Origin of the sequence: Actinoplanes sp. NPDC049548, assembly GCF_040676695.1 — a bacterium.
Lineage (GTDB): Bacteria > Actinomycetota > Actinomycetes > Mycobacteriales > Micromonosporaceae > Actinoplanes.
Genome location: NZ_JBFAPM010000033.1, coordinates 1 through 47,404, shown reverse-complemented (window position 1 = coordinate 47,404; position 47,404 = coordinate 1). Strand labels below are relative to the sequence as shown.

Genomic DNA, 47,404 nt, shown 5'->3' with positions numbered 1-47,404 from the left:
GCCACCTTCCGCAACGGCTCCTGCAGATCATGCGACGCCACGTACGCGAACTGCTCCAGATCCCGGTTGGACCGCGTCAGCTCGTCCGCCTGCGCCTTGAGCTGGTCGTTGACCCACTCGATCTGCTGGCGCGCCTCGCGGACCTCGGCCAGCTCGGCGGCGATCTGCCGGCGCATGCCGTCCACGTCGGCGGCCAGCTCCCGCAGCTCGGGCGAGCCGGAGCTCTCGATGTGCCGGTCGTAGTCACCGGCGGCGACCGCGCGCACCTGCGCCGCCAGCTCGGTCACCGGCCGGCTCACCATCCGGTCGAGCAGCAGCATCAGCGCGGCGCCGGCCAGGACGATGATGGCGGCCGCCGCGATCTGGATGGCGACCATGCGCCTGCTGGCGTCCCTGGCCGCGTTCGCCGACCGGTCCCGCAGCACGCCGATGTCGGCCTGCATCTGCTCGATGGCGTCGCGCAGCGCGTTGAACTCCGTGGTGCTGCCCGCCTCCACCAGCGCCCGGCCCGCCTCGGGGCCTTGCGTGCGGACGGCGTTGAGGATCGGCTCGGCGACGGCGCCATGCCATGCCTGCGAGCGACGCTCGACCTCGGCCAGGTCCGCCCGGATCCGGTCGTCCAGCGCCGTGGAGCGCAGCAGCTTTCTGATCTCCGCGATCTCGCCTCGTTCGGCGGCGAGCCCGTCCCGGTAGGGCTTCAGGTTCGCGTCCTTGCCGGCGATCGCGTACCCGCGGATGCCGGTCTCCTGGTCCACCACGGCGGTGTTGAGCCGCTCACCGGCGGCTCGCATCGGGCTGGCCCGGTTGACGATGTCGTCCAGCTGGTTGTTGCTGCTCGTGGCCGTGATCGCCGCGAACACCCCGAGCGCGGCGAGCAGCAGGCCGACGGTCACGCACAGGGCGAGGACGCGGCGACGCATCGTCCAGGCGCTCACCCGCAGGAAAGTCACCGGCCACCGCCTCGCGAGATCAGCAGCATCGCGACGTCGTCGGCGAGCGGGCCGCCGTTGCCCTGGTCCGCACGCCCGACCAGCCAGGCCGGCAGCGCGGCCAGGGGGACGCCCTTGGCCGCCGGCTCGCCGAGCAGCCCGCAGAGGCCCTCGACGTCGAGCCGTTCGTTGCCCACGCCGGTGTGGCCCTCGATCAGTCCGTCGGTGTACATCAGCAGGGACCAGTCATCGCCGGCGAACTCCACGTCGGTCGCGGGGGTGGGAGTGGGGCGTACGCCGAGCACGATGCCCGTCCGCGCGGGCACGGGAACGGCGCTGCCGCCGGAGAGCAGCACGGGTGGGGGATGGCCGGCGAGGCGTACGGTCGCGCGGCTGCCGGCCAGGTCTATCGAGACCATCGCCACGGTGGCGAAGACCTCGCGAGCCCGCCGCTCGGTCATCAGCACCTGCTCAAGGGCGGCCAAAACCTGGGACTCCGGCACCCCGGCGAGGACCAGCGCCCGCCACGCGACCCGCAGCTCGACCCCGAGCGCCGCCTCGTCGACGCTGTGCCCGCACACGTCGCCCACGATCACGTGCAGCTTGTTCTCGCCCGCCTGGACGACGTCGAAGAAGTCGCCGCCGAGCAGGCCCATGGCCCGTCCGGAGCGGTAGAACGTGTGGACGGCCACCTCGGTGGTCTGCATCAGCGGCTGGGGCAGCAGGCCGCGCTCGAGCCGGGCCGACTCGGCCTGGCGCAGCTCCACCTCGCGCAGGCGCTGGGCGTTCTCGTCGGCGCGCTTGCGCTCGACGGCGTACCGCAGCGCGCGCACCAGCAGAACGCCGTCGACCTGGCCCTTGACCAGGTAGTCCTGGGCGCCCTCGGCCACCGCCTGCACACCGAGATGCTCGTCGGAGCGCCCGGTCAGCACGCAGACGGCCGCGCTGCCCGCCACGCCGAGCAGCTTGCGCAGTCCGTCGATGCCCTCCGCGTCGGGCAGGCCGAGGTCGAGCAGGACGCACTGGACGCCGCTCATCATGGTCCGGGCCTCGCGCAGGCTGGTCGCGATCTCCAGGTCGAACGACGCGCCGGCCTCGGCGAGCAGCTCGCGCACCAGGAAAGCGTCGCCCTCGTCGTCCTCGACCAGCAGGATCCGCAGCCGCTCCGGCGCCATCACGGGCCGGGGCGTGCGCACTTCAGTCACGGCGCCACCCCGCCCGACGTCGCGTAGGCGGTACGCGGGACGGCGGCACCGGCGCGGCAGGGACGATTGATGGCTGGACTCCTTCGGGCGTGACCCGCTGATCGTCCATCACGGGTCGCGGGCGCACAACACCGGGCACGGCGGAACCGCCCGCAGCCACGGTGCGTGACGAAAACGTGATCACGCGGACGGGTCGTACGACGGGTCCTGCGCCACCCGGCGGGCGTGCCGGGCGATGACCTCGCCGAGGATGCCGTGCAGCCGGCCGCAGTCGAGGCAGTGCAGGTTCTCGTCGAGCCGGCGGCCGCCGCACGCCACGCACGGCCCCCGGTCCTCCGGATCGCGGTACGCCTCGAGGGCCCGGCACATCGCGCGGACGACGTGGTCGCCGACCTGGAACGTCGCCTCACCGAGGGCGGTACGCACCCCGAGCACGGCCACCGGTCCGGCCTCGGGTGCCGGGTCGTACGGGGCCACCCGCTCGACGAACTCGGCGACGACGGCGGCGGGATCGAGCGGGGCTGTCACGGGACAAAGTTATGCCACCGGACCGTAAGATCGCTCGGCATGGGGGGCGTGCCGAGCGTCGAGGCCGAGGACCGGGCACTGACCCGTCCGGCGCGACGCGGCTGGGCGGCCATGGCAGCGGCCGGGTTGCTGATCGTCGTCGGCTTCCTGGCGCTGCAGCCGGTGCGCCCGCCCGCCGAGCGGCCCGCGGACGCCCCGGCCGGCGAGTTCAGCGCGGCCCGTGCCTTCTCCCACGTCCGCACCATCGCGGCCGGTCCGCACGTGGCCGGCAGTTCCGCCAACGACGTGGTCCGCGAGCACATCGTGACCACCCTGCGTGGCCTCGGATTCGACACCGAGGTGCAGGACACCGTCACCACGCAGGGCGGCGACCTGTCCTCCAGCGCGGGCGGCATGGGCCTGGCCCGCGTCCGCAACGTGGTGGCCCTGCGGCCCGGCACGGCCTCCACCGGCCGGATCTTCCTCGTCGCGCACTACGACTCGGTGCAGACCGGTCCGGGCGGCAACGACGACGCGGCGGGCACATCGGCGGTGCTCGAGGCGGCGCGTGCCCTGTCCGGCGGTCCCGCGCTGCGCAACGATCTCGTCCTCGTGCTGACCGACGCCGAGGAGGCGTGCCTGTGCGGGGCGAAGGCCTTCGTGGACCAGCATCCGCTGGCCCGGCAGGGCGGTGTCGTGCTCAACCTCGAGGCCCGCGGCAGCAGCGGTCCGGCGATCGTGTTCGAGACCTCGCAGCGCAACGCGGGCCTGGTCGGTGCCCTCGCCCGGGTCCCCCACCCGGTGGGCACCTCGTTCGCGGTCGAGATCTATCGGCTGCTGCCCAACGACACCGACTTCACGGCCTTCCGCGAGCGGGGTTTCACGGGCCTGAACAGCGCGTACATCGACGGTGCGGCGGTCTACCACACCCCGGTGGACACGCCGGATTCGATGAGCCGCGACAGCTTGCAGCACCACGGCGAGACGGTTCTCGCCCTCACCCGCGACCTCGGTGACCGCGATCTCGCGACGCTGCGCTCGGGCGGCGACGCCACATACTTCCCCGTGCCGGGCGGGCTGGCCCACTATCCGGGCTCCTGGACGTGGCCGCTGGCGGTGGCGGCACTGGTGGCGGTCCTGGCCCTCGGCTGGGTGGCCCGGCGACGCGGCCTGGCGACGGCACGCCGCCAGCTGGCCGCGACCGCGCTGACCCTCGTGCCGGTCCTCGCGGTCCCGGTCCTCGCCCAGCTCCTCTGGATTCTGCTGAAAATCATCCGTCCCGGGTACGCGGAAATGCCGATCGACCCCTACCGTCCCGGGTGGTACCGCCTCGCCCTTCTGGCCCTCACACTCGCCGTGGTCAGCGCCTGGTACGCCCTCCTGCGCCGCCGCCTGGGCCCGGCCGCCCTGGCGATCGCGGGCCTGGCGTGGCTGGCCTTGCTCGGCCTGGTACTCGCGGCGGTGGCGCCCGGCGGCTCCTACCTCACCGCGCTACCGGCGCTGGCGGGCGCGGTCGCGGGAGTCGTCGCCGTGCTGCTCCGGGGCGGCTGGACGGCCGTGGCCGCGGTGACGCTCGGGACGTCGGCCGCCGTCGTCGTCCTCCTTCCCACGCTGGTCATGTTCTTCCCGGCGATGGGCATGGCGCTGGCCGGCACGGGCGCCTTCCTGGCCGTACTCCTGGCCCTCGCACTGCTGCCGGTCCTCGACCTGATCCACCCCGAGGCCGGCGGTCAGCGCGGCGTCGGCGCCCTGAGCGCCCGCCGCCGCGGCGCTCTCCCGGCGCTGGCCGCCACCCTCGCCCTGCTCGCCTGCACCGCCGCCGGGCTCGTCGCGGACCGTTTCGACCGCGCCCACCCCGCCCCCACTCACCTGATGTACGCCCTCGACGCCGACACCGGTCAGGCCCGCTGGCTGAGCGCGTCGCACACCCCGAGCGACTGGACCGCTCAGTACGTCGGCGACGACCCCGCCCCGGTGACCGACACCCTGCCCGCGTTCGGCGCCCAGGAACTGCTGTCGGGTCCCGCCGAGCCGGCGTCGCTGCCCGCGCCTGAGCTGACGAAGACCGCCGACACCACGGCCGGCGACCGTCGCACGGTGACCCTGCGGCTGCTCCCGCGGCGCCCGGTACGCCTGGTGACGCTGCACGTGGGCGCCGCCGCCGAGGTGGCGTCCGCGACCGTCGGTGGCCGTACCGTTGCCACCGACCGCACGGCCGGCGGCGTCTGGGGCTTCGGTTTCGTCTTCCACGCCCCGCCGCCGACCGGCGTCGTCGTGACGCTGACCGTGCCGGCCACGGCACCGCTGAAACTGCGGGCGATGGACGCGAGCGACGGCCTGTCGGCGGTGCCGGGCTTCCGGGTCCGCCCGGCCGACGTGGGAGTCGTCGGCTCGCACAGCTCGGAGATGCTCGCCGTCGCGAAGACCTACACGTTCTAGCGGCCGCGACCCCGGCGGCCGGTCGGCGCGTCGAACCGGAAGTGGACGAAGAGCCGCCCCCAGTTGTCCCCGTCCTTCTCGACGCGGTGGTAGAGCTGCTTGATCTCCTTCTGGTCCAGGAAGCGCAGCACCTTCTTCTTGAGCTGCCCGCTCCCCTTGCCCGGGATGATCTCGACCAGGGTCGCCTTCTTCTGGATCGCCTCGTCGATGATCCCGCGGAGCGCCTTGTCGATCTCGGTGCCCTTGTTGAAGATGTCGTGGAGATCCAGCTTGAGCTTCACGTCCGCAGCCTACTCAGCGCCGCTCGAGCTGCGACCGCCGTTCTTGCCGACCCAGGCCTCGACCCGGCGCAGGGCGTCCTCGTAGTCGGTGTGCCGCTTCATCGCCGCGGCCAGCCGCAGGTGCGGCAGCGCCTCACGGAAGCGGCCGGCCCGTTCAAGGGTCCGGCCGAGCACGTGGTGCGCGTAGTGATCCGATGGATCATGGTCGATCAGCGCTCTGAGCTGGGTTTCCGCCCCGGCCAGCTGCGCCGAGTTGAAATAGGCGCGGGCGAGCAGCTGACGGACGGCGGTGTTGTGCGGTTCCGCCTCCACGATCGGTTCCAACATCCTGGCCGCGCCGAGCGGGTCGCCGGACTCGAAGACGAACGTGGCCCTGCGGTACTCCTCGAGAAGATCCACGGATCCGCACCCCCTGCTCGCGCCGCCGATAGCCAACGCTGGCACAACTCGCGCCGAACGGCGAGTGTTCCCCGACCCCGGATTGGCGACAATTCGCCCGAAATTGCAACCCTCAGGACGGAGAATGCCGGGGTGGGCGACTTCCCGCGTCACCTGGTCGAGGCCCCGCCGCGACCCCGGTTCGGGCGCATCAAGGCGGTCGCCATCGGGCTCGTGACCCTCACCATGTGCCTGTTCCTGGCCGGGGCGGCCCCGCGGCCCGAGATCCGGTCCGCGGCGTTCGCCATACCCGGCATGCAGGCCGTGGGGGCGCCGCCCGCCGGGCCGTCGTGGGCGCCCGCGCCGCGGCGAAGCGGCGGGCTGTCGAGCGTCGCGGTCGCCCGGGGGCAGACGCTGGCGCTGCGTACCGAGGGCGGGGACGTCACCTTCCTGCCGGGCATCAACCTGGGCAGCACGACACCGGGGCATCTGCCGGGTGAGCTGGCGATCAGCCCCGAGCAGTACCGGGTGTGGTTCGCGGCGATGGGCTGGCTCGGAATCCGGGTGGTCCGGATCTACACGATCCACCCGCCCGCCTTCTACACCGAGCTGGCCCGGTACAACCGCGCCAACCCCGACCGGCCGCTGTACCTGATGCAGGGCGTCTACTTCCCCGACGAGTCGTACATCGAGAAACAGGACCTCTACGACCCGGCGGTCACCCGGGCCTTCAAGGACGAGCTGCGCGACGCCAGTGCGGCGGTCCGGGGCCGGCTCGCCCGGGAGCCCCGCGCCGGGCGGTCGAGCGGCACGTGGATTGCCGACGTCACGCCATGGCTGGCCGGGTGGATCATCGGCGTCGAGCTGGACCCGTACGCCTCCGACCGCTCGGACCGGCGCAACCGCGACGCCCCGGCGACCCGCGGCCGGTACTTCCGCAGCACGCCGGACGCCTCCCCCACCGAGCGGTGGCTGGCAGCCCGGATGGACGAGCTGGCCGGCTACGAGGTGGCGCAGGGCCTCAGCCAGCCCATCGCCTTCGTGAACTGGCCGACGACCGACCCGCTACGGCATCCCGAGGAGCCGCTCGAGCAGGAGGACCTATTCCAGCTCGACGCCAACCACGTGCTGCCGACCGCGGCGTGGCCCGGCGGGACGTTCGCGAGCTACCACGCGTACCCGTACTATCCGGACTTCCAGCGGCACGAGCCGGCGCTGCAGGCGTACCGGTACGGCGGCCGGGCGGACCCGTACGCGGGCTACCTCGCCGCGCTGCGCCGCCACCACCGAGCGATGCCGACGGTGGTCACGGAGTTCGGCGTACCGTCGTCGCTTGGGTCCGCCCACAACAGCCCGCTCGGCCGCTCGCAGGGCGACCACAGCGAACGTGAGGCGATGCGCATCGACGCGGAGCTGCTGCGGCTGATCAAGGATCAGGGGCTGGCGGGCGGCTTCCTGTTCTCGTGGGCGGACGAGTGGTTCAAGTTCACCTGGAACACCATCGCCCACCAGGACGGCGAGCGCCGCCAGCTGTGGCACGACCCGCTCACCAACGAGCAGCACTTCGGGCTGATCGCGATGGACGCCGCGGGTCCGCCGGACGCCGGCCCGGCCTACCTGGTCGACGACGAGTCCGCCTGGCCGGCCCGCCGGGTCACCGCACAGGTCGACGAGTCGTACGTGCACCTGCGCGTCCGCCTCGGCGCCGCGCCGCCGGGCGCCCTGACCCTGGGCTTCGACGTGCTGCCGGGGCTCACCGGCAGGCCCGCGCCCGGGACCGGCAACCAGGAGGCGGACGCCGCCTTCGTCCTGGACCTCGTGGCGCGCGGCGGGCAGGCGTACCTGAGACAGGAGCTGGACCCGATGCCGCTCGACTATGCCGTCCCGGCCGGACTGCGTGGCCCGGCCCCGGACGGCTGGCGCCGCTTCGAGCTGGTCGTCAACCGGGACCTGCGGATCCCGTCCACGGGCGAGCGGCTCCCCGCCGAGCTGCAGAACGCCGGGTCGCTGCGCTACGGCCGCCCCGCCGACGACAGCCGCGCCCTCTGGTACCGCGACGGCGACGACCTCGTGGTCCGGGTGCCGTGGGCGATGCTCGGGTTCGCCGACCCGTCCAAGCACATGGTCGGTGTGCCGGTCGCGCGGAAGCTGACGCTGCAGGCGGCCCCCGGCGTGGCCGTGAGCGTCTCCGCGTCCGGCACCGACCAGGCGGTCGGCCGGGTCACCTGGACCAACTGGAACCGGGTCTACGCCACCGAGCGGCTCAAGGACGGTGCCGAGCGGTTCCGCGACGCGGCGCTGGCGGTGACGGCTTCCTGACCAGCAGGGCGACCAGGCCGCCGCCGAGCAGCATCGTGCCGATGGAGACCAGCGCCACGGGGCTCAGCCCGGTCACCGGCAGGCCGCCGTCCGCACCCGGCTGCAGCTCCCGGGGCAGGGCGTGGACCGCCCCCGACGGCTCCGGGGCGACCGCGGAGGGTGCCGCCGTGACGAAGTCACTGACCGTCACACCGTCGCTCGTCTTCACCACCACGGCGACGTCGTAGTCCTGGCCGTTGTGCAGGTTCCGCAGCTCGCACCCGGTCGCTGCGGCGGCGCGCAATGTGCATCCGGACTCATGCCCGGCGGTCGTCGCCCAGAGATACTCGAACCGCCCGCTGCCCAGGTCCGCCGGCGGACGCCAGGACACCCGCAGGCCGCCGTCGAGGGCACGCACCCGGATGCCGGTCGCCGCGGCGGGTGGTCGCGGCAGACCCTCGACCCGCACCGGTACGGCGGACAGCGACGTGGTCCGCGTACCGAGCTGACCGTCGTGTCCCGCGCCCCAGCAGGACGTGTACCCCTGGTCGTCGATCGCGCAGGCGTGGTCCGCACCTGCGTCGATCGCCACCACAGGGCCGCCGTCGAGGGGGCTGCGGCCGCCGCGATCCCAGCACGACGCCCGTCGGCCGCGGTCGATGCCGCAGGTTTGCTGCCCGCCGGCGCTGATCGCGGTGAGCGGTCCGATGGTCGTCGCTCTCGGCGCCCAGCAGGTCGCGACGCCGTCCGCGTCGAGCACACAGGGTCCTGCGCCGCCACCGACGGCGACCTGACGCACCTTGTCGCCGGTCCGGAGCGCGGCCGGTTCGTCACCGTCACGGCCCCAGCAGTACGCCACTCCGCCGGCGGTGGCCGCGCACGTGGAGTCGCCCCCGGCCGCGATGTCGACGACCGGGCCGGTCATCGGTACCCGCACCGGCGTGGCCGTCCCGGTCGTGCCCGGTACGCCGAGCTGCCCCCGCGACCCGTCACCCCAGCACCACACGGATCCCTCGTCGTCGATCACGCACGTGTGCCGGGCGCCGGTGGCGATCTCGACGAGCGTGCGGCCGGCGAGTGCCCGTACCGGTTCGGGCGCCTCCCGGTCGGTGTTCCCGCCGTCGCCGAGCTGTCCCGCCGAGTCGTCACCCCAGCAGTACGCGACCCCGTCCGCACTGATGCCGCAGGTGTGCGCCCGCCCCGCATCGAGCTGCACCGCGTCGTGCATCGCGAGCACCGGCCGGCCGGGCTCGTGCGCCCTGGAGCCGTCGCCGAGCTGGCCGGACGAGTCGTCGCCCCAGCAGTACACGTCACCGACGCTGGTGGTGACGCACGAGTGGGCCCCTCCGGCCGCGACCTGCGCCGGGCCCGCCGCGGCGATCCGCAGCGTGTCCGCCGTGACGCCGGGCGGGTACGCCCCCTGCGCGGCAGCCGGTGAGGCGGGAGCCGCGGCGAGGACCAGTGCCGTGAGGGCACCCGCGATACGGCGCAGTCGCACCCGTTCCTCCGCTCACCCGCCCGACACAACGCGGGAATTATGCGGAGTATTGTGCTCTTAGTCCGTTTCGACACGCTCAGCGCCGGCACTCGCCGCGGCCGCTTCGGCCTCGCGGCCACCGCCAGGCCGGCCATCCGGCTGATCGTCTTCATCCGCCCGTCGGGGACAGCCACAGGTGCTACACAGGAAGCCGAAAGCCGTCGCATAGCGCGGGCCACGACAGTAGGGGCATGACGATGGCGAACGCAGACCCCAGCAGCGAGCTCCGGCGGCCCGACGGCAGCCCGGTCCGGGTCCTCGTGGTCGACGACGAGCCCACCCTCGCCGAGCTGCTGTCCATGGCACTGCGCTACGAGGGCTGGGACGTGCGCAGCGCGGGCGACGGTCAGACGGCCGTCCGCACCGCGCGCGACTTCCGGCCCGACGCCGTCGTCCTCGACATGATGCTGCCGGACATCGACGGCCTCGAGGTGCTGCGCCGGCTGCGCGGCGAGACGCCCGAGGTCCCCGTGCTGTTCCTGACCGCCAAGGACTCGGTCGAGGACCGGATCACCGGCCTCACCGCCGGCGGCGACGACTACGTCACCAAGCCGTTCAGCCTCGAGGAGGTCGTCGCCCGGCTGCGCGGCCTGATGCGGCGCATGGGCCGCTCGCCCATGCGGACCGACTCCGAGCTCGTCGTCGGCGACCTCACCCTCGACGAGGACAGCCACGAGGTCCGCCGCGGCGGCGACCTGGTCACCCTGACGGCGACGGAGTTCGAGCTGCTGCGCTACCTGATGCGCAACCCCCGCCGGGTGCTGAGCAAGAGCCAGATCCTGGACCGGGTGTGGAACTACGACTTCGGCGGCCAGGCCAACGTCGTGGAGCTCTACATCTCGTACCTGCGCAAGAAGATCGACGCGGGCCGTGCCCCGATGATCCACACCATGCGCGGCGCGGGATACGTCCTGAAGCCGGCGGACTGACGTGCCGGCCCTCGACCACCCGGCCCGCAGGCGAACGCCCGCGGGCTGGTCGCTGCGGACCCGCCTGATCGCCATCATGGTCGTCCTGCTGACCGTCCTCGGCCTGGTGGTCGGCGGCACCGCCGAGATCTACCTGCACAACACCCTCTACAAGCGGGTGGACACCCAGCTCGACGAGGCAAGCCAGCGGGCCCTGGGCGGTCCCCGCGGCCCCGGCGGCTTCTTACGCTTCAACACCGCCACCGAGCCGCCGCCCGGCGCCCAGACCGGCTGGATCATCCTCGTCTACCGGTCCGATGGCGGGACGGTCTCCCAGCTCGGCGGGGGCGTCGTGAAGTACCAGCGCGCCGAGACAGCCCGGGACCAGCGCAACGAGTACAGCGCTGCTCCCCCGGCGGCGGTGACGGCGTTGTCGAAGCTGACGCCCGACCGCAGCCACGTCGATGTCGACCTCGGCGGCGACCTGGACGACTACCGGGTGGTCAGCACCCTGACCCCGGACGGCAGCGCGATGATCGTCACCGGTATTCCCCTGCGGGACACGCAGCAGACGCTGCTGGCTGTGGCCGGGGTGACCGGGGGTGCGGTGCTGCTGGCCCTCATCGCCGCCGGGTGGGCCGGGGCCGTGATCATCCGCCGCAACCTCAAGCCGCTGAGCCGGGTCGCGGCCACCGCGACCAAGGTCTCCGAGCTGCGGCTCGACCGCGGAGAGGTGGACCTCGCGCAGCGGGTGCCGGAGACCGACACCGATCCCCGTACCGAGGTCGGTGCGGTCGGTGCCGCGCTCAACCGCATGCTCGACCACGTCGGCAACGCCCTGGAGGCGCGGCACGCCAGCGAGATGCAGGTACGCCAGTTCGTCGCCGACGCCAGCCACGAGCTGCGAACCCCGCTCGCCGCGATCCGGGGCTACGCCGAGCTGAGCCGCCGCAGCCGCACCGAGGTGCCGGAGGAGATCGGCCACGTCCTGCGCCGCGTCGAGTCCGAGGCGCAGCGGATGACCGCGCTGGTCGAGGACCTGCTGCTGCTCGCCCGCCTGGACGCCGGCCGGCCGCTGGCACACGACCCGGTCGACCTGACGATGCTGGTGGTCGACGCGGTCAGCGACGCGCACGCCGCCGGCCCGCGCCACGACTGGCAGCTCGACCTGCCCGAGGAGCCGGTCACGGTCACCGGTGACGGCCAGCGGCTGCACCAGGTGCTCGCGAACCTGCTCGGCAACGCGCGTACGCACACGCCCGAAGGCACCACCGTGACCGTCGGCGTGGCCGCGGAGGCCGACGCGGCGGTCATCCGGGTGACGGACGCCGGACCGGGCATCCCCGCCGAGCTGCAGCCGCACATCTTCGAACGGTTCGCGCGCGGGGACAGCTCCCGCTCGCGGGCGGCGGGCAGCACCGGCCTGGGCCTGTCGATCGTGCACGCCGTGGTGACGGCGCACGGCGGGACGGTCGGGGTGGACAGCGTGCCGGGGCGTACGGAGTTCACCGTGCGGCTGCCGCTGATCCGGGCGCTACCGGCCGAGACGGATGCCGTCCATGAGCACGTCCCGCAGGTCGTCCAGTAGCGCACCGGCCGCGTCGCCGTCCGAGACGTGCAGCTCCAGCGGCACGGACTCGCTGTCGCGGCCGACCAGGACGTCGAGGGCGCACAGGGCACGGCCCGCCAGCTCGCCGGTGACTCCGGTGACGGCGGCGGAGCGCAGCCGGTCGTCGAGCCACGGCCGCCCCTGTGCGCCCGGCAGCCCCGCCGCGATGGCTGCGACAGCGGCGAGCGCCTGCGCGGGCGGGATCTCGCGCAGCAGCACCTGGGGCGTCTCCCAGACTCGGAGCACCACCACGGACACCGCCTGCCAGCGCTCCGCCGGGGACAGCTCGGACAGGTCGTCGAGGAGGTGCGGCGGGCTCGCGTTGTTCATGCGTCTCATGTCAGCACACGCAACTTGCATGTGCCCATACCCCGGCTGACGGACACTGTGCGGCGCGCATGGGCTACCATGTCCGCGTGTCCCGTTGGTATTCGTGGTTTACGAGGCCGGCTCCGCCGGTGGCTCGGCCATGAGGTCATGACCTGAGACACCCCCGCAGGGCCGGCAGAGGCAGCGACGCAGCGTCGCTGCCTTTTCGTTTGCAACGAGCCGGCCCAAGCCCGGGGACGCCGGTCCCGGGAGCCGGCGGAGGAGAAGGAAGTCACCGTGACCATCCCCGAGGTGCAGCGGGTCAGCGACCACCGCATCGACCGCGTCGTCCCGCTCATGAGCCCCGCCCTGCTCCACCACGAGCTCCCGCTGACCCACGAGCTCTCGGCGAGCGTGCTGGACAGCCGCCGCCAGGTGGAGGCCGTGCTCGACGGCCGAGATCCCCGCCTGCTCGTCGTCGTCGGCCCCTGCTCGGTGCACGACCCGGTCGCCGCCGCCGAGTACGCCGACCGCCTCGCCGCCGAGAAGGAGCGCCTCGCCGACGACCTGCTGGTCGTCATGCGGGTCTACTTCGAGAAACCACGCTCGACGGTCGGCTGGAAGGGCCTGATCAACGACCCGGCTCTGGACGGTACGGGCGACGTCGGCCGAGGGCTGCGCGTGGCCCGGTCACTGCTGCTCCAGGTGCTCGAACGGGGCCTGCCCGTGGCGGTGGAGTTCCTCGACCCGATCACCCCGCAGTACATCGCCGACACGGTGGCGTGGGGCGCGATCGGTGCCCGTACGGTGGAGTCGCAGGTGCATCGCCAGCTCGCCTCCGGCCTGTCCATGCCGATCGGCATGAAGAACCGCCCCGACGGCAGCATCAGCACCCCGATCGACGCGATCAACGCCGCCGCCGCCCCGCACGTCTTCCCCGGCATCGACGTCTCCGGCACCCCGGCGATCATGCACACGGCCGGCAACCCCGACTGCCACCTGGTGCTGCGCGGCGGCAAGGGCCCCAACTACAGCGCCGAGGACGTCCAGGGCTCGCTCGAGCTGCTGCGCAAGGCCGGCCTCCCCGAACGGGTCGTCGTCGACTGCTCGCACGGCAACAGCAACAAGGACCACCTTCGCCAGCCGATCGTGGCCGACGACGTCGCGGGCCAGCTCGAGGCGGGCCAGCAGGGCATCCGCGGCGTGATGCTGGAGAGCTTCCTCATCCCGGGCCGTCAGGACCTGGGCGGTGACCTCACGTACGGCCAGAGCGTCACCGACGCCTGCATGGGCTGGGAGCCGACCGTGGGCGTCCTGGAGCGCCTGGCCGCGGCCTCGGCGAAGCGGCGTTCCGGCTTCACAGGGGCCGCACAGTAACGGCATAAGGGCCCGACAGGCGGGCGGAAGACAGTACGAGGGTCAGTGCTTCCGCCTGCCTTAAGGACCCTCGATGACCTCGACGTTGCCCGTACCGCCGATGGTGGAGCCGGTGTCCCCACCGGCTGAGCCCCCCGCCGCGCGCCCCCGGTCCCGCTGGTCGGTGTTCCTCCGCGGCCGCGCGGAGGACGCAGCGTGGGTCCGGCCCGCGCTCCTCGCCCTGCTGCTCCTGACGGGCGTGCTCTACATCTGGGGCCTGGGCGCCTCCGGCTGGGGCAACGCCTTCTACTCGGCGGCGGTCCAGGCCGGCTCGGAGAGCTGGAAGGCCTTCTTCTACGGCTCGTCCGACGCGGCCAACTCCATCACCGTCGACAAGACGCCCGCCTCGCTGTGGGTCATGGCGCTGTCCGTACGGATCTTCGGCCTCAGCTCGTGGAGCATCCTCGTCCCCCAGGCCCTGATGGGCGTAGCCACCGTCGGCCTGCTGTTCATCACGGTCCGCCGCTGGTACGGCCCGGCGGCCGGCCTGATCGCCGGCACGGTCTCGGCCCTGACGCCGATCGCGGTCCTGATGTTCCGCTTCAACAACCCGGACGCGCTGCTGGTGCTGCTCATGGTGGCCGGCGCGTACGCCACGGTGCGGGCGATCGAGAACGGCTCGACGAAGTGGCTGATGCTGGCCGGGGTCTTCGTCGGCTTCGGCTTCCTCACCAAGATGCTGCAGGCGCTGCTGGTGGTGCCCGCGTACGCCCTCGCGTACCTGGTCGCAGGCCCACCGAAACTCGGCAAGCGGATCGGGCAGCTGTTCCTCGCCGGCCTCGCGCTCGTCGTGTCGGCGGGCTGGTACATCGCGATCGTCGAGCTGGTGCCGGCCTCCATGCGGCCCTACATCGGCGGCTCACAGAACAACAGCCTGCTGGAGCTCACCCTGGGCTACAACGGCCTGGGCCGCCTCAGCGGCAACGAGACCGGCAGCGTAGGCGGCGGTGGCGGCGGCAACGGCGGCGGCAACTGGGGTTCGACCGGTCTGCTGCGGATGTTCGACACTGCCCAGGGCGGTCAGATCTCCTGGCTGCTCCCGGCGGCGCTGATCGTGCTCGTCGCGGGGCTCGTCCTGACCGTACGCGCGGCGCGCACCGACCGGCTGCGGGCGGGCCTGATCCTGTGGGGCGCGTGGCTGGTCGGGACCGGGCTGGTGTTCAGCTTCATGCAGGGCATCTTCCACGCGTACTACACCGTGGCGCTCGCCCCGGCGGTGGGCGCGGTGGTCGGCATGGGCGCTGTCCTGCTGTGGCGGGCCCGGCGCAACCCGTTCGCGGCGGTCACCCTGGCGGCGGCGATCGGGGTGACCGCCTGGTGGTCGTGGCACCTGCTGGGCTGGAGCCCGGACTTCGTGCCGTGGCTGCGCTGGGTCGTGCTGATCGGTGGGGCCGTGGCGGCAGCGGGTGTGCTCGCCTCGCTGCGGCTGCCCGCGAAGGTTGCGGTGGTCTTCGCCGGTGTCGCACTCGCGGCGGTGCTGGCCGGGCCGGCGGCGTACGCGGTCCAGACAGTTTCGGAGCCGCACACCGGGTCGATCCCCTCGGCCGGGCCGGCGGTGCAGGGCGCGGGCTTCGGTCCCGGCGGTGGACGCGGCGGGCCGGGTGGCATGCGCGGCGGCTTCCCGGGCGGCGGCCGCGCCTTCCCCGGCGGCGGCGTGCCGGGCGGCGGCTTCCCCGGCGGTGGTGTCCCGGGCGGAACGAACGGCGTTCCCGCACCAGGCGGAACGAACGGGAGCACGAACAGCGCGACGAACGGTGTTCCGGGACCGGGCGGCTTCGCGGGCAGCCGCGGCGGCGGTATGGGCGGGCTGCTCGACGCCGCGACGGTCAGCGACGAGATGAAGGCCCTTCTCGACGCGAACGCCGACCAGTACACCTGGGTCGCGGCCGCCGTCGGGTCGCAGAACGCCTCGGGCTACCAGCTCGCGACCGAGGACCCGGTCATGGCGATCGGCGGCTTCAACGGCAGCGACCCGTCCCCCACCCTCGCGCAGTTCCAGCAGTACGTCGCCGAGGGCAAGATCCACTACTTCATCGGTGGCGGCGGCTTCGGCGGCCGGGGCGGCGCGAACGGCGGCAGCAACTCGAGCTCGCAGATCGCCGAGTGGGTCGCCGCGACCTACCAGGCGCAGACCGTGAACGGAGTGACGATCTACGACCTGACCACCCGGTGACCGAGCACGACAACCGCCAGGCGGCTCCCGGTGACGGGGGCCGCCTTCGGCGTGCCACCCCACCGCGCTATCGCTGCACGCTCTGATCTTCGATGGGCGCAACCCATCACGCACGTCGCCGGGGTGGGCCGGGCGTTCCGGGCGCCCCGCGCCCGTGCCCGGCCCGCCCCGGCCCTCGGCGTGAGCAGCGGTTTGTACCCCCCACCCCGCTGCGGCATCCTGCTCTTACGAATGGGTTTTCGAGACGGCCCGGCGCGCACTCACAGGCCCGGCACAGGGTTGCCACACATCGGGCAAAGCCGCGACGTCGACCTTGATGGCATGAGCCTTTCCACATTGCCCTCGCAGGTGTCCGGGCCGGTCGGGATCACCGCCCCGGTGCTCGATGTCGTCGTTCCGGTCTACAACGAGGAGATCGACCTCGAGCCGTGTGTCCGGCGGCTGCATGCGTACCTGACGGACGCGTTCCCGTACCCGTTCCGGATCACCATCGCGGACAATGCGAGCACCGACTCGACGGCGGACGTGGCTCGCCGGCTCGCCGGGGACCTGCGCGAGGTCGCCGCGGTGCATCTGGCCGAGAAGGGTCGCGGGCGGGCTCTCAAGCACGTGTGGACGCACTCCGACGCGGCGGTGCTGGCGTACATGGATGTGGACCTGTCGACGGATCTCGGCGCCCTGTTGCCGCTGGTGGCGCCGCTCATCTCGGGGCATTCGGATCTGGCGATCGGTTCGCGGCTGGCTCGCGGGTCGCGGGTGGTCCGGGGCGCGAAGCGGGAGTTCATCTCGCGCAGCTACAACCTGATTCTGCGGGGGACGTTGTCGGCCCGGTTCTCCGACGCGCAGTGTGGGTTCAAGGCGATCCGCGGGGACGTGGCCGAGCGGCTGCTGCCGATGGTGGAGGACACCGGCTGGTTCTTCGACACCGAGATGCTGGTGCTGGCCGAGCGGGCCGGCCTGCGCATCCACGAGGTACCGGTGGACTGGGTGGACGATCCGGACAGTCGAGTCGACATCGTGGCGACGGCGCTGGCGGACCTGCGGGGCATCGCCCGGCTCACCCGCGCGCTCGGCACCGGCCGGCTTCCCCTGGCCGCGCTTCGCGAGCAGCTCGGGCGCAACCCCTTGCCCGTGGCGGGGGTGCCGGCGGGGCTGGCCGGGCAGCTGCTGCGCTTCGCCGCGGTCGGTGTGGCGAGCACTCTCGCGTACTTGATGCTCTATGCCGTGCTGCGGAACGGCGCCGGTCCGCAATGGGCGAACCTGGTCGCTCTGCTCCTCACCGCGGTCGCCAACACGGCGGCCAACCGCCGGCTCACATTCCGGGTACGCGGCACCGGCGGCGCGTGGCGGCATCAGGTGCAGGGTCTCGTGGTTCTCGCCGTCGGCCTGGGCCTGACCAGTGGTTCGTTGGCCCTGCTGCACGCCTTGACCACCCCGGCAACGGCGCTCGAGCTGGCCGTTCTCGTGGTCGCCAACCTGGTGGCCACCGGCGTCCGCTTCCTTCTCATGCGCAGCTGGGTGTTCCGGGCCGCTCACGAACCGAACATGAACACAACCCCCTCAACGGTATGAATTCCGTGACCTACGGGTAACAATAGGGGCATCGACCGGGATGGTTTCGCGTCCCGGTCGTCGTGCCCCTACAGTCCGGGCCCCGCCGGAGGTGCGACATGCTCAACAAGGAAGACAGCCGCCGGCTGGCTCAGCTGGAACGGCAGCTCCGCCGCGAAGACCCCGACTTCTGCTCCCGCATGTCCGGCGGCCGTCCGCATCGCAAACCGGTACCCGTCTCGCTGATCCTGGCCGCCACAGTGGTCTGGGCGACGGCGCTGATCCTGGCCGTGCTGGGCTGGTGGGCCGCCGCGATAGTCGCCGGGGTCTGGGCTCTGGTCATCATGGTCGCGCTCGGCTACCGCTGCCGCCCGTCCCACCGCGGCGGACCGGACATCCTGCCCCCGGTCTGGTAGCTCAGCCGAACGTCACGGCCGCGTCCGGAACGTCCCGGGCGCGCGCCACCTCCGCGGCCTCGCCCTCGAGGGCCTTACGCACCTTGGCGGTAAGCGTCCCGAACGGCGTCACCGTCAGGTCCACCCGCTTGCGTCCAGCCATCTTGGCCCGCCACACGCCGGCGATCTCGCCGTCCACCAGGATCACCCCCGGGTTGCCGAGGATGCGCCAGACCTCCTTCTGCCGGGCGCGCTCCGGCACCAGCACGTCGCGGTCCCGGGCCTGCAGCAGCGGGTCCATCCCGGGCAGGAAGCGCACGCCGGCGACCGGCTCGGCCGCGGCCAGCGCCGGCACCGACTTCGACGGCAACCACGCCTTGCGTCCGTCCACGCGCACCTCGTCCAGCCCCGATGCGGGCCAGACCTTCTTGATCTCGGCGGTCGAGCTGCCCAGGTATTTCGCCACCTCGGCCGGGCCGGCCGGGCCCAGCAGCCGCAGGTACGTGGTGATCAGATCGTCGATGCCCTCGTTCGCCGTGGGCTGGGGCGGCGCACCGGGGATCGGCCCGAGGGTGGCGTCCCGCCCGCGCGACTCGACCTGCACTCCCCCGGCCAGCCCGGAGTGTTGCCAGACGTTGCCGGCGATGTGCCGGGCGCCGCAGGTGCGGCAGTCGTACGTCAGCTCGCGCGGCACCCGCCGGCTGACCTCGGTGCTGACCTCGCCGCGCGGCATGGAGGTCTTCACCACCTCGCGGAACGCCGTCGCGGTCGCCTCGAACGCCTTGATGCCGAGCTTGACGCCTTCGGCGATCTGGGCGCTGTTGATCCGGGCCGAGGCGTCGGCGTCGCTGACCGGCCACAGCGCCTTGACCAGCTTCTTCAGGTCACGCTTGCGGTGCAGGTGCGGCGCGCCGCGGGCGGCCCACACCATGATGAGACGGTCGTCGCCGAGGGCGGCGGCGGTGCGCGCCGCCAGGGCCACCTGGACCGAGCCCGGCGTGTACTCCTGCACGCCGAGGTCGAGCACGGGCAGGTCGCCCGGCCGCTGCCCGCCGCGCTCGGCCAGGCCCAGCGCGGTCACCCGATAGGCCATCACCCGTTCGCGGTCGACGTCCATGCGGCACCTCCGATCACCCGCGACGACCGTACCGCCGGGCTGCGACATTTCTCAGCCGTTCCATCCGGCTGCCGACGCCCGTGGCGATCAGTTCCCAGGTGTCCAGGCTGCTGGGGCCGTACGGACCCTCCTGCAGGATGGGCGGTTCACCGGTCAGCCGGTAGCCGCATCGGCGCGCCACCGCGGTGCTGGCCGTGTTTCCCGGGTCGATGCGCAGGAGCAGGCGGCTGAGGCCGAGCGTGCTGCGGGCGTACCCGGAAAGCAGAGCGAGGGCCGCGCTCGCGAGCCCTCGCCGACGGTGCTGGGCACCCACGAGATAGCCGAGCTCGGCCTCCCGCAGGCCGGCGTCGACGCCGAAGAGCAGCACCTCGCCGAGCGGCTTACCGCCGTCGGTGGTGATCGCGAGCTGGATGCGCTGCCCGCTGACCCGGCCCTGCCGTGCGCGTTTCAGGTAGGCGACTCCGGCCTCGGTGTCGAACGGCGACGGCATCGGGGTCCACCGGGCGATGTCGGGCTCGTCGAGCATCGCCACGAGCTCGTCGAGGTCCTCGTCCCGCCACTCGCGCAGGGTGATGCCGTCCCCGGTCAGCGAGATCGGGTACGGCAGGCGGCCGGTGGTCGTCATGCGCCCGATCCTGCCCGTAAGCACCCGGTTCCTGCCAGTAGGCAACACCTTCCCGCCGGGTGAGTGAGTCCCGGAGGCGTCGGTCAGGATGGGTGCGGTTTCCCGCAAAGTCCAACGGTGGCCCGGGGTTGCGGCCCGGCGCGGGAACGGCCGTGGATACCACCTGTCAACTTATCGACAGGTGTCTCATCGAGTATGGAGGCGGACCATGGGCCCCCTGGACGGACTGCTCGTCGCGGACTTCTCCCGAGTCCTCGCCGGCCCGTACGCGACGATGCTGCTCGCCGACCTGGGCGCCACGGTGATCAAGGTGGAGGGTCCGGGCGGCGACGACACCCGCGCCTGGATGCCCCCGGTCCGCGACGGCGTCTCCACGTACTACCTGGGGGTCAACCGCAACAAGCGCTCGATCGTCCTGGACCTGAGAGACCCCGCGGACCTGGAGGTGGCGCGGCGCCTGGCCCGGCGCGCCGACGTGATGATCCAGAACTTCCGGCCGGGCGGGCTCGACCGCTTCGGCCTCGACTACGACTCGGTCGCGGCCGTCAACACCCGGATCGTGTACGCCTCGATCAGCGGCTTCGGCGGCGGCGCGGGCGCGGACCTACCCGGCTACGACCTCATGGTGCAGGCGATCTCCGGGCTGATGAGCCTCACCGGGGAACCGGACGGGCCGCCGTACCGGGCGGGCATCTCGGTCGTCGACGTGCTGGCGGGGCTGCACGCGAACGTCGGCATCCTCGCCGCCCTGCACCACCGTGCGCGCTCCGGCGCCGGGCAGCACGTCGAGGTCAACCTGCTGTCGTCGATCCTGTCCGGGCTGGTCAACCACTCGAGCGGCTACGTCGCCGGCGGCACCGTCCCGTACCGCATGGGCAACGCGCATCCGAGCCTGTTCCCGTACGACCCGCTGCCCACCTCGGACGGCGAGCTGATCGTCATCGCCGGCAACGACGGGCAGTTCCGCAAGCTGTGCCAGGTGCTGGGACGGCCGGAGCTCCCGGACGACCCGCGCTTCCGGCGCAACCGGGACCGCACCGCCAACCGCGAGCAGCTGCGCCCGCTGCTGACCGAGGCGCTCGCCGGGCGCACGAAGGACGAGTGGTTCCGCGAGCTGCTGGCCGTGGGCGTACCGTGTGCTCCGATCAACACGATCGACGGCGGCGTGGCCCTGGCCGCGCGGCTCGGCCTGGACCCGGTGGTCGAGGCGGGCGGGATGCCGGGTGTGCGCAACCCGATCACGCTGTCGCGGACGCCGGCGGACTACCGGCTGCCGCCGCCCGGCCTGGACGAGCACGGTGCCGAGATCCGTGACTGGCTGATGCGGGACTGAGGCGATGCTGCACGACGACGACCACTGGATCGAGTTCAACGGCGTGCAGGGCGGGCGCCCGGTCCGTCCGCTGTGCCTGGCCGCGATGGCGGCGGCCGGACCCGGCTCCTCCCGTACGGCGATCGACCTCGGCTGCGGCGCGGGTGTCGAGACGAAGGCGCTGCTCGACGCCGGCTGGCGGGTGCACGCCGTCGACGGCTCCCCGGACACCGCAGCCGTGGTCGCCCGCACGGTCGGCGGCTTCCACCGCAGGCTGACGGTCGACGTACGCCACTACACCGACCTCGTCGACCTGCCGCCCGCCGACCTCGTCTACGCGGGGTACTCGCTGCCGTACCAGGATCGAACGTCGTTCGACCGCGTGTGGGAGCTGGTGCGGAAGGCACTGCGGCCCGGCGCCGTCCTCGCCGTCAACCTGTTCGGCGAGAACGACTCGTGGGCGGGTACGCCGGGCCAGACGTACCTGAGCGAGGCCGACGTCCGCGCGCTGCTGGACGGCCTGGAGGTCCGGTCGTTCGTCGAGGAGGACGCCGACGGTCCCGCCTACAGCGGCCCGAAGCACTGGCACGTCTTCGACGTCCTCGCCGTCAACGGGTCGTGAACGTCTCCGGAGGCACCGGCGCACCCGCCACCAGCTCCGTGAACGCCAGCAGCGGCACGCCGTCCGGGGAGCGGTAGGCCAGGATCACGCCGCTCTCGACGTCGAGCACCTGCCAGACCGGCTGCGGCTTGCGGGGCGGCGGCAGGAGCAGGACCTGCCACGCCGGCCGGCCGAGGACGGTGACCTGCTCCACCGGGCCGGCGGGACGGGTGAAGTCGTCGTCCCTCGGGTCGGTCAGCTCGCGCGGCCGCACCAGGTCCGTACTGATGGAGCCGCCGGAATGCCAGAACCCGGGCCGGCGCGGCTGGAAGCAGGCGGGCTCGTCACCGCCCGCTTCCGGCCATTGATAGTGGCCGGTGTCGTTCGCCAGATACCGCAGCCGGCCGCGGTCGTCCTCGATGCGCCAGTTGTCCGGCGGAACGAACGTCATTCGTTCGGTCACGCCGTCGGAGGACTCCACGCGTCCCCGCAGTGTCATCGTGACCGGCGCGCCGGCGAGCCGCGCGAAGTCTTCCCAGCTGACAGCGCTCATCGACCGCTCGGGGTGACGAACTCGGGCTGGTCGAGCACGCGGAGCCAGGTGCCGTCGCTCTGCCTGCGGACGACCTGCGCCCGCGCACCCGCGCCGTCCCTGGGCGGGGTCGAGGTCAGCGCCAGGTCTCCGCTGACCAGCGTCGGCAGCGGGGTCTCCGGTTCGAACGCCGGCAGGTGCGGCAGGGCTTCTTCCCAGAACTTCCGGATGGCCTCCCTGCCGACGGTCCGGCTGCCCGGCGGGTACGCCATCACGGCGTCCTCCTCGTACAGCAGGGACAACCCCTCGGCGTCCTTGGCGTTCGCCCGGTCGACGAACAGCCGGGTCAGGTCTTCGGGCGTACGGGCCTTCTCGCGTTCGGTCATGTCTCCACCGTTCCTTCCCCGGGGCGACAAGTCCAACAAATAGTTTTCGCATCAGCTATGATCCGCAGTCATGGATCTGCGGCAGCTCGAATACTTCGTCGCGGTGGCCGAGGAGGCCAACTTCACCAAAGCCGCCGAGCGCGTGCACATCACCCAGTCGGGTGTCAGCGCGCAGATCCGCCAGTTCGAGAAGGAGCTCGGCGCCGAGCTGTTCGACCGCTCGTCGCGCATGGTACGGCTGACGGCGGCCGGTGCCGCCGCCCTGCCCCACGCCCGGCAGGCGCTGGCCGCCGCGGAGGCGGTCCGGCAGGCGATCGACGACGTCACGGGGCTCGTCCGCGGCAAGCTCCGGCTCGGCATGGTCACCGGCTGCACGGTCACGCCGCTGTTCGCCGCGCTGGCGTCGTTCCACCGCGCGTTCCCGCGGATCGAGGTGGCCCTCAGCGAGGCGAACTCCGATGTGCTGATCGAGGACGTCCGCGCCGGACACGTCGACATCGCCCTGGTCGGGGCGGCCGGCGGGCTGCCCGGGGACCTGGCGTCACACATCGTCGTCAGCGAGGGGCTGGTCGCCCTGGCGCCGGAGGGGCATGCCGTGGCGGCGAAGGAGGAGGTGACGTTGCGGCGGCTCTGCGCGTACCCGTTGATCTGCCTGCCGCCCGGCACCGGGATCCGCAGCGTGCTCGACCAGGCCTGCGCCGCGGAGGGCATCCGGGCGAACGTCGCCCTGCAGGCGACGGCGCCGGGCGCGGTCGCCGACCTCGCCGCCCGCGGGCTGGGAGTGGCGGTGCTGAGCGCGTCCATGGCCGCCGACCACCCGGAGCTGACCGCCGTCCCGATCGAGGGCGTCGACGTGCCGGCGCTGCTGGCCCTCGTCTGGCGCAAGGAGGAGAGCACGGTGCTGCGCGCGCTGCTGCCCCACTGCGGCCGGGCGTTCGCGCTATAGGAGATCGCCCGCGCAGGCGACGCGCGCCTGCTCATTCCAGTCCCGGGCATCCAGTACGGCCACAGCGGTCCGTTCCCGATCGTCGTTCGTCCGGACGAACAGCTCGACCGGCAACCGGCCGATCGGCAGCCCCCGGGCGCAGACGACCCGGACGTCAGCCTCGGCCTGCACCGCCTGCCCCTGCCTGATCAGGCGCTGCTTCTCGGCGGTCCGGACGGTCAGCCCGCCCCGCGAGAACCGCAGCTCGCGCACATCGATCGGCAGCGGACCGGCGTTCACCAGCGTGACCCGGCGCGTGAGCGACGCGTCGACGACCTTGCCGCCCGCGACCACCCCGCCCACCCCGGCATCGTTGGCCCGCGGTCCGGTATCGGCCAGGACCAGCACGGACACCTCACTGCTGCGCTCCCTGCCCGCCTGCCAGCTGTCCCACACGGACGTCCCCGCACCCCCGGCCACGAAGACCGCGACAGCGACCACCACGTTCGCGGCGCGGCGGCGGGCCGGCGTCGACCGCACGGTGGCCGGCCGGTCCAGATCGATCACGCTCATGGCCCGTCAAACGCGACGACGAGCCGACGGTGATGGCGCAACTACCGCTCCACGCAGAATTCGTTGCCCTCGGGATCCTGCATGACCGTGAGTTCTCCATGCTTCGCCGCGACGGTCGCACCGAGCGCGGCGAGCCGCGCCACCTCGTCCTCGACACTGCCGGGGGCCCGCAGGTCGAAATGCATGCGGTTCTTGACGGTACGGGGCTCCGGAACGCTCTGGAACCACAGGTTCGGCCCACCCCACCCGGGCGCCTCGACGAAGGCCTTGGCGGAGGTGGACTCCTCGTCGACCTCCCCACCGAGCGCCGCGGCCCAGAACTCGGCGACGACCAGCGCATCCCGGCAGTCGAAGGTCACGCTCTTGACGTAGGTCGGCATGGCGGGGACGGTACGCCGCACGCGCGCCCGGCTCAATCACCGCCGTCTACTTGATCCTCCGGGTCGACCTGGCCAGCATCGCCTCGTACCCGGGATGCTTCTCCAGCCAGCCGACAAGGAAAGGACAGATCGGCACGACGGTCCGCCCCTTGGCCCGCGCATCGTCCATCGCCGCCCGGGCCAGCGCCGACCCGACCCCGTGACCCTCGAACTGCGGATCGACGGTGGTGTGCGTATAGGCCACGATGCCGCCGGTCAGCTGATAGGTGAGGACGCCGGCGAGGGCGCCTTCCTCGTCGCGCGCCTCGAAACGCTCCCGCTCGGGCACGTCGGTAACCGCGATCTCCACCCCACCATCCAACCACGATGCGGTCGTCGCCGAGGCCGGTACGTTGCGCCGATCGACAGCGGCCCGGTGATCCTCCACGATGGTCGCAACGAACAGGGGGACCAACTCGATGGATCAGACGTACGACGTCATCGTGGTCGGTGCACGGTGCGCCGGATCACCGCTGGCGATGATGATGAGCCGCCAGGGCCACCGGGTCCTCCTGGTGGACCGGGCGAAGTTCCCGAGCGACACAGTGTCCACCCACGTCATCCACCCGCCGGGCGCAGCGGCCCTGCGCCGCTGGGGCCTGCTCGACCGGGTGGCGGCGACGGGATGCCCGCCGGTCGGCCGCTACTCCTTCGACTTCGGACCGCTCACCGTCGCCGGAGCCCCGGGCACCGCGGACTCACCGTACGCGTACGCCCCGCGACGCCACCTGCTCGACAAGATCCTCGTGGACGCGGCCGCAGCCGCCGGCGCCGAGGTCCGCGAGGGCTTCACCGTCGAAGAGGTGCTGGTCGAGGACGGCCGGGTGACCGGCATCCGAGGCCACGACCAGGGCGGAAGATCCGTCGTGGAACACGCCCGCGTGGTCGTCGGCGCGGACGGCCGCAACTCCGTGGTGGCCAAGACGGTCAACCCGGCCCAGTACGAGGACCACGCCCCGCTGACCGTCGGGTACTACTCGTACTGGAGCAACCTGCCGACCGACACGTTCGAGGCGTACAGCAGGCCGGGCCGCGGCTGGGCGGTCTGCCCCACCAACGACGACCTCACCCTGGTGATCGGCGGCTGGCCGTACGCAGAGCTCGCCGAGCACCGCAGCGACGTCGAGGCCACGCTCATGGAGACGTTCGAGCTGTCCCCCGCCTTCGCCGAGCGGATCCGCGACGCCAAGCGCGAGGAACGCCTGGCCGGCACGTCGGTGCCGAACTACTTCCGAACACCGTACGGCCCGGGCTGGGCCCTGGTCGGGGACGCGGGCTACAGCCGCGACTTCATCACCGCCCAGGGAATCACCGACGCATTCCTGGACGCCGAACGGTGTGCCCAGGCACTCGACGCCGCGTTGGCAGGCAAGGCACCGTACGAGTCGGCGATGGCCGAATACCACTCAGCCCGCGACGCACGGGCCATGCCGGTGTATCAGATGACCTTGCAAATCGCCTCGCTGCAGCCGCCGGACGAGCAGATGGTGCAGCTGGTGTCCGCGATCGCCGGGAACCAGGAGGGGATGGACGCTTTCGCCCGGCTCAATTCGGGGGTGACGTCGCCGGCCGAGTTCTTCGCCCCGGAGAACCTGGCCCGCCTCGCAGGCCACGCGGCGCCGTAGCGAGGTCCGCCCACCCCCCTTTCTCCACCGGGACCACCACGCCGCCGGACGGCGGACACTCGAGCCGACAGGCGGATCCGGTCCCCTACTCGCCGGCCGGCGCGGTCACCGGGCTCACCTGCGCCCCGCGCCGGGCCGGCAGAACCCCGCCAGCGGTGAACACGACCAGGGACAGGAAGACCGCCGCCAGCTGACCGACCGGCAGCTGCAGCGGCGCGTCCAGGTCTATCGTCCGGACCGCCAGCTACGCGTACGGGACGCCGATGAGCAGCCGCAACCCGGCGCCGATGACGCCGTAGCGGCTGGACTCGACGGTCGGCATCGTCCGTAGCCAGGTGAGCCCGACGGCCGGCAACAAGCAGGACTCGCGGGTCCGCTCGACGACCGGCGACGCCGCCGTGCTGCCCACGGCGACCAGCGCGGTCAGGCCGATCAGGGCGACGATCAGCACCACCGTGAAGCTTGTGCAGCTCGTCCCGGCGGTCGGCGAGCACGTCGACGCCGATCCCCGGTTTGGCGGCCAGCACCTCGCGTGAGGTCAGCTCGTGCCTGTCCTCGAGCAGCATGCAGGTTGCCGTCGCACCTGTGAGAAACGACCTGCAGGTCGGACGACCCCGCGAGGCCGAGCTGGCGGACGCTGAGCACGCCGTCACGGCGCGGAGCGGCCCCGATAACAAAGAGTTAATTACCGCCATCACAGAGAGTGTTGCACTGGCTGCATGAATGCGGTGTGCAGCGCGCTGACACCCTCGGACCTGCCGGGTATGCCGAGGGCCACGGCTGCACCGCTGAGGGCAAATTGCCCGATTGGCGGAGGTACGGGAGGGGTTGCGGTCATTACCGTACGTAGTTATGGAACAGCTCAAGACACGTACCGTAACCAGCCGTCGCCGCTTCCTCTCGCTGGTCGCGGCAGGCGTCGCCCTGGGAACGGCCATCTCGGCCGGCGTTACGGCGCCCGCGATGGCCACCGTGACGGCCGAGTCCGGCACGGACCTCTCCGGATGGACCACCGAGGTGGGTGACGGCGTGTACGCCGCCGCCGGCCAGGCACCGGTCACCAGTGCCGACATCGCTGTCGAGAACCGGGGAACCGACTCGAGTCTGCGCACCAACGTCCTCAACCGGGGCGTCATGGCTCACGTGATCTCGTTCAAGCGGGTGACCGACGTGTCGATGATGAAGACGGTGCACCGGGCAGGGTTCTCGTTCCAGATGCCGTACGTGCCGTCCACCGCCGGTGGTCCCCGCAACGCGCAGACCGTCGAGGGTGGCCTGTTCGTGTGGGACGGCGCCGACACGCGTGTCGACCATGGCACGGCTTTCCAGTGGGTGCTCAACCCGTGGCAGTCGAACTTCGGCCAGATCCTTGTCTGGACCAGCGCCAACGGGGGCAGCTGGGCCCCGGGCGGATACCTCGAGCCGGACACGGCGTGGCACGACGTCTCGTTCATGGTCGACCCGGTCAAGCAGAAGGTTCAGCTGATCATCGACGGCGTGAATCTGAAGGCCCCGTACTCGGTGACGCCCAAGAGCGGCTGGGGCACCGACGTGTCCGCCCGCCTGCAGGCCGAGGCCATCTCGATCTACCCCGGTGCCACGGCGACGTGGGCGCCGCAGCACGAGGTGCTGATCCGCGACTGGAGCTGGAGCCGGCGAGCCGTCAAGCACGAACCGGCTGCCGGAGGCCAGGCAGACAGCGCAGCGCTTCCTGGACTGTAGCGCCCGCTCCTCACAGGATCCGTTGATCGCGTTCAGAACGCTCTGGTCGGGACGTCGGTCTCGACCAGGGCGTTACCGTGCGGCGCAAAGCTCAGCAGTCCTCCGGCGCCGACACGCCGGTTCCGCCGGCGACAGACGGCCGCATCGAGTGGCATACGGCTGCACGCGACGGCTCACCGAGCGTCTTACTCATTGCGTGGTCAGCGAGTGTTCTCGCTGGTGTGGCAGGTGCCCCCGGCAGGAATCGAACCTGCGACACACGGTTTAGGAAACCGTTGCTCTATCCCCTGAGCTACGAGGGCGCGAGTGCTGATCCTACCCGACCGGCGGTGACCGACAGCACCGGATAACCCCGGCCTGTGCCCGACGGCGTCGCAGCCGACCGCCCCGACCGCACATGTGAGCTCGCGGAGTACTCCCACGGGCTCAACGCGAAGTCATCCTTCAGCTGCAAGATCTTCCAGATCGACAGCCTTGATGACAGCGGTGATGTCCGGCTCGGTCGCCAGGTCGAGGGGCGCCAGTTCCTTGCTTCGACCCTTCTGATTCAACAGAACCTCCCGAGCCACCGCGTTCAGGATCTCGACGGCACCCGCGTCATTCCACCGCACGCCGAGTAACGCCTCCCGGCTGACATTGACGGCGGCCAGACATGGCATCGCGGGTCGGCCGTACACGTCGATGCCGTCGTTGCGGAGGACTACAACCCGGGCGGACATCAGAGCAGGTGCAACCGCGAATGTCTCCCGTAAGGTCACGAGGATCTGGCCGCAGACGAACTGCTTGTAGAAGTCTGCCCTGGCCGTCTGGGTGAGCTTCTTCAGCGACAGGTTGCCCGCCGCGGTGTGAGCCGGCATCTGCTCTGGAACCGCTGAGGACACCGCTGGTACCAGCAAAACCAATGACACCTCTGCCCCGCTTACCCCGACGGCCGCCGACGGCGCTTCGTTGTCCTCGAAGGCCGCCGCCAAGGTCTGGAGAACCATGTCGGGATCGTTCCTGCAGAGAAGCTGCCATTGCTCGTCCAACGCCTGCTGCCACTGAGCCTGCTGCCCCTTGAGAACCTGCCACTGCCTGGCCATCTCGGCATCTGCCCAAGTCGCGGCCCGCTGCTTTGCGGCAGCACGTTCGGACCGCTTGAACATGCCGATACCGTTCAGAGTCTGCTTCTCGTAGCGGGCATAGATCGCTGCTCGATCAGGCAATGCCGGTTCCGGAGCCAGCGGGCGCTGCGCGATCGGAAAATCAACTCGGTGGAGCGCAAGAATTCGCAGGAAGGCATCAGCGAGTTGCTGCGCTACTGCAGCCTTCTCCGCCTGGGCGGCCCGCCGCTGCTGGGCTGCCAGTTGCCGCTGATAAGCAGCCTGAGCTGACATCGCGCTGCCACGGTTACTGCTGCGCCTGCCACCACCGACCGAGGTGTAGAGACCAACCGGGCCGATACCGGTCGACACACCCGTGCGACCCGCGCCGAAGTGCACACGCGCGGCTCGAGGGCCGAGACTTGTCCGGATGCCACGAGAAGACGCCCTAATTCGTACCCCAGGCGCGATCTTGACCGAGAACCCCACAAAGACACCGTACGGTCAACCAGTCGCCTGCGAGTCGGCTGACCAGACGAAACGGAGTCGTCTGAAGGTCCGGACGCCGAAGCACCGACTATCCCCGCATTGCCGAATCCGGGTCGCGAGCGCGCGCCGTACGCGAGGCATCCGGGAACCCGGACCTGTTCACGGTCGCACGAAATCGGACGACGACCGGACCACTTCGGTCCCGGCTGAACTCACCATCGAGTGAGTCAGAACATGAGAATTGCGGACTAACGGTACGGCACTGCTACGGTCTCCGGCGTGCGTCGCGCCTTCCTTGTTCCGGTGTCGGCCGCGTTGACGGCATTGGCGCCGTCCGGCCCGGCGCAAGCAGCTCCGTCTCCTGCCCCGCCGGTGCGTGTCGAGGTCCGCCGGTCGGAAGAGAATCAGCCGCTACTTGCGCTGCCGGTATCCACAACAGAGCTGGGTGGCGACGTCGCGTTCGCCACGCACGGATCGCACAGTTCACACTCGTCGCATACCTCGCACGTGTCGGGTCACTCGTCGCACACCTCGCACCTGTCGCATGTGTCGTCGGTGAACCCGCCGACCGGTGGCGGTGACGGTGTGCCCGATGACCCGACTCCGCAGGATCCGGTGCCGGCGGATCCCGTCCCGGATGATCCCGAGCCGCCGCCGGCCACAACCCATCCGAAGCCGAATCCAAAACCGAAGCCCAAACCAAAACCGAAGCCACGGCCGAAACCGAAGCCGCATTTGAATTCGGAGCCTTCCAGGTCCAGGGTCCACCCGGGTCAGAGTCCGACGACGCGGATGAAGCTGCCGGCCATCGCCCAGGACGCCCCGCTGCCAACGCCGAGCGAAGACCCGGCGCCGAGCGAAGACCCGGCGCCGTGGGACACCCCGGACAACCCGTTGCGGACGACACCTGCGACGACGCTCACCACGGAGGATGCCGCCCCGGCATTCGCCGCTCAGACCAGCCCGGACAGCGACTCGTCGACCCTTGGGTGGGTCGGCCGGTATTGCTGTTTCCTCGTGTTCGCAGGCGTCGGGGCCGCCATCTTCGCCTCCCGGCGCCGCAAGCAGGGCCGCCGTTGACTCGTCCCCTGGAGTCCTCAGATGTCAGATTCCCAGCCCGACGCGGTAATCAGCCTGGACGCTGCCACTCACCCGGCCGACGTCGTGCAGCGCGCCGCGTACCGGTTCAGCGATGTCGTCACCGTCGAGATCAGCCGTGACGGCGACAATCTGATCTGCAAGGTGTACGCCCGCGAGCCGCAACGTCTCGACACCGCGGTGCATGATCTGCGTTCGGAGATCGTCGATCAGGTGCTGCGCGCCCGGATCCGGGAGGAAACGCAGGACGTCCGCAATCTCGTTCTGGCGGTCGCGTTCTCGCGCACGGGATTGTCGGAGTCCGGCGCATGAGGCAGCGCGTCGTCCTGGAACGCCCGAGCGGGCCGCTGGAGCATCTGCCGTTCCGTTTCGAGCGCTGGGCGGACGGTCGTGTGCTGGTCACCAACATGGTCGGCGAGCACGTCTTCCTGAGCGGCGACCAATTCACCTCCCTCGCAGAACTGCGCGTCCAGGATCCGGCTCTACTGCGCACTCTCCGCGCCAAACACATCATTCGCGTACGCGGTGAAGAGCTTCCCGTCGAACTGATCGCGCTGAAGTATCGGACGCAACATCATCGGCTGGCGGACTTCACGGGCCTGCACATGTTCGTGGTGACGCTGCGGTGTGAGCACTCCTGCGGCTATTGCCAGGTGTCGCGGCGAACTCCGGCCCGTACCGGATATGACATGTCTCCGGAGACTGCGCTGGCCGCCGTGGATGCCGCGTTCCGTTCGCCGTCGCCGCAGCTGAAGTTCGAATTCCAGGGCGGCGAACCGCTCCTCAACATGGACATCGTGCGGCTGGTGGTCCGCCGGGCAACCGAACGCAATCGTACGGAGGGAAGGCAGCTCGCCTTCGTGATCGCGTCGAACCTCGCTCTGCTGGACGACGATGTGCTGGACTTCGCGGACGAGCACGACGTCTACTTCTCGACCTCCCTGGACGGCCCGCGGGATCTGCACGACCGTAATCGTCCCCGGCCCGGCCGCGACAGCTGGGAACGTGCGCTGGCCGGCATCGAACGCATCCGGAAGCGGCTCGGCGACCACCGGGTCAGCGCGCTGATGACCACGACTGCGGCAAGCCTCGGTCGTGTACGGGAGATCATCGACACGTACCTGGAGCACGATTTCCGCGACGTGTTTCTGCGCCCGGTCTCGCCGTATGGGTTCGCCTTACGCCCCCGGCAGCGCAACGGCTACGACATGAGCTCGTGGATCGACTTCTACACCGAGGGCATGGACTACATCCTCGACCTCAACGCGCGAGGAATCCCAGTCGTGGAGACGTACTCGGCGCTCGTCCTCAAGAAGATGCTGACCAACGCGAATCCTGGCTACGTCGACCTCACCTCACCGGCCGGAATCGGCATCGGCGCGCTGGTCTACAACTACGACGGCGCCGTGTACGCCTCCGACGAGGGACGGATGCTGGCCGAGAACGGCGACACCACGTTCCGGCTCGGCCACCTCGCCCACGATTCGTACGAGACGTTGATGACCGGCGCGGCGCTGCTGGACCCGCTCGAGGAATCGTTCACGGGAAGTGCCCCGCAGTGCTCGGACTGCGCATTCGAGCGCTGGTGCGGCGCCGATCCGGTGTTTCACCACGCGACCGCCGGCGACTATCTCGGCCGCAAACCCGAGTCCGCGTTCTGCCGCCGCAACACCGCAGTCTTCCGGTACCTCCTCGACCGCTACTCTTCCGATCCGCGGGCGCGGGAACTGTTCCGCAGGTGGGCCGCCCGATGATTGCATTGCGCGGCCGTACACTTTCCGCCACCCTTGCCGAGCCACTGAGCCGCGAGTTGTTCCGCCTCGTCGAGGGTCCTGCGGTTGCCCCGGACGAAGCAGTCATCGGTTCGTCCGGCACGGCATCCACGCTGAACGTCCGGCGGTCCTCTGACAGCCCGGGGCTCAACGCCATCGTGCTGCCACCGCAGCTGGACTATCTGAGCGCCGGCGACATCATCGCCGTCTCCCCCACCGGTACGCAGGTGGAGGCGATCTGGCGATCCCGGGTCCCGCACAACAGCGTGTTGCTCACCGAGCGCTGCGACAACTATTGCCTGATGTGCTCGCAACCGCCGAAGGACCGCGACGACTCCCGGCTTCTGCGCCGAGCCGCCTCACTCGTCCGCATGCTGCCGCCGACCGCCGTAGAGCTGGGTTTCACGGGTGGCGAGCCCACCTTGTACGGCAGCGGGCTGGTCTCGTTACTCCGGACCACCACCGAATGTCTGCCCAGCACCGAAGTCCACCTGCTCTCGAACGGGCGTCGCTTCGCCGACCCCGCTTTCGCCGCAGAGTACGCGACCATCGGCAACCCGCGTCTGATGATCGGCATCCCGGTGTTCGGCGCCGAGCCGTCCCTGCACGACTTCGTGGTCCAGGCCCGCGGCGCGTTCGACGAGACGATCAAAGGCATCCTCGCGCTCGGCCGGCACAGGCAACGGATCGAGATCCGGGTCGTGTTGCAGAAGCACACCGCGCCGGCGATCGTGGAGATCGCCGAGTTCATCGCCCGCAATCTGCCGTTCGTGGAGAAGGTCGCCCTCATGGGGCTGGAAATGACCGGCCTGGCCCGCGCCAACCTGGACGAGGTGTGGATCGACCCACACGACTACCGAGCGGGTCTGGCCGAAGCGGCGTTACTCCTCAGGCACGCCGGAGTACGCACCGACATCTACAACCACCAGCTCTGCGTCCTGGACCGCCGGGTGTGGTCGCTCGCGGTCCGTTCCATCAGCGATTGGAAGAACGAGTACCTGCCGGCCTGCAAACCCTGCTCCGTGCGGCACCGTTGCGGTGGCCTGTTCACCTCGTCGGCGAAGCACCGCAGCAGCGACCACATCACACCCGTTCTGGTCGCCTGATCTGCGGTTGACGGCTACTCAGCGGACCTTGCGCTAGGCAGGATCGCGCGGATGGCCTCTGGCGTGCGGACGACGGCCGCTCCCCCGTCGTCGGTGGTGATGATCGGACGCTGGATCAGCACGGGTTCCTGGAGGAGCGCATCGATCCATCGCGACCGGTTGTCCTCGTCCCGAGGCCACGAGTCCATACCCAGTGCCACCGCGGCGGGCTCGCCGAGCCGGGCGATGTGCCAAGGCTGCAGCTCCAACCGCGCCAAGACGGTTTCCAGTTCGGCGCGGGTGGGCGGTTCGTCGAGGTAGCGGCGCACCGTGTACGACGCACCCGCCTCGTCGAGCATCTCTGTCGCGGCGTGGCACTTCGAGCACTCGGGATTGACCCAGATTTCCACGCTCGCCATGATGCCCGATCCTCCAGTGCGGTAGGAGGGATTCGAACCCTCTCAGCAATGCACCTGCTTTACAGGCAGGCCCGACTCTCCAGCGTCGGCGCTACCGCTCGGGGAGAAACGGCCGCGACGCAGGGAGAGCTGCGCTTAGTGGCCGCGATCGACGTAATAGAGCACGACGAGAGTCTCCGTGATCCCCGACCGCCTCGCCAGCGATTTAGCCACGCGCCGGGCCCTCGTCGATGAGAGTGAACGTCGTCTTCAGCGGCCCCTCGACGACGAGCTCCCCACCGGAGGTCACCTGCAGGTACGCACCCTGGTTGCTGATCGCGTACGTGGAGGGGCCTTGCGGGGTGATGGTGAAGAGCTGGCCGGCGCGGGCCGGGTCGCAGGGGGATGTGGTCACGGTGCGCGCGCCGGCCAGCAGGCACGACGCCGAGGATGTCTTGATCAGGTACTTGTCGCCCGTCGGGGTGAGGATGAAGCGGTCGCTGCCGCCGATGCTGACCGCCGCTCCTGGGACCGGTTGGATGGTCACCCGGCGTTCGCCCGTCAACAGGGAGGCGGGGGCGGTGAAGGCGACCGGGCGGCTCACCTTGCGGCCTGTCGCGGTGCAGGCCTGCTGGGTGAGCAGCAGGCCTGCGGCCAGTACGCCGACGAGCACGGTGCAACGCTGGGTCCGCACGGGATTCTCCAAGTCGATGGGGTCCGACGCCGGCCCATGCTCGTCGCTCCGTGGGCGACCGTGTCAGCACGTCGTGAACGGTGGCACGAATCCTGGAGATCGGATCAGCGCAAGAAGGTCAGCACCCGCTCGGTCAGCAGCGCCGCGGCCTGTGGGTCGTACGACGGCAGGCTGCTGTCCGCGAACAGATGCTGGTCGCCCGGGTAGACGAACAACGACGCCGCCGGGGTGGATGCCGCGAGCTCGCGGGCCGCGTCCAGGTCTCCCGATCCGGCGAACTCCTCGTCGCCGTCCATCCCGTGGATCTGCACCGGCACGTCCGAGGGCCACGGGCCGCCGAACTCCGACGGCGGGAAGCAGGCGTGGAAGAGCAGGGCTCCGCGCGCGCCGGGCCTGGTCTGGGCGAGTTGCTGCGCCGGCAGCACTCCGAGGGAGAAGCCCGCGTACACGAGGTTCTGTGGCAGGTCGGCTGCTGCGGCCGTACCCCGGTCGGCGATCGTGCTGAAGCCGGTCTGCCGGGCGTAAGCGACTCCCTCGTCGAGGGTGGTGAAGGTCCGGCCCTCGTAGAGGTCCGGGACGTGAACCGTGTGACCCGCCTGCCGCAGGGTGCCGGCGAAGGCCTGGACGCCCGGGGTCAGGCCCTGCGCGTGGTGGTAGAGCAGCACGTCAGCCATGCCTCGATCATGCCGCAGCCGACCCGGTGATCAGTTTTTTTGCACCTTGACTTAAGGGTCGGCAATAGCGAGGCTTCACCACGTCGGCACCCGTCGATACCTTCTAGGAGGCTCTGTGAGGCGCTCTCTGACCGCGGCGCTGGCGGTTCTGACCACGGCTGCCGCGGCTGTGCTCAGCCCCGCCGGACCCGCCGCGGCGACCCATCGCGGCCAGCCCGTCACCGGGACATACTCGGCCGGCGCTGCCAAGGCTTGGCAGCCGCTGCCCACCACGTACGTCGGCAGCGATGCCGGCTCCCCCACCGATGCGACCGTCGTCGTGGATCCCAGCCAGGTGCGGCAGCGGTACGCCGGCATCGGGTTCTCGATCGACGAGACCAGTGTTTCCAACCTGTGGAAGCTGACGCCCGCCAAGCGGGAGGAGGCGATCCGGCTGCTGGTCGATCCGCGATCCGGCGCCGGGCTGGACCGGTTCCGGCTCACCATCGGCAGCCCGGACCTGATCGAGCACCTGCCGTTCTGGTCCTACGACGAGCTGCCCGCCGGGGTGACCGAGGACTTCGGGCTTAAGCACTTCTCCATCAAGCGCGACGTCGACCTGCACATCGTCGACACCGTCAAGCTGATCCAGCGCTACAACCCGCGGGCGACGTTCTTCGCCTCGGCGTGGAGCGCGCCCGCGTGGATGAAGACCAACAACCAGTTCACCGGGCAGGTGGCCCTGCTGCCGGGCAGCACCACCGCGTACTACCAGGCCGGGAAGCTGCGGGACGACTGCATCGACGTCTTCGCCCGCTACTACGTGAAGTATCTGCAGGCGTACGCCCGGCACGGCATCCGGATCGACGCCCTGACCCTGCTCAACGAGCCCGGGATGGACGTGGTCTACCCGGCCATGGACATCAGCGTCGCGCAGCAGCAGAAGCTCGCCGTGGCGATCAAGCGGGAGCTGGCCGCCGCCCGGTTACGGACCAGCCTCTACGTGCACGACTTCAACTTCTGGGACTGGCGCGACCCGAACAGCACCGAGACCAAGAACTACTACCGGATCTTCGACGACCCGAAGGCGCTCGCGGCGGCGGACGGCATCGCGTTCCACCCGTACTGGGGTGACCCGGCCGTCATGCGCGAGGCCTACGAGCAGTACCGCAAGCCCGTACACATGACCGAGACCAGCGATCTCAACCCCGCGACCATCCTGAGCTTCTTCCGGCTGGACGCCAGCTCCTACATCATGTGGGCGCAGACGACCGACCAGGACGGCGGCACGCTGCACTGGACCGACAAGCGGGACAACAATGTGGACTGGGAGGAGGTCGGCCGCACCACCAAGTGGCCGAACCGCCTGGTCAAGGTCAACACCACGACCCGCGATTTCACCGTACGCGACGAGCTGTACGCCATGGGCCAGTTCGCGCGCTACCTGACCCCGCGGCACGTGCGGGTCGAGTCCAGCGCGGCCACCGCCGGGGTGAGCAACGTCGTCTACCGCGACGGCAACGACTATGTGGCGATCCTGGGCAACACCAACACCACCGATTCGACGGTACGCGTAGTGCTCGCCGGCCGTTCGTTCGTGGCGAAGGTCCCGGCCGGCTCATACGCCACGTACCGGTGGACGGCTCACGTGCCGCCCAGGCGCAACCATGCACCGGTCCTGCGGAACGTCGCCGACGTGACCGCCGACCAGTACGGCACCGCGCAGGTGCGGCTGACGGCGACCGACCGGGACCGCGACCGGCTCGCCTACTACGCCGTCGACCTGCCCGAGGGCGTCACCGTCGACGCGGCGACCGGGCTGGTGACGCTGCACCCGACGACGGCAGGCACCCAGGACCTGACCTTCTACGTCACCGACGGCAGGGCCCGCGACGAGGTCACCGTGCACGTCACGGTGGTGCCGAAGGGCGCGCCGATCGGGGTGAAGGTCGAGGCCGAGGCGTACACCGGGCAGCACGGCTGGACCGACGGCGGGCCGAACTTCGTCGAGAACAACCCGTCCGCCAGCGGTGGCCGCAACGTCGGCTGGACCGCGCCCGGCAACTGGCTGACGTACCGGATCGACGTGGCGAAGGCCGGCACCTACGACCTGGAACTGCGGGTGGCCAACGGCACGGGCGCGGTCGCCACGGACGCGGTGTCCTTCCGGGATGCGGCGGGAGCCGTCCTGGCCAAGACGTCGGTGCCGGACACCGGCGGCTGGGGCACCTACCAGTCGGTGCACGCGACGGTCGACCTGGCCGCGGGCGACCAGCTCGTGACCGTCTACTGCGAGACCGGCGGCTTCAACCTCGACTACTTCCGCCTGTCCAGCTAGGACCCGCCCTGCCGGTCATGCATGGCCGAGGCCGTCATGACCGGCAGAAGGGGTCTACACACAGACGACGCAGGTGCCGTTCGGGTCGTCCGGCGGCGGCGAGACCACGGCGACGACCGGGTTCGGGTTGTCCCCGGCGGGCCGGGCGGCACCTGCGTACGCCGCGAAGACGAGCGCCAGGGCCGTGAACACTGCGACAAGGGTTACGAGCAACCGGGAAGACATCAGGACTCCGGATCGAGAATGTCGACTTCGGACGAGAGGGAGGGTGGCGCGACGACCCGCAACGAGCCGAGCGCCAGCCCCAGCTGGAACCGGTTCTCCACGCCGAGACGGTCCATGAGGCTACGCATGATGCCGGTGATCGAGCGAGCGCTTATCCGCATGCGCTCCGCGGCGGTGTGATCGGTGTGGCCGGCGGCGAGCAGGGTGATCAGCGCCCGCTCCCGGTCGGACAGGACGATCGGCGCGACGGTGGGCTGCTGCGTGACCGCCGCGGCCGCCCAGCGGCGATCGAAGAGGCCGCACAGCGCCTGCACCACAGGCGTACGGCTCACCTCGAGGTAGCCGCGCTCCAGGTCCTGCGGGTCGGCGGGGAAGAGCGCCGTCCGCCGGTCGATGAGCAGCAGCTTCAGCGGCACCTCGTCGGCCTCGCGGCGCTGGAATGTGGTGCCGTTGATGAGATGGCCACTGACGTCCAGGGAGTCGCCGTCGGCCGGCGGCATGGCGAGCACGCGCAGGGTGACGCCGCGCTCGTACAGCTCCATGTCCAGCGGTGCCGCGGCGCGTGCGGAGGTCGCGTCGATGACCTGCTCATTGCTCATCGAGAGGACCTCGCGGACCGGCCCGCGGAGCACCTCGCCGAGGCGGTGACGGGTCTGCTCGCGGCTCACCAGGTACCGCATGTCGTCGGCGAAGGTGCCGCCCAGGCCGGGGAAGACGCCCAGGGGCAGGGCGGCGCCGGCGGCGGAGCTCCGCAGGGCGTGCACCACTCCGTGGTGCGAGGTCGCCTTCGTCCGCCCGTCCACGAGACGCAGCCGGCGCGACCTGAGCATCGACACCACGGCGGCCGGGCGCCGGGCGGTCCAGATGCGTGTCGTGGTGCGACTGTCATCCGTGGACACCGCCGCCCCGGCCTCGCGCAGCTCGGCGAGTGCCTCGGCGGTCCGGCGGCCGGGCAGCCCCAGCTCGACGGCCAGGGTGCGCTCGGTCCTGGGGCCGAACGTCACGAGGGTACGGAAGACGAGATCGGCGTCGCTCGTCAGTCCCCAGCGGACCAGGGAGGGTACGGCGGCGCCGAGAGGGACCGGAGTGGTCGTCACTCCATTGATTCTCATCTACGGCGTCAATCGTCGCTTCCGACGGACGGACCCGGAACGTTGGCCTTGCGGAGGAACCCCAGCGCGAGCCCGAGCTGGAAGCGGTTGTCCACGCCGAGCCGGTCCATGAGGCTGCGCAGGATGTTGGTCACGGACCGCGCGCTGATCCCGAGCTGTGCGGCCGCGGACACGTCGGTGTGTCCCTGGGCGAGCAGGGCCACCAGCTCACGCTCGCGGTCGGACAGGGTGATCTTCGGCAAAGCTGCAGCTCCGTTCGGGTGTGGCGGCACGGCGGCATGCAACCACAGCCCCGCGCCGGCGGTCCATACCTGCCGGATTTGCGGCATGCCGTTGCGGAAAACGGCACCCGTACGCTTCTGGATCCCGCAAATTTGCGTCCGCGCAACGGTCGTCCGTTGACCTACCCACCGAAAGCTCAGCAATCTGGCATCGCACGCCGGACCCGGCTCCACGCCCGGCCGGCGAGCACCGAGCGCAGAAGGTTCCGCAACGCTGTCACCGGACGCGCGGCCCGGCCCGTCAGGAAGGGCAGGGACCGTGCGAGGGACGAAGCACCCCGCCGCCACGAGCACCGGGTAGGACGGACCGGGCGGACCGGCTCCGACGTTCAGACGGGGGACGTCGGAACCGGTCCGCCCGTTTTACCGATTCCTGACCATGATCATGGTGGTCTGGTGCGTAATGGTGGGAATGAAGAAGGTCCTCGTGTTCCTCGCCGCCCTGATCGTCCCGTTCTCCGCCGTCGCCCCGGCCCGCGCCACACCCGGCGCACCGGCGTCCCCGGCGTCGACCACACCGCCGTACCACGTGGTGCGGCCGGGCGAGACGATCAAGAAGATCGCCGCGGTGTACCACATCACCCCCGCCCAGCTGCGCGCCTGGAACGGCATCAGGAAGCCGAACCAGCCCAGCGTGGACGGCGTGCTGCACGTCGCGAAGCCGCAGACCACCCTGACCGGCTGGCGCTCCCGGGTGGAACAGGTGACACCGGCCGCGGTCAACTGGGACCCGAAGAAGAAGTGCCCGGTCCTCCCCGCCGACCTCCGCAAGGTCTGGGTGACGTACATCGACTTCTACGGCGTCGCCCGCAGCGGCAGCATCGTCGTCCACAAGGCGATCGCCCGCCCGGTGCAACGGGCCTTCCTCACGCTCTACCGGATGCGCTTCCGCATCATGGGCATGAGCCCGATGTCCCTCAACGCCCCGTGGATCACGGACATGGCGACGGTGACGTCGGGCTACAGCTGCCGGAAGGTGGCCGGGAGCAAGACGCTGTCGCAACACGCGTACGGGCTGGCCATCGACGTCAACCCGGTGCAGAACCCGATGATCCGAGGCACCTACATCGACCCGAGAGCCGGCGTGGACTTCCTGGCCCGCAGCCCGTACCGGCGCGGCATGATGCACGCGGGCGGCGCCGTCCGAGCGTTCACGGCGAACGGGCTGCACTGGGGTGGACGCTGGCGCACCCTCAAGGACTACATGCACTTCAGCACCACTGATCGTTGATGACCAGGGCTGTCTATCGCCTGCGACCGATCATGCTGCCGACGGCGTTGAGGAAGATGCCCGCCAGGAAGAGAGCGCCGCCCAGCGGCACCCATGGCTTCCACTCCACGTCCGGCGGGGCCGGGACGCCGTCGCCTGCCTGCGAGGCCACCTGCTCGATGACGAGGTACACCACATAGGCGATCATGGCGAAGCCGGCGATCAGCGCGGTCGATCCGAGCGCCACGCAGAATCGGCCGGGAGTCCGGAGGGTGTGGTAGTACGGCCGGCCGTCCTCGAACCGGTAGTTGTCACGACCGACGTAGTCGCCTCCGCGCGTGTCGACTCGGAAGTTGTCGCGGCCGACGTACGGGCCGCCTCCGGTGTTGACGGTGTTGCCGTAGTGGTTGCGCTGGTCCGAGCGCGTGTAGTTGACGGTTCCGCCTTCGGTGTACCAGCCGCCACCGGTGTCGATCCTGCGCCGGTCCGGTCCGGTCATCGCGACACGTCCGATCCCTGCCGCTGACCGAACAAGCCGGCCACCCGCTCGGCGGCCGCTCGCGCCGCGAGGGCCACACCGGCGGTCGGGTCCACGAGACCCGTGGCGAGGGCCGCAGCGACATCGGGCACCAGCCCGGCCAGCGTACGCAGGGTTCGGCCGATCACCTGCGAGTCGCCGTCGTTGCCCCTGGCGACCTCCGCCTCGATCTGGTCGACGGACGCGTGCAGCAGGCCCGTGTCGAGATCGTCGTCGGCCAGGGTGTCGATCCTGCGCCTGGCTTCGGCGAACACCGAGGCCAGATCCGCGGTCGTGGTGTGGTGAAGGTCGCGGCCGGCGTAGTCGCCGTGGTGGTAGGTCCCGTTGTTGATCGAGGTGTGGTGGACAGTGCCGCCCTCGGTGTACCAGCCGCCGCCGGTGTTGATCGTTCGGGAATCCGCCATGATCCACTCCTCGTGAGACCGTTCGGGTTGGTATGAGGCGATGGAGGAAAGGCTAGGCGGCGGCCGACGAGGGCCAGGCTGGATCGCCGGGGATTCACCTGTCGGCAATCGGACGCGGGGCCGCTGCTCAGCGCGGCTCCAGGATGGCGACCAGGAAGTCGGAACCCTCGGTGAACGGGCGCAGGTCCCACGTTCCCAGCAGGACCGCCGGCTGCAGACCGGCGCCGGCCGCGTCGTCGAGGAAGTCGTCGAAGGCGTACCCGCGGCCCGCGCCGAAGCCGATCACCACCCGGCCGCCGTCGGCCAGGTGGGCCCGTAGCCGGCGCAGGATCTCGGCCCGGGTGCCGGGCGCCACGAAGGTCATGACGTTGCCGGCGGAGACGATCACGTCGAACCGTTGCGGCAGGTCCAGTTCCACCAGGTCGCCGACCAGCCACCGGATGCCCGGGTGATCCTCCCGGGCCGCCGCGATGAGCTCGGGGTCGAGGTCGACGCCGGTCACGTCGTGGCCCGCCGCTGCCAGGTGGCCGCCCACCCGGCCGGTGCCGCAGCCCGCGTCGAGGATCCGGGAGCCGCGCGGGACCATCGCGTCGATCAGGCGGGCCTCGCCGGCCAGGTCGGCTCCCTGCGCGGCCATGGTCCGGAACCGGTCGATGTACCAGCGGGAGTGGCCGGGGTTCTCCGCGAGCTTCTGCAGCCAAAGGTTGTCCACGTCTCGCACCCTGCCAGACGTGGACAGGCCCGGCCCCGCGGAGGGACCGGGCCTGTGAAGTGAGTCGTCACCAGTGACGGTAGTTGTCCTGGGACTGCGCGTTGAACTCGTCCGTACGGGCGCGGCGCGCCAGGTTGGTGCGGATGTCCTTGAGCTCGAGGACGTCCACGCCCTTGGTGATGTCGTTGGAGTAGATGAAGCCGTTGTACCAGTACGCCGACCAGGAGCCGCCGAGGACGAACTGGGTGGCCGAGATCGGGCCGCGCTCCCAGTAGGCGATCTCCTTGGGGGCCCGCGAGTCGGTGAAGTCCCAGACCGAGACGCCACCCTGGTACCAGGCCTGCACCATGATGTCGCGGCCCGGCACAGGGATCAGCGAGCCGTTGTGCGCGACGCAGTTCTCGGTGTCGGTGTTGGTCCGCGGGATCTTGAAGTAGCTGCGGAACTCCAGCCTGCGGTCGGCGCCACGGCCCACGATGTCGTAGACGGCGTCCGCGCCGCGGTTCGGGCCGATCTGCGGGTTGCAGGTCGCCATGCCGCCGCCGCCGAGCTCGTCGGTGAAGACCACCTTGGTGGCGCTGTTGTTGAAGGTCGCCGAGTGCCAGAAGGCGAAGTTCTCGGTGTCGCGGACGGTGGTGATCACCCGCGGGGCGGAGCGGACCGAGATGTCGAACAGCACGCCGTCGCCCATGCAGGCGCCCGCGGCGATGTCCTTCTCCGGGTACGCCGTGATGTCGTGGCACCCGGTCGTCGGCGACTGGCCGGCGGGCCCGCCGGGGTATCCGCCGTCCGGGAAGAGCACAGGCGTGGCGACGACCGCGGCGGCGGCCGGGTCGGCCCGGGGCACCCGCACGATCGAGATCTTGTCGTGCGGCAGCGGGCAGTTGGGCTGGTCGGCCGCGGCGAGGTTGTACGACGACACGTAGATGTAGACCGAGTTGTCGCCGGCCTTGCCCGGCACGAGCGTCTGGGTGTGCGAGCCGCACGTGGTCTTGACCGACTTCAGGTACCGCGGTGTCAGCGGGTCGCTGATGTCGAAGATCTTGATGCCTTCCCAGCGGTCGCCGGGTGCGGTGGCCGTCGAACCCGTGTTGTCGCACGAGTCGTTCGTCCGCTGCGAGTCCGTACCGAGGAACAGCAGGTTGCCGCTGACGGAGACGTCGTTCTGGGAGCCGGGGCAGAGGACCTGGGCCGCGACGGCGGGGGCCTTCGGGTCGGTGATGTCGTAGACCGTGAAGCCGTTGTAGTTGCCGCCGTACGCGTACCGGCCCTGGAAGGCCCAGTCGGTGTTGAACGACGTGCTGAACGGGCCCGTCTTCGGCAGGTACGCGACCTGGTTGATATTCGGCGTGCTGGCGACCTCGTCGACACCGGGCGGTGTGCCGGGGTCGGCCGGGGCATGCGCCGCTCCGCTGGCCGGCGCCGCCAGGAGCCCGACGACGACCGCCGCCGCGGTCACGGAGGCCAGGCGCTTGAACTGCCGCCCTCGTGGGGCAGAGTGCTTCATGGAGCTCCTTCCGGCTTTCCGCGCACCGAGGGGCAGGGTGATGTCACTTTCGGTACGCATTCACCATCGTCGCTACATTAGTGCTCCGGCACTGAACCGGGGAAGTAGGGAAGGGAATCGATGAACCGGCAGAAGGCAACGACGCTGGTCGCCGCCGCGGTGGTGGTGCTGGCCGCCGGAGGCGCGGCGTTCGCCGCACGCTCCGGTGGGGGCGGATCGGCTGCGGCACCGCGCGCCACGGCCGTTTCCGCGTCTCCGCAACGCGTCGTCCTGCCCGGCAAGCCGGGCGAGCCGGCGGTGGTGACGGATTCCGACCGGGTACGGGCGCCGGACGGCTCGACGTACAACTCGATCGACACCACCTTCGTCCAGATGATGATCGTCCACCACGGACAGGCGATCGAGATGGCGAAGCTCGCCGCCGGCCGGGCTGCCAGTCCCGAGCTGAAGGCCCTGGCGGACCGCATCGGCGCTGCCCAGGCACCCGAGGTGGCGTGGATGCGCGCCTGGCTGCGGGACCGCAAGCTACCGGCGAGCGACCCCGCGCACGACCACCGCACGATGCCCGGCATGCAGTCCGACGCCGACATGACGGCGCTCGCCGCACTCACCGGTACGGCCTTCGACCGCAGGTTCGTGACGATGATGAGCGCCCACCACCGCGGCGCCATCCGGATGGCCGGCGACGTGCTGGGCGGCGGCAGTGATCAGCAGCTGCGCGAGCTGGCCAACGAGATGGCCGTCGAACAGGGCAGTGAGATCCGGCGGATGGAGCAGCTGCGGATCACGTGAGCAGCTCCGGCAGCTCTGCCACCGAGGCGATCACATGGGCGGCACGGGGCAGGTCGCCGCGGTCCCGCTGGTCGGCGTACTTGCCGGTGCGGACCTGAACGGAGCGCGCGCCGGCCTCGTTCGCCATGGCGATGTCCGTCGTCCGGTCGTCGCCGACCACCCACACCTCGTCGGCATCCCCCGCGGCCAGGCGCAGGAACTCGACGCTCGGCTTGCCGAGGAGGCGCGCCCGGGTCTCGGCGGCGTACTCGACCGCGGCGACGATCGCGCCGGTATCGAGATGGTCGCCGTCAACGCCCCGGGAATACCGCCCGAGCTGGAGGGCGATGAGCTCCGCGCCGGCCCGGACGGCCCGGAAGGCGGCGTCCAGGAGGCCGTAGGTCAGCTCCTCGTGACAGTCCCCGATCACCACGTGGGTGATCCGGTCTCCGTCCGTCGCACAGTACGGCGCGAGGTCACCACGGACGCGGTCGTTGGCGAGCAGGAGCGCACGAGGTTCCGCCGCGGCCGCGAGCACGCGCCGGGCGGCGAGGACCGGCGTGAAGACGTCCCCCGGTCCGGCGGGCACGCCCCGCTCCCGGACGCGGGTCAGCATGCTCGCCTCGGACTGCGAGTCGGTGTTCGTGAAGTAGCGGACCACGTGACCGCTGCGGCGCAGGGACAGCACGGCGGGCGCCGCGCCGGGGACGGCGACGCCGCGGTCGTACATGGTGCCGTCGAGATCCACCAGGACCAGGGCCATCAGTCGATCATGACAGGTGCTATTGCATCGATCACGATCCGCTGTCCGGGAGGTGCATCACCCTCACCTCCTTGGATAGGTTGTCCGGTGTGGATGTGCGGGGTGTGCTGCGGCGAACGCGGCTGTCGCTCGTCGCCTCCCTCTTCGTGGCCCTGCTCGGCGGGGCCGGTGCCACCGTCTCGGCCGTTGAGCCCGCGCCCGTTCCGGTCGTGTCCTCGGTCGTCGCGCCCACGGCCGTCGCCCCCGTCACCCATACCGCCTCGGCACCGCTGCCGCCGGACGCCCCCACCGCGCGTCCGGCCACCGTCGCCGTCCCACCGCTCCCAGCCACCGCGCCGGCCCGCCTGACCAGCCAGGTCAGCGGCTTCGCCGGCGGTCCGCGGGCACCTCCCACCACCGCCTGATCGCAACCGGCAGACCCCCGCTCCGCACCGCGGATCGGGGTGGATCGATTACTGGCGCTCGTTGGTGGAAAAGGGACTGGACATGGGATTCGCGTTGGAGCTTCTCGTCGACGACAGCGGCCGGGTGGCGGTCATCTGGCTGACGTTGATCGTGCTGGCCGTCGTCGCCCTGGGCGCGCTCGCCCTGCCGAGCGGCGTGCGCCGCCCGCGGCAGATCACCGCCTGGCTCGCCCAGTCGGCCGCCCAGAAGCAGGCCGATCTGCGGCGCCGGGCCGCCGAGGCCCAGGAGACCATTCGGTACGCCGAGGAGATCGCCGTGGCGGCCCGGGGCGCCGCCGCCACCGCCGAGCGCCGGCGCGAGGAGTGCCAGCAGGCGCAGGCCGTGGTGGAGCAGGCCTGGCAGGCGTGGCAGAACACCGACGCCGCCCTCGAGCGGGCCCGTCGGGCCGCCGCGTACGCGACGCCGGAGCCGGTGGACGTTGACCATGCGGAGCGGGTGCAGGCGCTGCGCCGGGCCGCCCAGGCCGCCTACCGCCGCGGCGACCTCTCCGACACCCAGCTGCTGGACGCGCTGACCCACCGCAACGGGTGGGACGCCACGCTCCACCCCGTGGAGCAGGAGCTCGTGCTCGCCCGGGCGGCGGCCGCTCACCGCTTCACCGCGTACCAGAAGGCACTGGACGCCGAGGACGCCGCCTGGAAGGCCGCCGACGTGGCGACCGCCGCGGTGCGGACGCTGCGCACCGAGGTCATGGCCGCCCAGGCCGTGGCCGACGCCGCCCGGCAGGCACTGCCCGAGGCCGCCCGCGCGCTGCTCGACCGGGCCGAGCGGGACAAGGTCGTGCTCAGTGCCGTGCCCGAAGAGGCACCCCGGGTCGCGATCGAGGCGGCCACGACGCAGCCTGTTCTCATGCAGTCCGACAGCACCCAGGCGGTGGTGACCCAGGAGGTACGCCGTGAGCTGCCGTCCTGGGCGCAGCCGACCGGCGGACGCCCGCGGATCGCCGGGGCGCGCTGACCACCATGCGGATCGCCCTGGTCACCTCCCGCGCCTTCCCGGACCCGCGCTGGCGGGACACCGACAGCGCGCTGGTGGCCGGGGAGCTGCGGGCCCGCGGCGCGACGCCGGAGATCGTCACCTGGGACGGCGGCGAACGCGTGGAGTGGGCCGGCTACGACGCGGTGGTGCTCCAGTCGCCGTGGAGCATGTGGACCCGCCTGTCCGCCTTCGACGAGTGGCTGTGGGCGCGCGAGCTCGACGGCACGCGCCTGCTCAACCCGCTGGACGCGATCGCGCTCGGGTCGAACAAGCGGTATCTGTGCCGGCTCGGCGAGGCCGGCGTACCGATCGTGCCCACGACGCTGGTCGAGAAGCCGGATCCCGGCACGCTGCGCGATCTCTTCCGGTCGGTGGACCCGGCGCGACCCACGCTGGTCGCCAAGCCCATCGCCGCCGGCGGCACCCTCGGCGCCCGCGAGTTCGCCGCGGAGGAGCTGCCCGCGCTCACCGCCTACCTGCGCGAGGTCGGCCCCGCGATCGTCCAGCCGTACATCGCGGCCATCGACACCCACCGGGAGCTCGGCGTCGTCACGCTCGACGGCTCCATCTCGCACGCGGTCACCAAGGCGGCGATCCTGCGCCCGGGCGACCGGGAGCGCGCGTTCCACCCGGACCCACAGCCCTACCCCGGTTTCACCGCCCAACAGGAACGGGTGATCCGGCAGGCGTACGCCGAGCTGCGCACCCTGCTGGTCAACGAGCCCCTGTCGGTGCGCCTCGACTTCATCATCGACCCGGCCTCGCCGTCGGGCCTGCTGCTGCTCGAGGTCGAGATGGTGGCGCCGGTGAAGTTCTTCCCACTCTTCCCGGCGGAGTGCGCCCACTACGCCGAGGCGATCATCGCGCGCGCCGCCGCTTAGGACCTGCAACCGAAGCCGAACGCGGAGGGCAGGTCAGGAGTGCTGCACATCCCCCTAGGGAGCGACCCGTAGAGGAGGCCACTAGGCAGTGTCGCCAAAGGGTCATAGCCATTGCAGCAACGCGGCGATGGTGACGGTGGCCTGGAACGACGTGCTGGTCTTGTCGTATCGGGTGG

Annotated in this window: 50 protein-coding genes and 2 tRNA genes; 23 read left to right on the top strand and 29 right to left on the bottom strand. The window is 71.0% G+C overall.

The features are described 5' to 3' along the window. The 3 genes from AB0J80_RS36530 to AB0J80_RS36520 form a co-directional block, all read right to left on the bottom strand. On the bottom strand, nucleotides 1–950 hold a 950-nt coding region (locus AB0J80_RS36530; protein WP_364714181.1), incomplete at its 3' end, for a CHASE3 domain-containing protein. Then, nucleotides 947–2,104, bottom strand: a complete 1,158-nt coding sequence (locus AB0J80_RS36525) for a fused response regulator/phosphatase (RefSeq protein ID WP_364714186.1) — start codon at nucleotides 2,102–2,104, stop codon at nucleotides 947–949. The genes AB0J80_RS36525 and AB0J80_RS36530, both read right to left, overlap by 4 nt. A 210-nt stretch (nucleotides 2,105–2,314) precedes the next feature. After that, nucleotides 2,315–2,662, bottom strand: coding sequence for a hypothetical protein (locus AB0J80_RS36520; RefSeq protein ID WP_364714179.1), 348 nt, complete (start codon nucleotides 2,660–2,662; stop codon nucleotides 2,315–2,317). A 39-nt stretch (nucleotides 2,663–2,701) separates the two neighbouring features. Here AB0J80_RS36520 and AB0J80_RS36515 point away from each other — a divergent pair, with 39 nt between their 5' ends. After that, on the top strand, nucleotides 2,702–5,080 hold the full coding sequence (locus tag AB0J80_RS36515; protein WP_364714178.1) for a M28 family peptidase: 2,379 nt from the start codon (nucleotides 2,702–2,704) through the stop codon (nucleotides 5,078–5,080). Here the strand turns inward: AB0J80_RS36515 and AB0J80_RS36510 are convergent. Then, nucleotides 5,077–5,361, bottom strand: coding sequence for a Smr/MutS family protein (locus AB0J80_RS36510; RefSeq protein ID WP_364714176.1), 285 nt, complete (start codon nucleotides 5,359–5,361; stop codon nucleotides 5,077–5,079). The two genes, AB0J80_RS36515 and AB0J80_RS36510, sit on opposite strands and share 4 nt — an antisense overlap. A 9-nt stretch (nucleotides 5,362–5,370) precedes the next feature. Then, nucleotides 5,371–5,760 (bottom strand): tetratricopeptide repeat protein, encoded by a 390-nt coding sequence (locus tag AB0J80_RS36505; RefSeq protein ID WP_364714174.1) that lies wholly within the window; start codon nucleotides 5,758–5,760, stop codon nucleotides 5,371–5,373. A 132-nt stretch (nucleotides 5,761–5,892) separates the two neighbouring features. Between AB0J80_RS36505 and AB0J80_RS36500 the strand changes: the two genes are divergently transcribed. Continuing rightward, nucleotides 5,893–8,058, top strand: a complete 2,166-nt coding sequence (locus AB0J80_RS36500; protein ID WP_364714172.1) for a hypothetical protein — start codon at nucleotides 5,893–5,895, stop codon at nucleotides 8,056–8,058. Here the strand turns inward: AB0J80_RS36500 and AB0J80_RS36495 are convergent. Then, nucleotides 8,003–9,535 carry a hypothetical protein gene (locus AB0J80_RS36495; RefSeq protein ID WP_364714170.1) on the bottom strand — a complete coding sequence of 511 codons (1,533 nt, stop codon included), beginning with the start codon at nucleotides 9,533–9,535 and terminating at the stop codon, nucleotides 8,003–8,005. The genes AB0J80_RS36500 and AB0J80_RS36495 overlap by 56 nt on opposite strands. 230 nt (nucleotides 9,536–9,765) lie before the next feature. On the opposite strand from AB0J80_RS36495, the gene AB0J80_RS36490 reads away from it, so the two are divergent. After that, complete coding sequence (locus AB0J80_RS36490; RefSeq protein ID WP_364714168.1) at nucleotides 9,766–10,503, top strand: response regulator transcription factor; 738 nt, start codon at nucleotides 9,766–9,768, stop codon at nucleotides 10,501–10,503. A gap of 76 nt (nucleotides 10,504–10,579) precedes the next feature. Then, nucleotides 10,580–12,070 carry a HAMP domain-containing sensor histidine kinase gene (locus AB0J80_RS36485; RefSeq protein ID WP_364714184.1) on the top strand — a complete coding sequence of 497 codons (1,491 nt, stop codon included), beginning with the start codon at nucleotides 10,580–10,582 and terminating at the stop codon, nucleotides 12,068–12,070. Here AB0J80_RS36485 and AB0J80_RS36480 read toward each other — a convergent pair. Beyond that, nucleotides 12,017–12,421, bottom strand: a complete 405-nt coding sequence (locus AB0J80_RS36480) for a hypothetical protein (RefSeq protein WP_364714167.1) — start codon at nucleotides 12,419–12,421, stop codon at nucleotides 12,017–12,019. The genes AB0J80_RS36485 and AB0J80_RS36480 overlap by 54 nt on opposite strands. 276 nt (nucleotides 12,422–12,697) lie before the next feature. On the opposite strand from AB0J80_RS36480, the gene AB0J80_RS36475 reads away from it, so the two are divergent. The 4 genes from AB0J80_RS36475 (at nucleotide 12,698) to AB0J80_RS36460 (ending at nucleotide 17,956) form a co-directional block, all read left to right on the top strand. Then, on the top strand, nucleotides 12,698–13,777 hold the full coding sequence (locus AB0J80_RS36475; RefSeq protein ID WP_364714165.1) for a 3-deoxy-7-phosphoheptulonate synthase: 1,080 nt from the start codon (nucleotides 12,698–12,700) through the stop codon (nucleotides 13,775–13,777). Between the two features lie 73 nt (nucleotides 13,778–13,850). After that, a complete protein-coding gene (locus AB0J80_RS36470) occupies nucleotides 13,851–15,989 on the top strand; it encodes a glycosyltransferase family 39 protein (RefSeq protein ID WP_364714164.1) in 2,139 nt (712 codons plus the stop codon). 321 nt (nucleotides 15,990–16,310) lie between these two features. Continuing rightward, nucleotides 16,311–17,561, top strand: coding sequence for a bifunctional glycosyltransferase family 2/GtrA family protein (locus tag AB0J80_RS36465; protein WP_364714163.1), 1,251 nt, complete (start codon nucleotides 16,311–16,313; stop codon nucleotides 17,559–17,561). A gap of 98 nt (nucleotides 17,562–17,659) precedes the next feature. Further along, complete coding sequence (locus AB0J80_RS36460) at nucleotides 17,660–17,956, top strand: DUF3040 domain-containing protein (protein WP_364714162.1); 297 nt, start codon at nucleotides 17,660–17,662, stop codon at nucleotides 17,954–17,956. A 1-nt stretch (nucleotide 17,957) separates the two neighbouring features. Here the strand turns inward: AB0J80_RS36460 and AB0J80_RS36455 are convergent, their stop codons facing one another. After that, nucleotides 17,958–19,052 (bottom strand): crosslink repair DNA glycosylase YcaQ family protein, encoded by a 1,095-nt coding sequence (locus AB0J80_RS36455; RefSeq protein ID WP_364714160.1) that lies wholly within the window; start codon nucleotides 19,050–19,052, stop codon nucleotides 17,958–17,960. 13 nt (nucleotides 19,053–19,065) lie between these two features. Then, on the bottom strand, nucleotides 19,066–19,677 hold the full coding sequence (locus tag AB0J80_RS36450; RefSeq protein WP_364714159.1) for a GNAT family N-acetyltransferase: 612 nt from the start codon (nucleotides 19,675–19,677) through the stop codon (nucleotides 19,066–19,068). 208 nt (nucleotides 19,678–19,885) lie between these two features. On the opposite strand from AB0J80_RS36450, the gene AB0J80_RS36445 reads away from it, so the two are divergent. Beyond that, nucleotides 19,886–21,010, top strand: coding sequence for a CoA transferase (locus AB0J80_RS36445; RefSeq protein WP_364714158.1), 1,125 nt, complete (start codon nucleotides 19,886–19,888; stop codon nucleotides 21,008–21,010). 4 nt (nucleotides 21,011–21,014) lie between these two features. Further along, nucleotides 21,015–21,611 (top strand): class I SAM-dependent methyltransferase, encoded by a 597-nt coding sequence (locus AB0J80_RS36440; protein WP_364714156.1) that lies wholly within the window; start codon nucleotides 21,015–21,017, stop codon nucleotides 21,609–21,611. On the opposite strand, the gene AB0J80_RS36435 is transcribed toward AB0J80_RS36440, so the two are convergent. Then, nucleotides 21,598–22,143, bottom strand: coding sequence for a hypothetical protein (locus tag AB0J80_RS36435; RefSeq protein WP_364714155.1), 546 nt, complete (start codon nucleotides 22,141–22,143; stop codon nucleotides 21,598–21,600). The genes AB0J80_RS36440 and AB0J80_RS36435 overlap by 14 nt on opposite strands. Further along, nucleotides 22,140–22,508, bottom strand: a complete 369-nt coding sequence (locus AB0J80_RS36430; protein WP_364714154.1) for a nuclear transport factor 2 family protein — start codon at nucleotides 22,506–22,508, stop codon at nucleotides 22,140–22,142. The genes AB0J80_RS36435 and AB0J80_RS36430 overlap by 4 nt, the downstream gene beginning before the upstream one ends. A 70-nt stretch (nucleotides 22,509–22,578) precedes the next feature. Between AB0J80_RS36430 and AB0J80_RS36425 the strand changes: the two genes are divergently transcribed. Beyond that, a complete protein-coding gene (locus tag AB0J80_RS36425) occupies nucleotides 22,579–23,454 on the top strand; it encodes a LysR family transcriptional regulator (protein WP_364714152.1) in 876 nt (291 codons plus the stop codon). Here the strand turns inward: AB0J80_RS36425 and AB0J80_RS36420 are convergent. The 3 genes from AB0J80_RS36420 to AB0J80_RS36410 are packed head-to-tail and all read right to left on the bottom strand — an operon-like array spanning nucleotide 23,449 to nucleotide 24,735. Continuing rightward, nucleotides 23,449–24,006, bottom strand: a complete 558-nt coding sequence (locus AB0J80_RS36420; protein ID WP_364714150.1) for a hypothetical protein — start codon at nucleotides 24,004–24,006, stop codon at nucleotides 23,449–23,451. The two genes, AB0J80_RS36425 and AB0J80_RS36420, sit on opposite strands and share 6 nt — an antisense overlap. Before the next feature lie 41 nt (nucleotides 24,007–24,047). Next, the gene (locus AB0J80_RS36415) at nucleotides 24,048–24,386 is read right to left on the bottom strand and encodes a VOC family protein (RefSeq protein ID WP_364714149.1); all 339 of its coding nucleotides are present in this window, start codon (nucleotides 24,384–24,386) and stop codon (nucleotides 24,048–24,050) included. A 46-nt stretch (nucleotides 24,387–24,432) separates the two neighbouring features. After that, nucleotides 24,433–24,735 (bottom strand): GNAT family N-acetyltransferase, encoded by a 303-nt coding sequence (locus AB0J80_RS36410; protein ID WP_364714147.1) that lies wholly within the window; start codon nucleotides 24,733–24,735, stop codon nucleotides 24,433–24,435. 109 nt (nucleotides 24,736–24,844) lie between these two features. Between AB0J80_RS36410 and AB0J80_RS36405 the strand changes: the two genes are divergently transcribed. Continuing rightward, nucleotides 24,845–26,050: an NAD(P)/FAD-dependent oxidoreductase gene (locus AB0J80_RS36405; protein ID WP_364714145.1), complete on the top strand. Its 1,206-nt coding sequence runs from the start codon at nucleotides 24,845–24,847 to the stop codon at nucleotides 26,048–26,050. Between the two features lie 244 nt (nucleotides 26,051–26,294). On the opposite strand, the gene AB0J80_RS36400 is transcribed toward AB0J80_RS36405, so the two are convergent. Then, entirely contained in the window at nucleotides 26,295–26,504 is a 210-nt protein-coding gene (locus AB0J80_RS36400) for a hypothetical protein (RefSeq protein ID WP_364714143.1), read from the bottom strand. 398 nt (nucleotides 26,505–26,902) lie between these two features. Here AB0J80_RS36400 and AB0J80_RS36395 point away from each other — a divergent pair, with 398 nt between their 5' ends. After that, the gene (locus tag AB0J80_RS36395; RefSeq protein ID WP_364714141.1) at nucleotides 26,903–27,772 is read left to right on the top strand and encodes a hypothetical protein; all 870 of its coding nucleotides are present in this window, start codon (nucleotides 26,903–26,905) and stop codon (nucleotides 27,770–27,772) included. A gap of 229 nt (nucleotides 27,773–28,001) precedes the next feature. Here the strand turns inward: AB0J80_RS36395 and AB0J80_RS36390 are convergent. Both AB0J80_RS36390 and AB0J80_RS36385 read right to left on the bottom strand, forming a co-directional pair. After that, nucleotides 28,002–28,074, bottom strand: a tRNA-Arg gene (locus AB0J80_RS36390). A 135-nt stretch (nucleotides 28,075–28,209) separates the two neighbouring features. Next, entirely contained in the window at nucleotides 28,210–29,343 is a 1,134-nt protein-coding gene (locus AB0J80_RS36385) for a DUF4236 domain-containing protein (protein WP_364714140.1), read from the bottom strand. A 279-nt stretch (nucleotides 29,344–29,622) separates the two neighbouring features. Here AB0J80_RS36385 and AB0J80_RS36380 point away from each other — a divergent pair, with 279 nt between their 5' ends. From AB0J80_RS36380 to hxsC, 4 genes are read left to right on the top strand one after another with little or no spacing between them, the layout of a single operon-like run. After that, nucleotides 29,623–30,423, top strand: a complete 801-nt coding sequence (locus AB0J80_RS36380) for a hypothetical protein (RefSeq protein WP_364714138.1) — start codon at nucleotides 29,623–29,625, stop codon at nucleotides 30,421–30,423. Nucleotides 30,424–30,444: 21 nt separating this feature from the next. Beyond that, the gene (gene hxsD, locus AB0J80_RS36375; RefSeq protein ID WP_364714136.1) at nucleotides 30,445–30,753 is read left to right on the top strand and encodes a His-Xaa-Ser system protein HxsD; all 309 of its coding nucleotides are present in this window, start codon (nucleotides 30,445–30,447) and stop codon (nucleotides 30,751–30,753) included. Then, nucleotides 30,750–32,195 carry a His-Xaa-Ser system radical SAM maturase HxsB gene (hxsB, locus tag AB0J80_RS36370; protein WP_364714134.1) on the top strand — a complete coding sequence of 482 codons (1,446 nt, stop codon included), beginning with the start codon at nucleotides 30,750–30,752 and terminating at the stop codon, nucleotides 32,193–32,195. The genes hxsD and hxsB overlap by 4 nt, the downstream gene beginning before the upstream one ends. After that, nucleotides 32,192–33,319, top strand: coding sequence for a His-Xaa-Ser system radical SAM maturase HxsC (gene hxsC / locus AB0J80_RS36365; RefSeq protein ID WP_364714132.1), 1,128 nt, complete (start codon nucleotides 32,192–32,194; stop codon nucleotides 33,317–33,319). The genes hxsB and hxsC overlap by 4 nt, the downstream gene beginning before the upstream one ends. 14 nt (nucleotides 33,320–33,333) lie before the next feature. Here hxsC and AB0J80_RS36360 read toward each other — a convergent pair whose 3' ends face one another. The 4 genes from AB0J80_RS36360 to AB0J80_RS36345 all read right to left on the bottom strand — a co-directional run bounded on the left by AB0J80_RS36360 (nucleotide 33,334) and on the right by AB0J80_RS36345 (nucleotide 35,064). Continuing rightward, nucleotides 33,334–33,717 carry an ArsC/Spx/MgsR family protein gene (locus AB0J80_RS36360; RefSeq protein ID WP_364714130.1) on the bottom strand — a complete coding sequence of 128 codons (384 nt, stop codon included), beginning with the start codon at nucleotides 33,715–33,717 and terminating at the stop codon, nucleotides 33,334–33,336. A gap of 17 nt (nucleotides 33,718–33,734) precedes the next feature. Then, a tRNA-Tyr gene (locus AB0J80_RS36355) sits at nucleotides 33,735–33,815 on the bottom strand. A 107-nt stretch (nucleotides 33,816–33,922) separates the two neighbouring features. Then, nucleotides 33,923–34,390: a hypothetical protein gene (locus AB0J80_RS36350; RefSeq protein ID WP_364714129.1), complete on the bottom strand. Its 468-nt coding sequence runs from the start codon at nucleotides 34,388–34,390 to the stop codon at nucleotides 33,923–33,925. Nucleotides 34,391–34,494: 104 nt separating this feature from the next. Further along, nucleotides 34,495–35,064, bottom strand: coding sequence for a dienelactone hydrolase family protein (locus AB0J80_RS36345; RefSeq protein ID WP_364714127.1), 570 nt, complete (start codon nucleotides 35,062–35,064; stop codon nucleotides 34,495–34,497). Nucleotides 35,065–35,179: 115 nt separating this feature from the next. Here AB0J80_RS36345 and AB0J80_RS36340 point away from each other — a divergent pair, with 115 nt between their 5' ends. After that, complete coding sequence (locus tag AB0J80_RS36340; RefSeq protein ID WP_364714125.1) at nucleotides 35,180–37,381, top strand: carbohydrate-binding protein; 2,202 nt, start codon at nucleotides 35,180–35,182, stop codon at nucleotides 37,379–37,381. A gap of 54 nt (nucleotides 37,382–37,435) precedes the next feature. Here the strand turns inward: AB0J80_RS36340 and AB0J80_RS36335 are convergent, their stop codons facing one another. Genes AB0J80_RS36335 through AB0J80_RS36325 form a run of 3 tightly spaced genes read right to left on the bottom strand, consistent with a single transcriptional unit; the run spans nucleotide 37,436 to nucleotide 38,960 of the window. Then, on the bottom strand, nucleotides 37,436–37,573 hold the full coding sequence (locus tag AB0J80_RS36335) for a hypothetical protein (protein ID WP_364714124.1): 138 nt from the start codon (nucleotides 37,571–37,573) through the stop codon (nucleotides 37,436–37,438). Nucleotides 37,574–37,605: 32 nt separating this feature from the next. Next, nucleotides 37,606–38,703, bottom strand: coding sequence for a helix-turn-helix transcriptional regulator (locus AB0J80_RS36330; RefSeq protein ID WP_364714122.1), 1,098 nt, complete (start codon nucleotides 38,701–38,703; stop codon nucleotides 37,606–37,608). 23 nt (nucleotides 38,704–38,726) lie between these two features. Next, nucleotides 38,727–38,960 (bottom strand): helix-turn-helix transcriptional regulator, encoded by a 234-nt coding sequence (locus tag AB0J80_RS36325; protein ID WP_364714121.1) that lies wholly within the window; start codon nucleotides 38,958–38,960, stop codon nucleotides 38,727–38,729. A gap of 451 nt (nucleotides 38,961–39,411) precedes the next feature. On the opposite strand from AB0J80_RS36325, the gene AB0J80_RS36320 reads away from it, so the two are divergent. Beyond that, a complete protein-coding gene (locus AB0J80_RS36320) occupies nucleotides 39,412–40,230 on the top strand; it encodes a M15 family metallopeptidase (protein WP_364714119.1) in 819 nt (272 codons plus the stop codon). Nucleotides 40,231–40,243: 13 nt separating this feature from the next. Here AB0J80_RS36320 and AB0J80_RS36315 read toward each other — a convergent pair whose 3' ends face one another. The 4 genes from AB0J80_RS36315 to AB0J80_RS36300 form a co-directional block, all read right to left on the bottom strand. Next, nucleotides 40,244–40,708, bottom strand: coding sequence for a hypothetical protein (locus tag AB0J80_RS36315; protein ID WP_364714117.1), 465 nt, complete (start codon nucleotides 40,706–40,708; stop codon nucleotides 40,244–40,246). Continuing rightward, complete coding sequence (locus AB0J80_RS36310; protein WP_364714115.1) at nucleotides 40,705–41,151, bottom strand: hypothetical protein; 447 nt, start codon at nucleotides 41,149–41,151, stop codon at nucleotides 40,705–40,707. The genes AB0J80_RS36315 and AB0J80_RS36310 overlap by 4 nt, the downstream gene beginning before the upstream one ends. Before the next feature lie 127 nt (nucleotides 41,152–41,278). Next, a complete protein-coding gene (locus tag AB0J80_RS36305) occupies nucleotides 41,279–41,788 on the bottom strand; it encodes a class I SAM-dependent methyltransferase (protein ID WP_364714183.1) in 510 nt (169 codons plus the stop codon). 142 nt (nucleotides 41,789–41,930) lie between these two features. Beyond that, nucleotides 41,931–43,370 carry a hypothetical protein gene (locus AB0J80_RS36300; RefSeq protein ID WP_364714113.1) on the bottom strand — a complete coding sequence of 480 codons (1,440 nt, stop codon included), beginning with the start codon at nucleotides 43,368–43,370 and terminating at the stop codon, nucleotides 41,931–41,933. Nucleotides 43,371–43,490: 120 nt separating this feature from the next. Between AB0J80_RS36300 and AB0J80_RS36295 the strand changes: the two genes are divergently transcribed. Then, a complete protein-coding gene (locus AB0J80_RS36295; protein ID WP_364714112.1) occupies nucleotides 43,491–44,162 on the top strand; it encodes a DUF305 domain-containing protein in 672 nt (223 codons plus the stop codon). Here AB0J80_RS36295 and AB0J80_RS36290 read toward each other — a convergent pair. Then, complete coding sequence (locus AB0J80_RS36290; RefSeq protein ID WP_364714111.1) at nucleotides 44,155–44,904, bottom strand: HAD hydrolase-like protein; 750 nt, start codon at nucleotides 44,902–44,904, stop codon at nucleotides 44,155–44,157. The two genes, AB0J80_RS36295 and AB0J80_RS36290, sit on opposite strands and share 8 nt — an antisense overlap. Nucleotides 44,905–44,975: 71 nt before the next feature. On the opposite strand from AB0J80_RS36290, the gene AB0J80_RS36285 reads away from it, so the two are divergent. The 3 genes from AB0J80_RS36285 (at nucleotide 44,976) to AB0J80_RS36275 (ending at nucleotide 47,228) form a co-directional block, all read left to right on the top strand. Continuing rightward, nucleotides 44,976–45,308 (top strand): hypothetical protein, encoded by a 333-nt coding sequence (locus AB0J80_RS36285; protein ID WP_364714110.1) that lies wholly within the window; start codon nucleotides 44,976–44,978, stop codon nucleotides 45,306–45,308. A gap of 82 nt (nucleotides 45,309–45,390) precedes the next feature. Next, nucleotides 45,391–46,326, top strand: a complete 936-nt coding sequence (locus tag AB0J80_RS36280; protein ID WP_364714108.1) for a hypothetical protein — start codon at nucleotides 45,391–45,393, stop codon at nucleotides 46,324–46,326. A gap of 5 nt (nucleotides 46,327–46,331) precedes the next feature. Continuing rightward, on the top strand, nucleotides 46,332–47,228 hold the full coding sequence (locus AB0J80_RS36275) for a hypothetical protein (protein WP_364714107.1): 897 nt from the start codon (nucleotides 46,332–46,334) through the stop codon (nucleotides 47,226–47,228). Nucleotides 47,229–47,404 lie beyond the last annotated feature (176 nt).

Excerpts from the sequence above, each read along its gene's own strand:
- AB0J80_RS36525 (WP_364714186.1), bottom strand. The coding sequence starts at position 2,104 with ATGGCGCCGGAGCGGCTGCGGATCCTGCTGGTCGAGGACGACGAGGGC.
- AB0J80_RS36515 (WP_364714178.1), top strand. The coding sequence starts at position 2,702 with ATGGGGGGCGTGCCGAGCGTCGAGGCCGAGGACCGGGCACTGACCCGT.
- AB0J80_RS36490 (WP_364714168.1), top strand. The coding sequence starts at position 9,766 with ATGACGATGGCGAACGCAGACCCCAGCAGCGAGCTCCGGCGGCCCGAC.
- AB0J80_RS36485 (WP_364714184.1), top strand. The coding sequence starts at position 10,580 with ATGGTCGTCCTGCTGACCGTCCTCGGCCTGGTGGTCGGCGGCACCGCC.
- AB0J80_RS36480 (WP_364714167.1), bottom strand. The coding sequence starts at position 12,421 with ATGAACAACGCGAGCCCGCCGCACCTCCTCGACGACCTGTCCGAGCTG.
- AB0J80_RS36470 (WP_364714164.1), top strand. The coding sequence starts at position 13,851 with ATGACCTCGACGTTGCCCGTACCGCCGATGGTGGAGCCGGTGTCCCCA.
- AB0J80_RS36465 (WP_364714163.1), top strand. The coding sequence starts at position 16,311 with ATGAGCCTTTCCACATTGCCCTCGCAGGTGTCCGGGCCGGTCGGGATC.
- AB0J80_RS36460 (WP_364714162.1), top strand. The coding sequence starts at position 17,660 with ATGCTCAACAAGGAAGACAGCCGCCGGCTGGCTCAGCTGGAACGGCAG.
- AB0J80_RS36455 (WP_364714160.1), bottom strand. The coding sequence starts at position 19,052 with ATGGACGTCGACCGCGAACGGGTGATGGCCTATCGGGTGACCGCGCTG.
- AB0J80_RS36450 (WP_364714159.1), bottom strand. The coding sequence starts at position 19,677 with ATGACGACCACCGGCCGCCTGCCGTACCCGATCTCGCTGACCGGGGAC.
- AB0J80_RS36445 (WP_364714158.1), top strand. The coding sequence starts at position 19,886 with ATGGGCCCCCTGGACGGACTGCTCGTCGCGGACTTCTCCCGAGTCCTC.
- AB0J80_RS36440 (WP_364714156.1), top strand. The coding sequence starts at position 21,015 with ATGCTGCACGACGACGACCACTGGATCGAGTTCAACGGCGTGCAGGGC.
- AB0J80_RS36435 (WP_364714155.1), bottom strand. The coding sequence starts at position 22,143 with ATGAGCGCTGTCAGCTGGGAAGACTTCGCGCGGCTCGCCGGCGCGCCG.
- AB0J80_RS36430 (WP_364714154.1), bottom strand. The coding sequence starts at position 22,508 with ATGACCGAACGCGAGAAGGCCCGTACGCCCGAAGACCTGACCCGGCTG.
- AB0J80_RS36425 (WP_364714152.1), top strand. The coding sequence starts at position 22,579 with ATGGATCTGCGGCAGCTCGAATACTTCGTCGCGGTGGCCGAGGAGGCC.
- AB0J80_RS36420 (WP_364714150.1), bottom strand. The coding sequence starts at position 24,006 with ATGAGCGTGATCGATCTGGACCGGCCGGCCACCGTGCGGTCGACGCCG.
- AB0J80_RS36415 (WP_364714149.1), bottom strand. The coding sequence starts at position 24,386 with ATGCCGACCTACGTCAAGAGCGTGACCTTCGACTGCCGGGATGCGCTG.
- AB0J80_RS36405 (WP_364714145.1), top strand. The coding sequence starts at position 24,845 with ATGGATCAGACGTACGACGTCATCGTGGTCGGTGCACGGTGCGCCGGA.
- AB0J80_RS36395 (WP_364714141.1), top strand. The coding sequence starts at position 26,903 with ATGGAACAGCTCAAGACACGTACCGTAACCAGCCGTCGCCGCTTCCTC.
- hxsD (WP_364714136.1), top strand. The coding sequence starts at position 30,445 with ATGTCAGATTCCCAGCCCGACGCGGTAATCAGCCTGGACGCTGCCACT.
- hxsB (WP_364714134.1), top strand. The coding sequence starts at position 30,750 with ATGAGGCAGCGCGTCGTCCTGGAACGCCCGAGCGGGCCGCTGGAGCAT.
- hxsC (WP_364714132.1), top strand. The coding sequence starts at position 32,192 with ATGATTGCATTGCGCGGCCGTACACTTTCCGCCACCCTTGCCGAGCCA.
- AB0J80_RS36360 (WP_364714130.1), bottom strand. The coding sequence starts at position 33,717 with ATGGCGAGCGTGGAAATCTGGGTCAATCCCGAGTGCTCGAAGTGCCAC.
- AB0J80_RS36345 (WP_364714127.1), bottom strand. The coding sequence starts at position 35,064 with ATGGCTGACGTGCTGCTCTACCACCACGCGCAGGGCCTGACCCCGGGC.
- AB0J80_RS36320 (WP_364714119.1), top strand. The coding sequence starts at position 39,412 with ATGAAGAAGGTCCTCGTGTTCCTCGCCGCCCTGATCGTCCCGTTCTCC.
- AB0J80_RS36315 (WP_364714117.1), bottom strand. The coding sequence starts at position 40,708 with ATGACCGGACCGGACCGGCGCAGGATCGACACCGGTGGCGGCTGGTAC.
- AB0J80_RS36310 (WP_364714115.1), bottom strand. The coding sequence starts at position 41,151 with ATGGCGGATTCCCGAACGATCAACACCGGCGGCGGCTGGTACACCGAG.
- AB0J80_RS36305 (WP_364714183.1), bottom strand. The coding sequence starts at position 41,788 with ATGGCCGCGCAGGGAGCCGACCTGGCCGGCGAGGCCCGCCTGATCGAC.
- AB0J80_RS36300 (WP_364714113.1), bottom strand. The coding sequence starts at position 43,370 with ATGAAGCACTCTGCCCCACGAGGGCGGCAGTTCAAGCGCCTGGCCTCC.
- AB0J80_RS36295 (WP_364714112.1), top strand. The coding sequence starts at position 43,491 with ATGAACCGGCAGAAGGCAACGACGCTGGTCGCCGCCGCGGTGGTGGTG.
- AB0J80_RS36290 (WP_364714111.1), bottom strand. The coding sequence starts at position 44,904 with ATGGCCCTGGTCCTGGTGGATCTCGACGGCACCATGTACGACCGCGGC.
- AB0J80_RS36280 (WP_364714108.1), top strand. The coding sequence starts at position 45,391 with ATGGGATTCGCGTTGGAGCTTCTCGTCGACGACAGCGGCCGGGTGGCG.
- AB0J80_RS36275 (WP_364714107.1), top strand. The coding sequence starts at position 46,332 with ATGCGGATCGCCCTGGTCACCTCCCGCGCCTTCCCGGACCCGCGCTGG.